Here is a 55,682-nt window from a genome sequence, read left to right as displayed (position 1 = left end):
CCGGTTGAGCCATCGGGCATCTGCGCGGTTTTCACACCGAGTTTCGCATGAACCACACTGTCAAAGACAGACGCCCGGACGGTCGCGCTCCACCGCTTGAGGTTTTTCGGATCATCCCCGTCAAGCGCGGGCGGGGCTGCGACCGGATCAACCCAAGTGCCAACGATGCCGTCCCGCGCACTCAGCAGCGCGCCAGAGGAGTAAGAGGAGATCGCTTCGCCCACATTGCCGACATTGCCAACGTTACCGACATTCCCGACGTTGCCTACATTGCCGACATTGCCGACATTGCCCACATTCCCGACGTTACCGACATTGCCAACGTTACCCACGTTGCCGACATTCCCGACGTTACCCACATTGTCTTGGCTCACGGTTCATCCCCTTCAAACTGACCTAATTTGTCCGGCGTAATGCGCGGACCTCTGCCGATTTGGGCAAGGCTTTACCTTTTGGTCAACGTGGAGTTGTATATCGAGACGGAATTCACGGGTTTTTAACGCAACACTCGGTCACGACTTTCTTCGCGGGTCGCAGGCAATGGTTTGCAATCCAATCGGCTTGCCGTCATAATTATCGTGGAAAAACAACACGTCTGTAAGTGTGAAATGGGTGAGTCCAAGGCCGCGCTGCATGTCCGACTACTGGGGTCTTTTCACGTTAAGACCGAATCGGGCGAAGATCTGACGCCGCGCGGGGCCAAAGCCCGCGGGGTGCTTGCTCTCGTTCTGCTTGCACCGGATATGAAGCGGCCCCGGGCCTATCTGCGCGATATGCTCTGGAGCGACCGTGGCCCGGAGCAGGGATCAAGCAGCCTTCGGCAGGCCATTGCAGAGATTAAGCGATATTTCGGTGACTATGCCGATGTGCTTCAGGCGGATAATCGCAGCTTTGGCCTTGATCCCACGCGGATCGTGACGGACATGTATACCGACCCGCCACAGTCCCGCGACATCCCCTATCTGTTTGAAGACCTGATGATCCGCGACCCGGTCTTCAACAAATGGCTGACGGAGCGGCGGGCGGATCGCGCCCCGGCGGTGTATCCAACCACCTACATCACTGCGCAGATCCCACGCGGGGCAGAGGTGCAATATATCGACATCCCGCGGCTCACTGTTTCCGTCGGTGCCAATGAAACCGGGAAAAGCGGTCAGGCGCAGGAAATGGCGCGCAGCATCGTGCAAAGCATCCGGGATTGGGGCGCGGTCGATGTTATCCATGCGGGCGATACCGACGCGGACGACCTTGACGGGTTCACGCTGAATGTGGGGCGCGGGCAGACCGATCAGATGCTCAGCGCCAGCATGTCCTACACGCAGGGTGGGCGGCGGCGGTTTCTTTGGGGTCAAAGCTATCCGATGCTCACCCCGCACGAATTGCGGCAAAACCAGTTTATCAACCTGTGCGTGGACCGCGCGATTTTCGCGCTGGTCCATGATGGCCCCAAAAGGGTCAGCGGCCAGCGCGCGACGCTCAATTCCTTTGTCGCGGTCGATTATATCTTTCGCCGCAAGGGTAAGTCGGCGGAGGAATCGCGCGACCTGCTGGAGCAGTGTTTTCAGCGGGACCGGCGCGGCATTCACCTTGCGTGGCAAGCATTCCAACTGACCTACACCATCGGGGAGCGGCGGGCCGAGGATCGCGATGCGGTCAAGGACGAGGCGCGGCAACTGATCCACCGCGCGATTGAGTTGGAGCCGAACAACGCGATGGTTCTGTGCATCGGCTCTTATGTTCACAGCTTTCTGTTGGGGCATTTCAATGCCGGGCATGATCTGGCGTCGCGCAGCGTGGCGCTCAATCCCGCCAATCCCATCGGCTGGGCATTCCTGTCGGCGGTGGAGGGGTATCAGGGCGGCTATGAAGAGGCGCATTCCTATTCCACCTTCGCGCGCAACATCTCTGGCGAGGGCAGCTACCGCTATATGATCGACGCGATGTGCTGCGTGACCGCCACGATTTCGGGCCGGTTTGACGAGGCCATCTCCGTCGGTGAAGCCGTCCATAGCCTCAATCCCGATTACGCCCCGCCCATGCGCTATCTCGCGGCGGTCTATGCGATCACCGGACAGCCGGATCGCGCGCGCGATATGGTCCAAAGGCTGCAACGGATCGAGCCGGACTTCACGCTGGGCAAGCTTTTGGACGCGACCTACCCCACCGCTGCCCTGCGCCTGTCCGGTCGGTTGAGTGAAACAGATATTGCGTGACCACAGGGCAGCACAGATGATGCCCCACCGCCAAACAAGGACAGGATCAGCCCGATGAATCGCCGCACCGTACAGGATTACATCCGCACCATTCCCGACTTCCCCCATGAGGGGATCATGTTTCGGGACGTAACCACGCTGTTCAATGATCCGCGCGGCTTTCGCATGGCGATTGACCTGTTGCTGCACCCATATGCGGGTATGGATATCGACCGGGTTGTGGGGCTGGAGGCGCGCGGCTTCATCCTTGGCGGCGCGGTGGCGCACCAATTGGCCGTCGGGTTCGTCCCGATCCGCAAGAAAGGCAAGCTGCCCCATGACCGGATCGAGCAGGATTATACGCTCGAATACGGCACCGCGACGGTGGAGATACATACCGACGCGATCCAACCGGGAGAGACGGTTTTGATCGTGGATGACCTCTTGGCCACTGGCGGCACGGCAGAGGCGGGTATCAAATTGATCGAGCGTCTGGGCGGGAAAGTCGCGGGCTGCGCCTTTGTCGTGGACCTGCCCGATCTGGGCGGGCGCAAGCGGCTTGAGGCATTGGGCGTCGATGTCCATGCGCTCTGCGCGTTCGATGGCGAATAAAAACTTGTCGAAATTTACGCGCATTAAGCGTTGGGTAAGGAATCGGCGCTAATTCCTGTCCTTGTCGAGCCACCCACTCGGCAGCTGCTTGCATGTATCGGACGGGTATGACGGGTTCATCCCCCATTTCGATCACCTTAGCGCCCCTTCCCCCACCCAGGAAGGGGCGCGTTTCGGTTTGGGCTTATGTTCCACAGAACGTGCGTCGCACTTCCTCCTCCGGCTGGGGGGGTGCTTCGAACTCCGTGAAATCGGCGCGGTCGGTATAGGGGGCGGCAAGGACGCGGCCCAACCTCTCAAAAACCGAAAAATCCCCATCCTGAGCGGCGACAATCGCGGCCTCCACCCGGTGATTGCGCGGGATGTAGATCGGGTTGACCTCCGCCATGCGGGCACCCGCATCCTCCGACAACGCGGCCTGCCATGATGGCAACCACTCCTTGAGCGCCGAAGTGTCGGCAAAGAGCGCCTCCAGCCCCTGCGCCGATCCGCCCTGCGCCAGCACCGTCAGATGCCGGAAAAAGAGCGTATAATCCACGCGCCCCTCTGCCATGAGGCTGAACACGCCATCAATAGGCTCAGTCATGCCAGGGCGCAGGCCCAGTTTGGCGCTAAAGCCCTCGACATGGGCGGCCTCAAACAGCGCCGGGAAGGTATCCACGGCGGCTTGCGCGCGCGTCACGCCATCCTCCCCGTCCCCCAAAAGCGGCAAAAGCGCCTGTGCCAGCCGCGACAGGTTCCAATGCGCGATGCGCCCCTGATTGGCCCACGCATAGCGCCCGCCCCGGTCAATGGAGCTGAACACCTTGCCCGGATCGAACCCATCCATGAAGGCGCAGGGGCCATAATCAATCGTTTCCCCCCCGATGGCACAATTGTCGGTGTTCATCACGCCATGGATGAACCCAAGCTGCATCCAGCGCGCGACAAGCCGGGCCTGCGCCGCCCCGACCGCACGCAAAAGCGCGTCATAGGGATGATCGGCTTCTGTCGCGTCGGGATAATGGCGCGCGATGGCATAATCCGCGAGGGTGCGCAGGGCGTCGGTGTCGTTGCGCGCGGCGAAATACTCGAACGTGCCGACACGCAGATGGCTTTGCGCCACGCGGGCGAGGATCGCGCCGGGCAGCGGCCCGTCCTCCCGCAGCACCGCGTCGCCCGTGGTGACAGCGGCCAGCGCGCGGGTTGTGGGCACGCCCAGCGCGTGCATCGCCTCACTCACCAGATATTCGCGGATCACCGGCCCGATTGCCGCGCGCCCGTCCCCGCCACGGGACCAGCGGGTCCGGCCCGACCCTTTCAACTGGATATCGCGGCGGATGCCATCGGTGCCGATCACCTCCCCCAACAGGATCGCCCGCCCATCGCCAAGCTGGGTCACGAAATTGCCGAACTGGTGCCCGGCATAGGCCGCCGCAATCGGCTCTGACCCGTCCGCCACCGCGTTGCCCGCCAGCATCGCCAGCCCGTCAGCACTCCGCAAAAACGCCGGATCAATCCGCAACAGCCGCGCCAGATCGTCATTCACCGCGATCAGTTGGGGCGCGGATGACGGTGACGGCACACGATGTTCAAAGAAACCATCGGGCAGGCGGGCATAGCTGTTATCGAACGGGATCGGTTGGTTCATGGTTGGCACTCCTCATTCCCATCAGATAAGCTCTCCGCCAGAAAAGATCACCCCGACGCTCAAATTCACGCCATGTCAATTTATGGCCACAGTGCTGGGTCATGGGGACGCAAGCAAAAAGAGGATCACCCCAATGGCAGGTAAGCCCAAGGGCAACAAATATTACGGCCCCGTCGCTGAAAACTACGTCCGCCGCCGGAAAAAGCAGCAATGGTGGCATCAGGAACAGGCCGCGATGGAGGCGTTGCTGACAAAACTCCCCGATGGGCTGTCGGTTCTGGATGTGCCCTTTGGCACCGGGCGCTTTACCAAGATGTTCGATGCCAAAGGATACGATATCCACGGGCTCGACATCTCTGGCGATATGCTGGCGGCGGCACGGGCTGAGAATGGCGATGCCCTGATTGATGCCTGCACGCTGGAGATCGGAAGCTCCGACAATCTGCCGTTCAAGGACAGGCAGTTTGACCTTCTCGTGTCGGTCCGGTTTCTGAGCAACATCATCGTCAAGGATGTGGCCCTCGCCAGCCTTCGGGAGTTTCGCCGGGTGACCGATGGCCACGCGATCCTGCAACTGGCCTATACCCATGAGGGCGGGATCGACGTGCCGGGCAATGAGGTCATGGATGATCGAATGTCCAAGAAAGACACAATCGGCATTCTCACCGATGCCGGGTTCAAGGTGATCGACCAGATCGGCGTAAAGGACGTGGAGGAAAACAACTCCACCATCTACATGTTCTTGTGTGAGACGGTCTAAGGCCGGTCAGGCTGATTTGAGGCTCTGCGCCATGGCGTGAATTTGCGGAACCAGCACATCGGCAGGTTCCGCCGCGTCGATCCGCATGACATGGGTGCCACGCGCAGCGCAGCGGTCGGACAGCACATCCATCACCCGGCGGGAATGGGCGAAATAGTCCTCCACCTCCGCCGTGCTGCGATTGCGCAAAAGGCGCGGCAGGCCACGGGGCCGCGCGCTCATCCGCTCCAACAGGGTCTCCACATCCACATCCGCGACGACAAGCGCGTCAATCTTTGGCGCGCTGTCGATATAGGCGATCCACTCCGCCTCGGGCTTTCCCACCGAAGCCGCGACCGCGAATTGCACAAATCCCTCATCCGCAACAATGATGCCAGTGTTGCGCCAATAGTGATCCGCAAAGAAGTAGTTGGACATAAACAGCGTCGGCCACAAGAGCGACGATCCCTCGACCGTCCGGGGATCGGACAGGTAGCGATAGGTATCGGGATACACGGTCGCGAACCGCGCGGCACCCAAAAGCCCGGTGCGCAGACCCGCAAGCGGCCCTTTCTTGACCGAATCGAGGATGCGGGCCCGCGTGCCATTATTGGCCGAATGGTATCCCGCGCCCTTGTGACGGGCGAACAGGAGTTGGGAGAGGTAAGTCTTGCCGGATCCCGGCAGACCCGTCAGCTCGATATACATAGGGGCGACTGCCTGTCAGGTTGGTCCGTCACGCTACGCTAGTGGCGGATGGGGCGGGCGTCCAGTCGGGTCAGGACCGGCCCGATTTCAGATCCTCATAGGCGGCCTGCCAGTCGCTGATCTGCTGGCGGGCATTGCGCAGCCCCTCCATCGTCGTCTCAAGGTCGATTTCCTTTTCGCGCAGCACGTTCGTGAGGCGAGCTTCGGTCTGTGCAAGGGCGGCTTCGGCCTCTGCCTGTTTTGCCTCAGCGAGGGCGGCGCGTTCCGTCATCGTCTCGATCGTGTCGATGCTGTCATCGCGCGCGCGGGCAAAGCTGGACCAGACCCAATGCAGGATCCATCCCAGCAGCATCGCGCCCAGCAGGCCAAGCGTCATCAGAACGGTCAACTCGTCTCTGGTCATTCGTCCGGTCCTATCAAGCGAATTTCGATCCGGCGGTTGGCCGCGCGGCCTTCTTCGGTGTCGTTGTCAGCGATGGGATCGGCCTCACCATAGCCGCGCGCGACCATCCGGTCGAGGAAGATGCCTCGGCGCAAAAGCGCATCCAGAACGCTCTCCGCCCGCGCGGTGGAGATGGCAAGGTTCACCTCCTCCCCGCCGCGATTGTCGGTATAGCCGGAGATTTTGATCTGTTTGGAGCGGCATTCCAGCAGGATCTCGGCAATTCGGTCGAGCCTCCGGCCGCTTTCCTCATCAATCACCGCGCTGGAGGGGGCAAAGGCGATCTGCCCTTCCTGCAACACCTCGTTGACCCGCTGCTCACAGATGCGCGCGGTCAACTCGGACCGCGCCGCCGGGGTGGCATCGGGGCGGTAACTGACCGCGAGGGTCACATCCAGCGAGGGATCGAGGGTTTTGGACAGGGTTGCCTCCAGCCGGTCGGCAATATCGGGCTGCCCGCCCACCCCCGTCAGGCGCACAGATCCCGCGCCGATGCTGGCCTCCCCTTCGGTCAACTGGCCCAGCGCCTCGATCACGGAAAGGGTGTCGGCCAAGCGGGCGGAGGACGCAGCCTCACCCATCACTGTCACCCGGTCACTGCCAAAGGCCGCTTGCGCATAGGCCAGCATCGCGGCATCCGAGCCGGGCGTCGGCAGGCGCCCGTCAATGGTCACGCCATCCACCTCGTTCAGCACGACGCGCAGCGGCGGCGCAGTGGCATCCGGCGCGGCATCTGGCAGCATCTCAAGCGGGGCCAATGTGTAGCCCGCAGGCAGAGCCGTCACCAGCGCCTCCCGCGCGGCATCCCGGCGGCGCTCCGTGACGGTGCTGTCGGCGCGGAATGTCACGTTCTGCGCCACCACTGCCGCATCGCCCGCGCTGATCGTATTGAGCGCCGCCAGCACCGCCTCTGCCGCGACGATCCAATCATCGGGCGCGCCAGAGCCGATCTGGCAGGGCATCTCATCCTCGGCCATCTCAAGGGAAGTCATCAGACGCATCAGCCGGGCCACGCTTTCGGCATCGGGCATCGTGCAATCGGTGATCCGGTACGTCCCCGGTCGCTTTTCCACCACCAACCGATAGGTAAGTATCGGTTGCGCGGGGGCCATGATATCGAGCGACAGGGACAAGGGCGCAGGCAGGCCCGCCGCGTCGGTCAACAGCGCGCGCAGCGCCTCTGCTGCCTCCTGTCCTTCGGACACGGTGGTCACGGCCAGACCGTCCTCATGGATGCGGATTTCTCCGGTGGCAAGCTGGCCTGCGATGCGGGCGGCACTGCGCGCCAGAATGTCCCATTCATCGGGCGCGGTGGCGGGCATCCCGCTCATCAGGCTGACGATCCGGACATCGGGCGCGTATTGGCGCAGCGCGGTCAATAGAGACAACGGATCGCCCGCGAACGCATCATCCGTCAGCCGCACGCCGCTGCCCACCAGCGTGATCAACTCAGGGGAGCGCAGGATGGTGACGTTCAGCGGCACATCCCGCAGCGAGTCGGGAGACAGGACCGTCACCTCGTCCCGCACCTCCTCCCCCGCGAAGGATCGAACCGCCACGTCCAGCGCGCGGCGACGCGCAGGATCATCCGGGGCCTCCCCGGCCAAGGTCACGACCAGCCCGTCGGCAGACACAACCGCCCAGTCATGGCCCGCTGCATCCAGCGCCAGCGACACCCGCTCGACCGAGCCTTGCTCAACCGCCGCCACCACCACACGCGCCAAATGCGCCGCGCCAAAGGCCGCGCCAATCCAGCAGGACAAAACGAAAAGGATTGCTATCGCTCGCATAGCCGTCGCGTACTTGATCCCGCGCCGCGCATCAAGCGTGGCCTAGGCAAACAGCCCCGACAGCAGCAACGTCACGGCAAGGATCAGCCCTGCATCCCGGTTTGAGCGGAAAATCACCAGACATTTTGCCGGATCATCAATGTCGAGCCCGCGCATCTGCCACATCATGTGCAAGCCAAACCCCCACACCCCGACAAGCCCGATCAACATCGGCCATGTCGCACCAAGCGGCACCAGCGCCACGATGATCCCTGCGGCGGCAAGGGTGACCGTCGCGGCCAGAAAGCCGAACAGCCATTTGCCCGTCGCCGCCCCAAACAGCCGCGCGGTGGATTTCACCCCGATCAGCGCGTCATCCTCCTTGTCCTGATGGGCATAGATCGTGTCATAGAACAGCGTCCACGCAATCCCCGCGACATAGAGGAACCCCGCTCCCCAATCGACCCGACCCGTGACCGCCGCATAGGCCAGCAAGGCCCCCCAGTTGAACGCAAGGCCAAGGAACACCTGCGGCCACCAAGTAAACCGCTTGGCAAACGGATAGACCGCCACCGGCAGGAGCGACAGAACACCCAATGCAATCGCAACCGGCGGGAAGGTCAGCAAAATGGCGAACGCGATCAGCGCCTGAAAGACCAGCCACGCAAAGGCTTGCCTCTTGGTCACCTGCCCACTGGGAAGGGGCCGCGATTTGGTGCGCGCCACGGCCGCGTCGAATTTCACATCCGACAGGTCATTCCATGTGCAGCCCGCCCCGCGCATCAGAAAGGCACCCGCCGCACAGCCCAGCGCGATCCACACCGCAAGCGGCGACCAGCCCCCCGCAACCACAACGCCAAGGCCCAAACCCCACCAACAGGGCAACAGCAACAGCCATGTGCCCGCGGGCCGATCCGCACGGCTCAAGCGCAAATAGGGCCGCGCCCATGGTGGCGCGAACCGGTCCACCCAATTGGCATCGGTCGCATCGGCAACCCGGCCCGCGACGGGGCTTTCCTCTGGTGCGGTGGCGGGAGTATCGTATGGCTCAGTCATGGAGGACGTTATGACAGACCGCGCGCCGAAAATCAGGCTTTTCGTTGAGGCAGAACTGTCGCAGGGCACAGGCCTCCCGCTGGAGCGGGATCAGGCCAATTACCTCTTTAACGTGATGCGCCTGAGCGTGGGGTCCGAGATCCTGATCTTCAACGGGCGCGACGGCGAATGGCGCGCCGAAGTGGTGGAGGCGAACAAGCGGCGCGGGGTGCTCGCCTGCCGGGAGCAAACCCGCGCGCAAAGCCTGCCACCCGATGTCTGGCTTCTCTTTGCCCCGATCAAAAAGGCACGCACCGATTTCATCGTGGAGAAGGCCGCCGAACTCGGCGCGCGCGAAATTCATCCCGTGATGACCCGCTACACCAATGCCGATCGCGTGCGGCAGGACAAATTGCAGGCCCACGCCATTGAGGCGGCGGAGCAATGCGGCGGCGTATTCGTCCCTCCCGTATCGGAACCTCAGAAACTGACCGAAGCGCTCTCTGCCCTGCCCCTAGACCGCGCGCTGATGTTCTGCGACGAACGAATGGAGGCCGCAACGGCGCGGGACGTGCTGCGCTCCGCGCCACCCGGCAAATGGGCGATCCTCATCGGGCCAGAGGGCGGGTTTTCGCCGGAGGAGGCGGAGATGATTCGCACCCGCGCGAACACGTATCCGGTCACGCTTGGCCCCCGCATCCTGCGTGCCGACACCGCGGCCGTCGCAGCCCTCACGCTTTGGCAATCCACCTTGGGCGACTGGGCGGAATAGCCCCCGCGCGGCTGGACGACGTTTTCTTATGCCATTAACGTTGGCCTCACTGGCAAACATGGATGCGATGCGCGATGCCCTTCCTGCGACCCGAAGCTGTCTCTTGGCTGCGCCGACATGGCGAAACGCTCGGCGCTTTGGCGGTGTTCGGGCTCGGCCTTGCGATGTTTGCGCGGGGGGCAATCGGGGGGCTGCCGTTCTATATCGGTGTGGGCGGTTGCCTGATCCTCGTCTCGTTCCTGTTCATCCGGGGTGCGGTGGAGCGGTTGCGCCTCTCGCGCGGTCAGGTCGCACCGGGCGTGGTGCTGCTGGATGAGCGGCGCTTGGGCTATTTCGGGCCGGATACGGGCGGATTTCTGGAAACCGACAGCCTCTGCCGGGTGGAGTTGGACATCCGCAGGGGAGAGGCGCTTTGGCATCTCACAGGCGAACAGGGCGAAAGCCTGACGGTCCCTTACGGCGCGGAAGGGGCCGCGCAACTCTACGATCTTTTTGCGCGCCTGCCGGGCCTGCGCCTGTCACCGGCCCTCGACCTGATCGAAAATGAGACCCTTGGCCGCCACCTGATCTGGACGGCAACCCCCGCGACACCGGACCGGATGATCCCCCGGCCCGGCCTGCACTAGCACCGCAGCTTTTCTTTTTTCCATAAATACCTCCCGCCGGAGGCATCACACCGCAGGGGCGATCCGGCCGCAGGCCGTTACCCGTCATCCTTGAACACGGCGATATCCGCTGGCTCCAGAATGCCGGATGCACCCGGAAACAGATCTTTCAGATCGACCCGATGCGCACCGTAATTGAACACGAAACGCCGGTTGCCATGGTCCCGAATGCGCAGCTCGTCCGGCAGGTCGAGCGTCTCCACCCCTGCCCGGCCCGCAAGCTGCCGGATGATCCGGCCAAGCGCCTCCGCATCGGGCCACCCTGCGAGGTAATAGCGCCCACCCTCTCCGATCAGCGCGGCGGTGCCATCGGCGCAATGCTCAACCACGGGCGCGGTTCCTTCGGTCACCTCGCGCCACAGATGCAGCGCCCCGTTGCGCACCAGCGGCACAGGGCAATCGGGACGCAGGGTTTCGACATGCGTGACCCGCAGATCCATCCCCGGCACCTCTGGCGGCAGCGATGGGGGAATGCTGAAATCCGCCGTCTTGGCCCCGGTGCGCGGACCGATCAGGCACACGCCCTCATAGGCCGCAACCACATCGCGCAGCCCATCGGGCCACATCATCAGCCCGGGGATCAGCACCATTTTCCATGGGCTAAGGTCAGCCACATCCGGCCCCACGATATCCACCGACAGGCCCGCCTGCCGCAATCCGCGATAAAGGTCGAACACGAGCCGGAAGTAATCGCATTCCGCGCCCTGCAACTCGGCCTCCCACGCCCATTGCGCGGCATAGTCGAACACGATTGCGACCGAGGCCGCGACTGCCTCGGGCATCTGTTCCAACTCATCGGCGACGGCGCGCGCCTCCGCCAATCCGGGCGCGGCGGTGCTGTCGGGGCGCAAAAGCCCCGCATGCATCTGCTCTTGCGCGAAGGGGGCCTGCCGCCAGCGGAAATAGCACACGGCCTCCGCCCCATGGGCGATGGCCTCCCATGTCCAGAGCCGGACCATACCGGGCAAAGGCGCCGGGTTATGGGGCGCCCAGTTCACCGGACCGGGTTGCTGCTCCATCACCCACCAGCGCCCCCGCCCCACCGCGCGGTAAAGGTCATGGTGGAACGCCTGAAAATCCGGGTCGCCCTGTCGCGCGAACCGGCGTTTCCAGTCCTCCCCCATATCGGAGCGATCCTCCAGAAAGCCAAGCGGATAGCTGTCCCAACTTGCGATATCGAGGTCTTTGCCGACCGCGAAATGATCGAAATCGAGGATACGCCCCATGTAATTATGGATCAGCGGAGCGGTGGAATGCGCGCGCAGCACATCCGCCTGCGCCCGGTTGAACGCCACCACCTGGTCAGAGGTATAGCGGCGGAAATCCATGATATGCGCCGGGTTCGGCTCCGTCACCGTGAGCGTCGGCAAGTCCACCTCGTCATAAGTGCGATATTCCATCGACCAAAACACATTGCCCCACGCGGTGTTGAGCGTGTCGATCTGGCCATATTTCTCCGCCAGCCAGCCTTGAAACCCGATCCGTGCCGCATCGGAATAGCTGATCGTGGTGTCATGGCAGCCATATTCATTATCCGTCTGCCACCCGACAAGGGCCGGGTGATTGCCGTACCGCTCCGCCATCAGGCGGGTGATGCGCACGGCCTCTTCGCGGTATCCCAGATGGGAAAAGCAGTAATGGCGGCGCGATCCGAATTTGCGGGGGCGGCCCTGATCGTCCACGGCGAGCATGTCAGGATGCCGGTCAATCATCCAGCGCGGCGGCGTCGCAGTGGGTGTGCCAAGCACAACGCCCAGCCCCGCATCCCCCAGCACCTGCATCGCGCGGTCCAGCCAATCCCAGCGTAGATCACCCGGCACCGGCTCCAGCCGGGACCACGCGAATTCTCCGATCCGCACGATGCTGAGACCTGCCTCCACCATGCGGCGGGCGTCCTCTGGCCATTGCGCCTCGGGCCAGTGTTCGGGGTAGTAGCAAACGCCGAGTTTTGGGGTCATAGCTTCACATATGGCTCCACGCGGCCCGGAACGCCGGTCGCGATCTCAAAAACGCAGCCCGCCGCAGGCTCGGTGCTGAGTTGCTCATCCGACAGCCCCTCCCGCGCGGTGGTGACATAGAGGGTGCCCATATCCGCGCCGCCAAAGACGGGGCATGTCACCTGACTGGCCGGGACCATGAATTCATCATCCACCCGCCCATCCGGCGCGTGCCGCACGACAAGGCTGCCGCCCCAGCGCGCGGACCAGACATAGCCATCCGCGTCGCACACAGCGCCATCGGGGTTGCCGGGCGCGTCCCCCAGGTCGACAAACACCTCCCGCTCCCCCACGGGCCAACCCTGCTCATCCAACGGCTGAGACCAGATCACCCGCGACGGCGTGTCGGTGAAATAGGCGCGGCTTCCATCGGGCGCGATACAAATGGAATTGGGGATCGTGATCTCAGGAAAGAGCTTGCGCAACTCGCCCCCGAAAAGGCGGTAGATCGCGCCCGCTTTCGGCTGTGCCTGCCGTCCCATCGTGCCGATCCAAAAGCCCCCCATCGGATCGGCCCGCCCGTCATTGGACCGGGTGAGCGGGCTGTCATGCTCCAAATCCATGCGCGTGGTCGCCTCACCACTGTCGAGATCGACCTCAAACAGGCTGGAGGCAGACGCGACGAGCATCCGCTTTGCATCCAAAAGCCCGGCCGCCGACACCGGCTCGCTGAACAGCCACGCGCGGGTCGTTTCCCCCTGCCGTTCCAACATGCGGCCATCGTTGATATCAAACCAGATGAGCGAGCCGCGCTCCGGGTGCCAGATCGGCCCCTCCCCCAGATCGCAGACGCGGTTGTCAAAAATCTCAGCCATTATGCACCTCGTCATAGGCTGCCACGATCCGCGCGGCGCGGGTCGCCACATCATCCACGCTCATGCCCGGCTTGAACAGCGCCGATCCGATGCCATAGCCATCGGTGCCCGCCGCCGCCCAATCCGCGAAATTCTCCGGCCCAGCACCGCCCACGGCATAGACTTGGGTGCCTGCGGGCAGTACAGCCTTGATCGCCTTGATCCCCTCCGGCCCCATCAGCGAGGCGGGAAAGATTTTAAGCGCATCAGCGCCGCACTTCAGCGCCTCGAAACATTCAGACGGGCTGAACACACCGGGATAGCTGCCCATGCCGAGCGTTTTGGTGCAGCGGATCACTTGGCTGTCGCAATTGGGGGATACGATGAACGTGGCACCCGTGGCCTGAACGGCAGCCACATCCTTGGTCGTCAGAACGGTTCCCGCGCCAAGCTCTGCCCGGTCGCTGACCGCGTCCACCATCCGCTTGATCGACACAAGCGGATCGGGGGAGTTGAGCGGCACTTCGATCCGGGTGATGCCCGCGTTCACGATCGCCTCCACCATCGGGACGGCCTCATCGGGTGTGACGCCTCGCAAGATCGCAATCAGGTTACGGCTCATGTCAGTGATCCTTCATATGCAGCGGCAAGACCTGCCAGCGTCATCCGGGTTGCGTCAAGGATGCGTGCCTCCAGCCCCGTCAGGCGCAATGCCTGCGCGTAGAGCGCGCAGAGCTTGTCCGAGCCAATAAGTGCCACGTCCTGCCCCAGCCAATAAGGTTTCATCGCGGCAAGCTCCGCCCCGATCAGGATGCCCGAAAGGCGCGCGGCGGGGCTGGCGCACTCCCGCCCCACCAGCCCCGCCGCGCGGATGCTGAACAGGGATGAGGCGATCCGTTCCGGGCGCGACATCACTTCATCCACCGCATCAAGGAAGGTCTGATCGTCCCAATCGGCGGTGATGGAGTGGCGCAGCACCGATTGTTTGCTCAGAAGGCTGTGCATTTCGCCCGTCATGGCGGTGCGGAAATGGCAGACCTCTTCGGCGCTGATGCGCACCCATTTGGTGTGCGTACCGGGCAGGCAGACCACACCGTCAAAGCGCGGCTCCTCCGCGATCAGGCCCGCGATCTGCGTTTCTTCCCCGCGCATCACGTCCGCCGGATCCGCCTGTTTGATCCCCGGCAGGACAGAGACGGTGATCCGCGCATCCCGGACCGGCATCCGCGCCGGGCTTCCCGTGGGCACGGTCGGCACGTCGAGATAGGGGGCCTCCCCCCAGCCCTGCCGCGATCCGACCATGCCGCAGGCGATCACCGGCGTCGCGCCATCACCCAGCCAACTGTCGATCAGCGCGAGAAGCGCCGGTTCAAACCCGCCCGGCTCAAGCGTGTTCATCCCCGCATCCGAACTGCGCGCGGCCAGCACATCACGCCCCTGCATCGCCCAGACGCGCAGGTTCGACGTGCCCCAATCCACCGCAATCCAGTCAGGTCGAATACTCATCCCGTCACCACCACGCCCCCGTCGATCACCATCGTCTGGGAGGTCATCATGCGCGACGCGTTGGAGGCAAGGAACAGTACCCCGCCCACGATATCCTCCGGCTTGAGGTGATCCTTGAGGCAGGCGCGTGCCAGATGCGCGTCGAGGTCTTCGGGGGTGGCCCACATATCAAGCTGCTTTTGCGTCAGCACCCAACCAGGGGCGAGCGCGTTGACGCGGATCCGCTCCGGCCCCCATTCGCGGGCAAGGCCGCGCGTCATACCCGTGATCCCGGCGTTCGCGCTGACATAAGACACATAGCCCGCATTCCCCATCATGTAGCTGATGGAGGAGAAGTTGATGATCGACCCGCCCCCGGCGGCAACCATGCCCGGCTGCACCGCTTGGGCCGCGAACAGATAGGCGCGCAGGTTGATCGACTGGTTCCAGTCCCAGTCTTCTGCCGTGATGTCCATCGCTGCATGGCGTTTGTCATTGGCGGCATTGTTGACGAGCACCGTGACCGGGCCATGGGCCGCCGCCGCATCCTCCACCGCTTGTTTCAAGGCAGGTACATCGGTGATGTCACACTTGATAAAAAGCGGGCGATTGCGGTGTTTTGCCTCCATCTCATCCGCGAAGGCCGTCCCGTCAGAACGCTGCACGAACGTGACTTTCGCGCCCTGCATCAAAAACCCTTCGGTCAGGCTCGCGCCAATGCCGGAGCCGCCCCCGGTGATAAACACGGATGCGCCGTTCAGGTCTGCATATGTCGCGTCGAGTTGCATGGAATGCTCCTGTCTTTAGTGGCTTTCGCGCCAAGGGGTGCGTGTATCTTTCCCGACGAGGAAATCAAGGTCCGCGCCCCGGTCGGCCTGCAACACATGGTCGATATAGAGCCGGGCATAGCCGCGTGTGTATTGCTCCGGCTCGGCCTGCCATTCGGCGCGGCGCACGGCCAACTCCTCATCCGACACAAGGATATCGAGTGTGCCCTTGAGCGTATCGAGGCGTACCATATCCCCGGTTTTCACCAGCCCAAGCGGCCCACCGGCCTGTGCTTCGGGGGCGACATGCAGCACCACGGTGCCGAATGCGGTGCCGGACATGCGCGCGTCAGACACGCGGACCATATCGCGCACGCCCTGTTTCACCAGCTTGCCCGGAATCGGCATATTGCCGACCTCCGGCATCCCCGGATAGCCCTTCGGCCCGCAGCCTTTCAACACCAGTACCGTATCGGGCGTCACGGGCAGATCGGGATCGTCGATGGTGGCTTTCAGATCTTCGATGCTCTCGAACACATGCGCCGGGCCTTCATGCACCAGCAGGTGGTCGGACGCGGCGGAAGGTTTGATGATCGCCCCATCGGGTGCGATATTGCCCTTGAGCACCCGCAGGCCAGAGGCAGGGCGCAGCGGGTTCTGCATCGTGCGGATCACGTCCTCATTGAAGTTCTCAGCCCCCTTGGCATAGTCCGAAATGTCCTTGCCCAGCACGGTTTTCGCCGCACGCAGATGGTCGCCAAGCTCCTTGAGGATCACGGGCATTCCGCCCGCATAGCAGAAATCCTCCATCAGGTATTTGCCCGATGGCATACAGTTGACGAGGAGCGGAATGTCTTTCGCGATCTCGAAATCCTTGAGCGTCAGATCGACCCCCACCCGCCCCGCGATGGCCAACAGGTGCACCACGGCATTGGTGGAGCCGCCCACCGCCGCATTCGCGAGGATCGCGTTCTCGAACGCCTCTTTCGTGAGAATGTCGGAGGGTTTCAGATCCTCCTCCACCATCTCCACGATCCGCTTACCCGTCAGATGCGCCAGCGCCGTGCGGCGCGCATCCACAGCCGGCAGTGCCGCGTTGGTGGGCAGCGCAAGGCCCATCGCCTCAACAAGTGACGCCATGGTGGACGCCGTGCCCATCGTCATGCACACCCCGGCAGAGCGGCTCATGCCACTTTCCGCCGCCATGAAATCCTGCAAGGTCATGTCGCCCGCGCGCACGGCTTCTGAGAATTTCCAGACATCCGTGCCGGAACCGATATCCTTGCCCTGCCATTTGCCGTTCAGCATCGGGCCGGAGGACACGACAATCGCGGGCAGATCGACCGATGCCGCGCCCATCAGCTGCCCCGGCGTGGTCTTGTCACAGCCGCCAAGCAGGACCACGCCGTCAATCCCATAGGCGCGGATGCATTCCTCCACATCCATCGCAAGAAGGTTGCGAAACAGCATCGCCGTGGGCTTCATCTGCGTCTCGCCCAAGGACGTAACGGGGAATTCCACTGGAAAGCCCCCGGCCTCCCAGACACCGCGCTTCACGCCCTCCGCCAGCACGCGCAATCCGCTGTTGCAGGGCGTCAGTTCGGACCATGTGTTGCAAATGCCGATGATCGGGCGCCCGTCGAATGCGTGATCCGGAAAGCCCTGATTTTTCATCCACGACCGGTGGATGAAGCCGTCCTTGTCGTTCTTGCCGTACCATGCGCGGCTGCGCAGTTCTTTCTTATCGGTCATGCGAGGCGTTCCCCTTGAAACACATAGATGCTGGCAGGCTGGGTGACGGGTGGGATCAGGCCCCGGCCCATCAGGGCTGCACCGGAGAGGGTGATGGCCCCCTCACGAAATTCGGTCTGATTGCGGGACCACATCGCCGGGATGTCATCCGCATTCAACAGGCGCACGCGGTAGGTCGCGTCCCGCTCCAACCCGGTCAGCGGCACCGGGCGGGGCATCACGCTGCGGGGCGTGCCACGCTGGCCCAGCCACAGCGCGAATTGGCTGCCATCGCGGGCCACGGCCATCTCCCCGAACCGTTCGGGATCGTCAAGGTCAAGGAGGTGCCGCCGCGCAGGCATCAGCCAATCGCGATTGCCCTTCCACCAAGCCGTGATGTGGGTGAGCGTCGTGGCCTCCGCATCAGTCAATTCGCGCGGGTCCATCTCAAACCCGAAATGGCGCTGCGCCGCGATCCAGCCGCGCAAGGCGATCGGCAGCACGCGTCCAGAGGTGTGGCACGCGCGCGGCCCGACATGGGAGCCGGTGACCTCCGGGATCAGGAAAGGCAGCGCCTCCGCCTGCATCCGCATCCGCTCCAGCGCGTCATTGCTGTCAGAGAGCCACACCCGGTGGGTCCGCTGGAGGATACCCCAGTCTATCCGCCCGCCGCCCGACGCACAGCTTTCAATCTCCACCGCCGGATGGGCAGCGCGCAACCGGTCCAACAACGCGTACACCGCCTCCGCCTGATGATGATCAGGGAAGGGGAGCACACGGTTATGATCCCATTTGAGGTAGTCGATGTCATACTCGGTCAACAGCGCATCGAGACGCGCGAACAGATAGTCGCTCACCTCAGACCGCGCGATATCGAGCACCATCTGGTTGCGCCCCAGCGGCTGGTCAGGGGCGCCAAGCACCCAGTCAGGATGCGCCCGGTAAAGGTCACTGTCGGGGTTCACCATCTCCGGCTCGACCCAGAGGCCAAACACCATACCGAGTGATTGCACATGCGCGATCAGCGGGGTGAGGCCATCGGGGAATTTGTGCCGATCCACGACCCAATCGCCAAGGCTCGTCGTGTCGTCATTGCGGCCCTTGAACCAACCGTCATCCAGCACGAACCGCTCCGCGCCCAAATCGGCGGCGCGGGTGGCGATGGATTTCAACTCATCAAGGTTATGGCGGAAATAGACCGCCTCCCAGCAATTGTAATGCACCGGGCGCGGGCGGGCCGGATCGGGGAAATCCACAAGGCCGCGCAGATGCGCATGGCTTTGCTCCGTCAGGCCATTCACGCCCGCATCCGACCGCATCAGGTACAGCGGCCCGGCGGTCACGTCGTCGGCACCCCCATGGGCGAGCATCGGACCGAACATCACCTGACGGCGACCATCGGGCAATTCTTCCGCGACCATGCGGTGCCCGGTGGATTGACCCAGATGCAAGCCAAACACTTCGCCTGTGGTGTTGCGGATCGGACCAGCGCCGAGGATCACGCCCGGAAACGCCTCATGACTTGTGCGCCCGTCGCGGACCTCCCGCAGATGCGCGCCGACGGTCCACGGGATGTCTTGGCGCGAGAATTCACCGGTCCAGCGCCCGGCATAGCTGCGAAAATGCGTTCCCGTGGCAGGCGCAGGCAGGGCCGGGGCGGCAAGCCAGCGAATACCCGGCCCTTCGAGCCGCGCGGACAGGGCAATAACGCCGCTTTGCGCGCACGCATCCGCCGTCAATGTGTAGCGGTAGCCATCACCCTCAAACCGGGTCACAGCACCCGACTGGCCCTGAAGCCGGAGCATCGGCGCGCCGGACACATCCGCGCCCAGATGACCGGGAAACATGTCTCGCGCCAATGGGCAGATGGTCATCTTGGGTCGCGCATCCAGCATCCCGCCCGTCACCTCATCGGGCAACAGGGCGCGGGTCAGCGCCGCCAAATCCTCGCCCATGGGCAAGGGCGCGCCCCAATAGGCCACCTCCGGCAGCCCCCCGTCCTTGCTTGCGAAAACGAGGGTCTGACGGGGGGTATCAACCCGCCAGACATGGCTCATTTCACGGCACCCAATGTCAGACCGGCGATGAAGTGCTTTTGCATCAGAAAGAACATCATCACAGGCGGCAATGCCGCGATGATCGACCCTGCCGAAAGCATGTTATAGGCCACGCCATATTGCGCGTTGAAGCTGGTGATGCCTGCGGTGACGGGCTGGCTTTCCGGCCCTTGGGTGAGCACCACGGCCCAGAAATAGTCATTCCAGATGAAGGTGAACACGAGCACCGCCATGGCGGCGAGCGCAGGCTTCATCAGGGGCAGCACGACGAACCAGAAAATCCGCCATTCGCGCACGCCCTCGACCCGCGCGGCTTCGATCAGTTCCATCGGCAGCGCGCGGATAAAATTGCGCATGAAGAGCGTGCAAAACCCGGTCTGGAACGCGATGTGGAAAAGCACAAGCCCGGTTTTCGTGTCATAAAGCCCCAGATCCAGCGTCAAATCCCGCACCGGGATCATCAGGATCTGGAACGGCACGAAATTCCCAGCCACGAACAGAAAGAACACAAACAGGTTCGAGCGGAACCGGTAGATGCCCAGCGCAAAACCGGTCATCGCGGACAGCGCGACACAGCCCAGAACCGTCGGCACGGTGATGAACACCGAGTTGAACAGATAGCGCGGCATGTCACTGTCGGTGAACACGCGGGTATAGTTCACGATGCCCTCAAAAGAGGACGGCGCGCCCCAGTAATTGCCCATGGTGAAATCGCCACTCGGCTTCACGGAAAAGATGGCGACCGCAATCAGCGGCAGCAGCCATGTGATCAGCGCGAGCGGCAGCAGGCCCTGATAGGTCAACTGCCATGAGCGGGACGTTTTTTCGATCGGTGTGGGAAACATCTCAGTGCCCTCGCTCTTCGCGGTACATCGACCACAGGAAGTAAGAGATAAAGATCAGCATGATCAGGAACAGCACCACGGCGATCGCCGCGCCATACCCCATGCGGAAGCCATATTCCGACAGCGCCTTCTCAAACATGTAAAAGGACAAGACCCGGCTTTGCCCAAACGGCCCGCCATTCGTCATGATGGAGATCAGATCGAAGGAGCGCAGCGCGCCGATGATCGTGACCACAAAAGCGATAAAGGTCGCGGGCTTGAGTTGCGGCAGGATCACATGCCAGAGCATCCGCCAGCCTTTCGCCCCATCCAGCCGCCCGGCTTCGATCTGCTCTGGGTCCACGGCATTGAGGCCCGTGAGATACAGGATCATGCAATAGGCCGTTTGCGGCCAAAGACCGGCAAAGATGATGCCATAGGTCACAAGGTCCGGGTCACCCAGCATATTGACGGGGCCAAGGCCAACCCAGCCCAAAATCTCATTCAACAGGCCAAAGCGCGGATCATAAAACCATGTAAATACAAGGCCGACCACGATTTGCGAGATCACGAAAGGAAAGAAAAACAGCGATTTATAGAGCCGGATGCCGGTGACGGTCTGATTGAGGAACAACGCAATGAACAGCCCCGCCGGGATCGCCAGCAGGTACAGAACCAGCCACTTGACGTTGTTGATGAGCGACACCTCAAAGGCGCTGTCGGTCATCAACTCTTCATAATTGCGCAGGCCCACGAATTTCGCGGCGTTGTTCTCACCGCCAAGGCCGTTCCACTCGAACAGCGACAGGTGAAAGCTTTGGAAGATCGGGCTGATCACATAGACAAGGAAAAACAGGACCCCCGGCGCCAGAAACAGCCATGGCGTGACGGCGATTTCGTTGCGGCGGTACCAGCTTTTTCGGGCAATAGTGCGATCCATGACGACCTCCCCGGATCGGTAAGACGAAAAAGGGGTGCCCGGTTCAGCGGGCACCCCTCACGGTCACAAGGACTTAGTTGCCGTTCAGGCGAATGCGGGTTGCTTCCAGACGCTGAAGGATGTCGTCGAGGTTATCCGGGAACACCATGAATTCCTGGAAACCCTGCATCGCGACAGAGGCCATCTCGGCAGATGCATCGCGGTCAAAGAACTGCGCCACACCACCCGGAGAGTTGGAGGACAGCATTTCAAAGCCCTGCTGAAGGAACTCGTCATTGTCCACGGAGGACGCCGCGTTCACCGGAAGCTGACCAAGGTTGTCACCATTGTTGATGAGCGTCTGGTTCTCAGCCGACACAACGAAGCGCAGGAATTCACGCGCGGCTTCTTTGTTCTGTGCACCCGAGGGAATGTGGAACGTGTCGGTCGGCGCGTCTTCTGCTTTTGCGATGCCCGGTGTGATGGTCGGGAACTGGTAGAAGTCGAGCTGATCGTCGGTCAGACCACCATCGCGGAACTGCGCAACGGAGAAGTTGCCCATCAGATACGCGGCCGCTTCGCCCCGCAGCATGAACGGCAGCGCTTCCTGCCAGGAATAGGTCTGGTGATCGTCGATGAAGGCACCCATGTCGATCAGCTCACGCCAATTTTCAAAGGTCTCCCGCACCGGGGAGCTGAGCCAGCTTTCCTCGCCCGCGGTCAGAGCGGCATGGAAGTCATAGCCGTTGGTGCGCATGTTGAGATAGTCGAACCAGCCGCCAGCGGTCCACAGGAACTTCGTGCCGATGGTGTAGCACTTGATCCCGTTATCGAGGAGCGTCTGGCAGTTTGCCTTTTCCTCGTCCCATGTGGTCGGCTCTTCAAGACCGAGATCGTTATAGATGTCCTCACGGTAGTACACGCCCCACTGATAGTAGGTATAGGGCACGCCCCACTGGGCACCGTCGATGGTCATGGCGCCCTTGGTGGAGGCGAGGTTCGCGAATTCATCCTCTGCCCACAGGTCGGACACGTCTTCAAAAAGGCCAGCAGACACAAACGGGCGCATCCGGTTGGCTGCATACCAGTTGGCGACATCCGGCGGGTTCGCGCTCAGGAAGTTGCGGATCTGGGTCTTGTAGGCTTCGCGGTCGATCACGGTCAGCTCGATGTTGAGGTCAGGGTGCATTTCCCCGAAACGCTCAACCATGCCTTCCATCACCGCGCGCGGTGCCGGGTTCGACATGTCCGAGAAGATCACGAGATCGCCCGACAGCTTGGCGCCGTGGCCGCCCGCAAAGGCGGTGCCCGCGATCATCGTGGAGGCCGCAAGCGCGGCAAGGGTCGTTTTAAAAGTGGTCATTTAGGTTCCTCCCACAGGTTCCACTATTTGAAACTTAGTTTTGATTATTGAAAACGATGCCCGCATCGGTTAACGATGTCAACAGTGCTGAAGCTGACACCGCAAAAAGTTGGCCGGCCCAAGGGAGGAAAAGACGTGGCTGCACAGACGCAGGACGGAACCGTAGGCAAAGCGCTCGCGCTGTTGGATGAGGTGGCCGCATATGGCCGCCCGGTTCGTTTTGCAGAGCTACTGAGCGATTCGGATTTGCCCAAGGCCACGCTCTACCGTCTGCTGCAAACCCTCGTCAGCCAGCGGATGCTGTCGCTTGACCCCGATACCGGTTTTTACACGATGGGATCGCGCCTGATCCGGCTTGCACATGCGGCATGGCAAACGGCGACACTGGCTCCTGTCGCGCGGCCCCACCTCGATCAGCTTTCCTCGCAATTACAACAGACCGTGCATCTGGCGCAGTTGGATCACGGGCAGGTGCTCTATATCGACAAGCGCAACGCGGCGCGGCCCATCGCGATGTTCTCCGACGCTGGCAAAATCGGCCCGGCCTATTGCACTGGCGTGGGCAAGGCGATCCTTGCGTTCGTGCCAGCCGATGTGCTGGATGCCGCGCTGAAACAGCAAAGCTGGTTTCGCCACACCGAACACACCCATACGAGCGCGGAAAGCCTGCGCGCGGATCTGAAAGACATCCGCGCCACCGGCATCTCCTTTGACCGCGAAGAGCATGAGCCGCAGATCATCTGCGTTGCCGTGCCGATCCTTGATGACCTTGGCCGCCCGTTGGGGGCAATTTCGGTCACGTCCTCGACCCTGCGACATTCGCTGGACGATCTGGCCGGGTTCGCCCCCGCCTTGAAAGAAACCGCAGAAGCCATCGCCCGCGATGCGTCTGCCTATACCATACCGGGCGCTTCGCCCTCTGGCATAACAGGAGCCTGACGGACATGAATGGCGTATCGCTTTCAAAAGTCATCAAGAAATACGGTGAAACTCAGGTGATCCACGGGGTGGACCTGACCATCGAAGAGGGCGAATTCTGCGTGTTCGTCGGCCCATCCGGATGCGGTAAATCCACGCTGTTGCGGATGATCGCGGGGCTGGAGGAAACCACCGGGGGCCAGATCAACATCGCGGGCCGCGACGTGACCCATGCCGACCCGGCAGAGCGGGGCGTGGCGATGGTGTTCCAGACCTACGCGCTCTATCCGCATATGACGGTCGAGGAGAACATGGGCTTCGGGCTGAAGATGAACGGCCACCCGAAGGCGGAGATCGCGCAAAAGGTCAAACGCGCCTCGGACGTGTTGAAGCTGGAACCATATCTGAAGCGCAAACCAAAGGCCCTGTCGGGCGGGCAGCGCCAGCGGGTCGCCATTGGCCGCGCCATCGTCCGCGACCCGGATGTGTTCCTGTTCGATGAGCCGCTCTCGAACCTTGATGCGGAATTGCGGGTGGAGATGCGGGTGGAGATCGCACATCTCCACAAAAAGCTTGGCACCACGATGATCTACGTCACCCATGATCAGGTGGAGGCGATGACGCTGGCGGATAAGATCGTGGTGCTGCGCGCCGGTCATATCGAGCAGGTCGGCTCCCCGTTGGAACTCTACACCAACCCGGACAACAAATTCGTGGCGGGCTTTATCGGCAGTCCGGCGATGAATTTCGTGTCCGGCACACCCGGCGAAGACGGCGTTTCCGTGCCGGTTCTGGGGGGCCGCGCCATTGCGACCGATATCGCGATGCCCAGCGGCTCCGTCACTGTGGGTCTGCGCCCGCAGGACATCCAGCTTGCCCCCGGAGATGACCTTACGGTCGATATCGTCGAAAACCTCGGCGGAGTTTCCTATGTATATCTCGATGGCGCAAATGGAGAGCGGATCGTGGTCGAAGCGAAAGGGGTCGATGCCCCGCAAAGCGGCCAAAGGTTTACATTGAACTTCTCCCCTGATGCGGCGTTCTATTTTGATGGAACCAGCGAAGCGCGCCTGCGCTAAGCGAATCGGAGGAGCAAGGAATGGGACTTGAGCTTGGCCTTTTAGGCATCATCGGTTTGGCATTGATGATCTGGGCGATCATCTCTGTCTTTAATTCAGCGGCCAGCACCGGCGCAAAGGTGCTGTGGATCGTCGGGATTTTGGTGTTTCCCTTCGTCGGATTCATCCTTTGGCTGTTTCTCGGCCCGCGCAGCGCCAAGTAAACCGCACCGCAAGGCAATCTGGAATGGCGCGTCCCGGTTCAAGGGGCGCGCCATGCATTTTGAGGGCCAGTCCGCGCGCGTGGATTACATGACTCCTGCTTGCGGAAAGCTGCTATAAGGCGCGTGCGGGCAGCGTCCATCGGTGCGCACCCCCCTGACCGATCCGACGGCAGGTCTCTTCCGATGAGGATGATGTGTCATGGCCAAAGGCCAACTGCGCGGCAACCGCGAAGCGAAAAAACCCAAGCAAGCCAAAGCAAAGGTCAGCCTCGCCCCCGATACGCTGACCGCCCGCCTCAATGGCGGCAAGGGCAAAGCGGCCCGGTCCAAAAACTGAACGGGCGCATCTGCTCACGCCACGGACCCTCGTGGCAAGCGCCCCGGCCTGCCCCCACAGGCCGGGGACACGCGCATCAATAGCTGTATTCGCCGTAAACCTTGCTCAGATCACCCTGCCATTCATGGTGATATTTGTTGAGCAACTCATCGGCAGGTGTCTCGCCCCGGTCCACGATATCGTGGAGCGCGTTGAGGAAATGCGTCTCGTCCGGCAGCAAGCCACCGGCACCAGACCGCGCGCGCGCCTTAAGGCCTGCATGGGCGATCTCCAGACAGTCTTTGGCCAGATCGCGCATCGTGCGCCCGCCAATCTCTGCCCGCAGGCCATGCCGTGCCGCGTCAAGGCGCAGCGCGTCGCGCGTGTCCGCATCCCATCCCTTGATCAGGTCTGAGGCCGCATCAAGCGCCGATTGGTCATAGATCAGCCCGACCCAAAACGCCGGAAGCGCACAAAGCCGCCGCCACGGGCCACTATCCGCCCCGCGCATTTCCATGAACCTCTTGATCCGCGCCTCGGGAAAGATCGTCGTGAGGTGATCGGCCCAATCGCTGAGCGTCGGCACCTCTCCCGGCAGCGCGGGCAATGCGCCACGCATGAAATCACGGAAGGATTGGCCCAGCGCGTCGATATATTTGCCATCGCGATAGACGAAATACATCGGCACATCGAGCGCGTAATCCACGTAGCGCTGAAAGCCCATCCCGTCCTCGAAAACGAAGGGCAGCATCCCCGTCCGGTCCGCATCGAGATCGCGCCAGATCCGCGCGCGCCAGCTTTGCCAGCCGTTGGGCGCACCCTCAAAGAAGGGCGAATTGGCGAACAGCGCCGTGGCCACCGGTTGCAAGGCCAACGCAACGCGGAATTTCTGCACCATGTCCGCCTCGGACGAAAAGTCGAGGTTCACCTGAACGCAGGAGGTGCGGTACATCATCTGTGTGCCATGGGTGCCGACCTGCCCCATGTAGCGGGTCATCAGGGCATAGCGGCCCTTGGGCATGACATCGACATCTTCGTGCTTCCATTCCGGGGCCGCACCCAACCCGATAAAGCCCGCGCCGATCCGGTCCGCCACGTCGCGAACCTCGCGCAGATGGGTGTTCACCTCATCACAGGTCTGGTGGATCGTCTCCAGCGGCGCGCCCGACAGCTCCAACTGCCCGCCCGGCTCAAGGGAGATATTGGCCCCGTCTTTCTCAAGCCCGATCAGGAAGCCGCCTTCGCGGACCTCTGACCAGTTGAACCGGTCACGCAGCCCTTCCAGCATCACCCGGACGGAGGTGTCGCCCTCATAGGGCAGCGCGGAATGATCGCTCAGCAGATAGCCGAACTTCTCATGCTCGGTCCCGATCCGCCAATCCGACGGGGGCTTACACCCATCGGCCAGATATTGTGCAAGCTGGTCGGGATGTTCGATCGGTCCGCCGCCCGACTGTGGAATGGACATGGCAATTTTCCGTGGCTAGCCGCTCTCTGATGATCAACTACACACCGACCCAGTGAAATGGCAAGGGCGGTGACACATCACAGACTGTTTCCTGTGAGCGGTCTTTCTGGTGCGAAGATTACAAACCGGACATCACTTCGGCGCCCAATTCCTCGAAACTGTCCTCGACGACCCGGCGCAGCGCGTCAAAAGCGGAGTTGCCGCGCGCGCTTTTGCGCCACGCAAGGCCCATGGTGCGGGTCAGAGTCCGCCCCGTGAGTTTGCGCGCGACGACCTCGCTCCCCGCGTGGATTTCCGACCGGACATAGAGGGCCGGCAGGAAGGTCACGCCCATATTCATCCCCGTCATCAGCCGCAGCGCATCAAGCGATGTGCCCTCATATCGGGGCGACACACGCGCGCCGAACGTCTCGAAGACACCCATCAGCGGATCATGCAGGTGATAGGACGGGTCCAGAGACAGGATCTCCAACCCATCAAGGTCATCGGTGCGGATTTCCTTTTTGGAGGACAGGGCGTGATCCTTGGCCAAGGTCAGGAGGAAGGGTTCGCGGTACACTTCGCGCACTTCAAGCTCCGCATCGGGGATCGGCAGATGGGTGATGATCACGTCATGCACACCTTCGGCCAGTTCCTGCACCAGCCGCCGCGGGGCGCTTTCACGGATATAGAGCCGCAAGTCCGGATAGGCGCGGTGCAGTTTGCCCACCGCCGTCGGCAGCAGATAAGCCCCGACCGTCGGCATCACCCCCAGCCGCAGGGAGGTCGTCAGCCCATCATGGGTGGAGGTCGCCAAATCGGCCAGCGCGGTCGTCTCATCAAGGATCCGCCGCGCTCGCACGGCCACGTCCCGCCCCAACGGGGTCAGAAGCGCCCCCGATCTGCTGCGCTCGACCAAGGACACGCCAAGCGTCGTTTCCAACGTCTGTATCTGCGCGCTGAGCGATGGTTGCGTGATCCCAAGATTATCAGCGGCTTTCCTGAAATTCCGGGCCTCCGCGACCGCCAAGAGGCCGCGCAACTGGCGCAAGGTGATCGAGTCTGCCGGCATCTCTGACACTCCCATCCCTGATAGGAAAAAACTATTGGATAGGATGTATTGTAATGGTGGACCTTTTCAAGCGAAAGCGCCATCTACCCCAACAATTCGCCCGCTCGCCACCCTGTGGAGATCACTTCCACATAGTGGCGGAACGAAACTCTTGCGTTTTCACACGGAAATGCACGGGACAAGTTGCAATCACGGCCCTACCTCACATGGAACGAGGTAGCGCTTTTCGCGTTTCACCGCTTTAGGAGGTGTCTGGATGACGAGCACAGCAGCCCCGGCAACGCCAGAGCAGGCTGGCATTTGGCGTGTCGTGCCCGCCCTGGTGCTGGCCATCGCGGCAGGATGGTTTGCCACGTTTTTGCCGCTGATCGCGCAAGGCGAATATGCTGAATTTGTCGTCCCGTGGATACCGTCGCTCAACATTGAACTGGCGTTCCGGCTGGATGCGCTGTCACTGACATTCGCGCTCTTGATCACTGGGATCGGGGCGATCTGTTTCCTTTATGCCTCAACCTATTTCCGCAGCGATCCCCGGCTTAAGCGGTTGCTGAGTCTGTTGACACTGTTTGCCATTTCGATGCTCGGGCTGGTGCTGGCGGATGACGCGATCACGCTGTTCGTGTTCTGGGAAGGGACGACAATCACGTCTTTCCTGTTGGTGGGCTATGACCATCACAAGAAATCGGCGCGCGACAGCGCCTTGCAGGCGCTGCTGGTCACCGGTTTGGGCGGGCTTGCCCTGCTTGCCGGGTTGATCCTGATGGGTCAGGTCGCGGGCACCTACCGGATTTCCGAATGGGTGCAGATGGGCGGCATCTTCCGTGATAGCGGCCTTTATCTGGGCATGTTGACGCTGGTTTTGCTGGGCTGTTTCACCAAATCTGCGCAATTTCCGTTCCATTTCTGGCTTCCCGGCGCGATGGCGGCCCCGACGCCCGTTTCGGCCTATCTGCACTCTGCCACGATGGTGAAGGCGGGGGTTTATCTGATCGCGCGCCTGTCCCCCGCGCTGGGCGGTACGGAGGTCTGGACATGGACCCTGACGCTTGTGGGTGCCACGACGATGATCGTTGCGTCCATCTGGGCGCTCAAGCAGACCGATCTGAAACTGATGCTGGCCTACACCACCGTGATGGCGCTGGGTGCGCTGGTGATGTTCCTTGGTGGGGATTACTATTACGCCACCACGGGTGCCGTGACCTTTATCATCGTGCATGCGCTCTACAAGGCGACGCTCTTTCTTAGCGTCGGCATGTTGGACAAGATGGCGGGCACGCGCGAAGTGGAGGCGCTTGGCGGCCTGCGCCGTGCGATGCCGCTGACATGGGGGATCATCCTGCTGGCTGCGGCCTCCATGGCGGGTTTCCTGCCGTTCTTTGGCTTCATCGGGAAGGAACTGAAATATGAGGGTGCGCTTGGCGTCGCGTCGGAGCCTTTGCTGGTTGCCTCTGCTGCGGTGCTTGCGAATGCGCTGATGGTCGCCGCCGCTGGCATGGTCGCGCTCAAGCCGTTCCTTGGTGCGCAGCGCAGCCCGAAGCCCGCGCCGAGCGATCCGCCAATGACCATGTGGATCGGCCCGGCGCTGCTGGCCGTCATGGGCCTTACCTTCGGCCTGTTCCCAGATCTGATCGGCCCGACGCTGATCCTGCCGATGGCTGAGGTTGTTTATGGCGGGCCCGTCCCGGTGGAGGTCAAGCTTTGGGCCGGGGTCAACACCGCGCTTAAACTGTCCATCGCGACGTTCCTCTTGGGCTTTGTGTTCTACTGGATGCTGTCGCGCATTCGCCAGTCCCTCGACAAGGAGGTGCCACGGGTGGCCGACGCGGCGGAAGGCTATGAAATCCTGCTGCAAGGGATGAAAGACCTCGCCGCATGGACGGCCCGCACCATCCAGCCCGGAAAGATGACGTCCTATCTGCGGTACACATTCCTTTTGATGGGCGTTTTGGTCTGGGGGGCGATCCTGATCGGCACCGGCGGCATTGATCTGGAGCTTGGCGATGTGCCGATCTTCCATTCCGCGATTGTGGCGATCATTGCTGTATCCACCTTTGCGATTGTGGTCACGGGCTCCCGACTGGTGGCGATTACCGCGCTCGGGGGTGTGGGCGCCGGGCTTGCCGTGATCTTTGTGCTATATTCCGCGATTGACGTGGCGCTGACCCAGCTTTTGGTGGAAATCCTCGTGGTGGTGTTCATCGCGGTGGCGCTGTTGAAACTGCCGCGCGCAGGCACGGGGCGGTTGCGGATCGGGGATGCGAGCATCTCCGTCATGCTGGGGCTTGGCGTCACGTTTGGTCTGATGGCGGTGATGTCCACCCCGCTTGACCGGACGATCCCCGACTATTTCGAGGCGGTCAGCTATTCCGAAGCCTTCGGGCGCAACATCGTGAACGTGATCCTCGTGGATTTCCGCGCACTCGACACATTGGGCGAGATCGCCGTCGTCGTGATCGCAGCAGTTGCCGCGGTTGCGGCCCTGCGGGGCGGCGGGCAGGAGGTGGAGAAATGAATTCCCTGATTTACACCACCGCAACGCGGATCATCGTCCCGGTGACGCTGGTTTTGGCCGTGATCGTGTTGTTGCGCGGGCATAACGATCCGGGCGGCGGCTTTATCGGCGGGCTGCTCGCGGCTCTTGCCGTGGCCATTCTGGAGAAAGCCCGCGGCGTGGATGCAGCGCGCGCATGGCTGCGGGTGGAGCCGCTGACCATCGCGGGTGCCGGGCTTGTCGCCGCGATTGCGGCGGGGCTGTGGGGCGCGCTGGAGCATGGCATGTTCCTCACGGGCGTCTGGCCGTTTTATGGCCCGAATGCCGCGGGCGTGAATGAGGGTGTGCCTGCGGGCTCCATCCTTCTGTTCGACCTTGGCGTGTTTCTGGTCGTGGTGGGCGGTGTGAGCGGCATCCTGTTCACACTCGAAGAGGCGGGCGTGCCCGCCGAACAGCCCGACGATGAGGAGGATAGCTGATGGAACCGATCCTTGCGGGCCTAACAGGATTACTGGTCGCTGCGGGCGTCTATCTGATGCTATCGGGCAACCTTGTGCGCTATCTGTTCGGGCTGGTGATGCTGTCCAACGCGGCGAACCTTCTGATTTTTGTCGCGGGCGGGCTGACCCGAAGCGCGCCACCGTTGATCGAGGCCGGGCAGAAAGTCCCGGCGGAGGGAGTGGCCAATGCGCTGCCTCAGGCCCTGATCCTGACCGCGATCGTGATCGGGTTTGGCCTGTTCTGCTTCGCGCTCGCCCTTGCGTATCGCGCGTTCTACGCCATGGGCACGGCAAAGATGGATGACATGCGGCTGGCAGAGCCGTTGGAGGATACCGCGAAATGATACTGGTCTGGCCGATTGTCATTCCGATGCTGACGGCAGCCCTTTTGCTGCTGTTGCCGAACCGTTTTGCCGCGCAGCGCGCGGTAGCACTTGTCAGCTCTGTCGTGCTGCTGGGCGCGGGTCTGTTATTGCTTGCACGGGTGCTTGGCGAAGGGCCGATTGCCGCGCAACTGGGTGGCTGGGCCGCGCCATTCGGGATCACGCTTGTCGCGGATATCCTGTCAGCGGCGATGGTGGTGATCACTGGCATCATCGCGGTCGCCGTGTCGATCTATGCCTATGGCGAATTGGAAGGTGCGGATGAGGCGAATGGCCACCATGCCCTGACCCAAGCATTGTTGACGGGTGTGTGCGGCGCGTTCCTGACCGGTGATATCTTTAACCTCTATGTCTGGTTCGAAGTGATGTTGATCGCGTCCTTCGGTCTGTTGGTCGTGGGCGGCGGGCGTGCGCAAATTGACGGCGCGGTCAAATATGTCGGGCTGAACCTGATTGCGACGCTGGCATTTCTGTCGGGCATTGGCCTTCTCTACGGCACCACGGGCACGCTCAACATGGCGGACCTCGCGGGAAAACTTGATGGACGGCAGGAGGAGATGGCGGTTCTCATCTCCGCCGCACTTCTGCTGTTTGCCTTTGGCGCGAAGGCCGGGATGTTCCCCGCGTTTTTCTGGCTGCCGGCGAGCTATCACACGCCGAGCATCACCTCCGCCGCTCTCTTTTCCGCCTTGCTGACAAAGGTGGGCGTGTATGCGCTGATCCGTACATTCACGCTCGTCTATGACGTGGACGTGCCTGCGGTGCAGACCGTGCTGATCTGGGGTGCTGTGCTGACGATGGTGGTTGGCGTTTTGGGGGCCGCCGCGCAAAGCTCCGTCCGGCGCATCCTGTCATGGCACATTATCAGCCAGATCGGGTACATGATCCTTGGCCTTGCCATCTACACGCCTTTGGCGCTGGTTGGTGCGATTTTCTATCTGTTCCACCATATCGTCGTGAAGGCCAACCTGTTCCTGATCGCGGGCGTGATCAAGCGGCTTACCGGGTCAGAGGACCTCTACAAAATCGGTGGCCTGTGGAAGGCGAAACCGTGGCTGGGCGTGCTGTTTTTGATTCCGGCGCTCAGCCTTGCCGGTATTCCACCTCTTTCGGGCTTCTGGGCCAAGCTGTTGGTGATTCAGGCCTCGCTTGAGGCGGAGGGATGGCTTTTGGCCTTCTTCGCACTGGCGGTTGGATTGCTGACTGTATTCTCCATGTCGAAAATCTGGCTTGAGGCGTTCTGGAAACCGCATCCCGATGGGGATGACGCGGTGAACGGGCATGTGCCATGGTCCATGTATCTGCCGATCATCGCGCTTGCGGCGATCACGATCTTTATCGGTCTGTTTGCCGGGATGTTCGTGGACGCGGCGATCACGTCCGCCGATCAAATTCTGAACCCCGACGCCTATATCAACGCTGTATTGGGAGGGTCATGAGATGCTGCGCATTTTCCTCAAACCCCATAAGCTGATCGCGCTGATCCTGTATTTCTTCTGGGATCTGCTGACATCGAGCATTCAGGTCGCGTGGGATGTCGTCACACCCCGCTTGCGCGCGCAGCCAAAACTGCTCCGCCTGCCGCTGGATGCCAAAACGGATGGGGAGATTATGGCGACGGCGAACCTCATTTCGCTGACACCGGGCACCCTCAGCCTTGATGTGAGCGAGGACCGCAAACACCTGCTGATCCACGCGATGTTCGCCGCAAAAGACCCGGAGGCCGCCAAATCCGATCTCAAGAACGGGATCGAACGGCGGGTGCTGGAGGTGACGCGATGACCTATTTCACCTCTGTCTTTGGGCTGGAGTTGAGCGGATTTCTGGGCCTGTGCCTTGCGCTTGCCGGGCTGATGACGACCTTCGCGCTCGGCGCTGCGACATGGCGGCTCCTGAAAGGGCCGACCGTGGCGGACCGTGTGGTTGCCCTTGATCTGATCTCCATGATCCTTGTGGCGTTTCTCGTGCTGTTCACTATGGCATCAGGCGTTGGGCCGTATATGGATGCGGCGATTGTTCTGTCGCTTGTCGCGTTCCTTGGCACCGTGGCGTTCGCCCGGTTTCTGGAACGCTCCTACGGGGAGGATGAGTGATGGATATTCTGGCCGGGATATTGCTGCTTTCGGGGGGCGGTTTCGTATTGGTCGCGGGGCTGGGCATTTTGCGAATGCCAGACGTCTATATCCGCATGCATGCATCGACCAAGGCGGGCACGCTGGGCCTTGCGCTGATTTGCGGCGCGCTGATGCTGACAGCGGATAGCTGGTGGCAGGTGATCGAAGCCGGGTTCGTGACCGCATTCATGCTGGCCACGGCACCGATTGGCGCGCACCTCATCGGGCGCGCGGCCTATCGCGCGGGCGTGCCGTTTCTGGAAGGGACCAAGGTGGAAGCGGGCTGTGAGGAGTTCGGCCCACCACCCTTGACCGAGGTGAATATGGACAAGGATCACCCCGCACACCCGATGTGACATTCCGTCCATCGGGGATGCGGCGATACGCCCAACGCCTTAACCACCTGTAAATCCAAACGAAATTTACCTGCGACCGGCTGCCACTGCGCGTCTGGTCGCATTTAAACACCGGCCCCTCAGCCTATCTCTGTATCAAGAACTCAGATTTAGGGGCTGTCATATGCTTGACGCACTGCTACTCGCGCGGATCCAGTTTGCCGCGAACATCTCGTTTCATATCCTGTTCCCGACGATCACGATCGCCTTGGGCTGGTTCCTCCTGTTCCTCAAGCTGCGCTACAACCGCACGCAGGACATGGCATGGATGGATGCGTACCGGTTCTGGGTGAAGGTGTTTGCGCTCAGCTTTGGTCTGGGCGTTGTGTCGGGCATCACGATGTCCTTCCAGTTTGGCACCAATTGGCCCGGTTTCATGGAGCGGGTGGGCAATATCGCGGGGCCGCTCTTGGCCTATGAGGTGCTGACCGCGTTCTTCCTTGAGGCGATTTTCCTTGGGATCATGCTGTTCGGCTTTGGCCGGGTGTCGAACCGGGCGCATACGCTTGCGACCTTCTTTGTCGCGTTTGGTACCACGCTGTCCGCGTTCTGGATCCTTGTGCTCAATTCGTGGATGCATACACCCGCCGGGTATGAGATGCGGGATGGTGTGGCCTATGCGACCGATTGGATGGCGATCATCTTCAACCCGTCGATGCCCTACCGCCTTGTCCATATGCTGCTGGCCAGCGGCCTGACAGTGGCGTTCCTCGTCGCGGGGATCAGCGCGCTGCGCTGGCTGTGGAATGACCGTGGGCCAGACGTGATGAAGGCGATGCGCGCTTCCGTGTTTATGGCGGCGGGGCTGATACCGTTGCAAATTCTGGCAGGTGATCTGCATGGTCTGAACACGATGGAGCATCAGCCCGCAAAAATCGCGGCGATGGAAGGCAACTGGGACACCGGCGGCAATGTCCCGCTCGTCCTGTTTGCCCTGCCGAATGAAGAAACCCGGCAGAATGATTTTGAGATCGCGATCCCGAATGGCGCGAGCCTGATCCTGACCCATAGCCTTGATGGGGAAGTGCCGGGGCTGAACGATTTCGTCACCGAGGATGGTGAGATCCTGCACCCGCCTGTCGCCCCTGTTTTCTTCGCCTTCCGTGTGATGGTGGGCATCGGCATGGCGATGCTGGCGCTGAGCTGGCTCACCGCATATCAGCTCAAGCGACATGGTCAGCCGGGGGTGTGGCCTGCGCGCGCGCTCGTGGTGATGACGTTCAGCGGCTGGGTCGCGACCCTTGCGGGCTGGTACGTCACGGAGATTGGCCGCCAGCCATGGCTTGTCACAGGTGTGCTGGATACCGCGAGTGCGGCGGCAGATCACCCCGTGCCGATCCTTGGCCTGTCGCTGGCGCTGTATCTGTCGATCTATGCGGTGCTGCTGGTCGCCTATATCAGCGTGATCCTCTACATGGCCCGGACCAAGGCACAGGGTGGGCGGCTTAAAACGCCCCTCACCGATGTGCCGGTCCCAGCGGAGTAAGACATATGGAAACCTATCCGTTTCACGATTGGCTCCCGGTGGCGTTTGTCGCGCTGATGGGCCTTTCGATCCTGATCTATGTGGTGCTTGACGGGTTCGACCTTGGGGTTGGGATTCTGTCGATGACCGTGAATGAACAGGATCGCGACATCATGGTCGGCTCCATCGGGCCGTTCTGGGACGCCAACGAGACATGGCTGGTGATGGCGGTTGGGCTGCTTCTGGTCGCGTTCCCCGCGGCCCATGGGGAAATCCTGACGGCACTCTACCTGCCCGCGACGTTGATGCTGATCGGGCTGATCCTGCGCGGCGTCGCATTTGAATTCCGCGCGAAAGCACCCGGCCCCCGCAAAATCTGGTGGGACCGTGCGTTTTTCGGCGGATCGCTGCTGTCCGCCGTGATGCAGGGCTACATGCTTGGCGCCTATGTGCTGGGGCTGGAGGGAGGTGTCTCCGCGGTTGTCTTTGGGATGTTGACGGGCGTCTGCCTTGCCGCCGGCTATGCGTTTATTGGCGCGGCGTGGCTGATCGGAAAGACAGAGGGCGCGTTGCAAGTGCATTCCGTGCACCTTGCCCGGCGGCTGATCTGGGTTGCGGCGATCGGGATGGTGTCAATCTCCGTCGCGACGCCATTGGCCAGCCCTGAGGTGTTCGGCAAATGGTTCACCTTCCCCGACATCATCCTCCTTGCACCCATCCCACTGATGACAGGGGCGCTGTTCATCGCGCTGGTGCTGTTTCTCAAGGACGCCCCACGGGAGCAGGACCGTTGGGCCTGGGCACCGTTCAGCATGGCTGTGGGTGTGTTCGTGCTGGGCTTCTTTGGGTTGGCCTATAGCTTCTTTCCGTATGTCGTGCCCGGCCAGATGACGGTGTGGGACGCGGCATCGGCGCGCGAGTCGCTGGCGATCATCCTTGTCGGCGCGTTGATTGCGCTGCCGGTGATCGGTGGCTATTCGATCTGGGCCTATAAAGTGTTCGGAGGAAAGGCGACCGCCCTGCGCTACGAATGATCCATCGGAGCGCAGGAACGTTGCGTCACATTGGCCACCCGAAAACAGAGGGTTTCTTCGTTAGATTCTGCAAATTAAGGATTTTTTAGGAGTGCTATGCGTTGAACGCATATCCGACATGACCTATATGGCCTATCACGACAGAAATATGACTGCATATTCCAGCCATACCGAATCCGACGAATGTCACTTTAATTGAGATGAGGAACCGTAATGTTCGATTCCGCTGACGCACAGGCTTACACGAACGATCAGGGGGCGCGCGCGCGCCGGCTGTTCGCTGCCGTCGTCCTTGCGGCGCTCGACGACGCGATCGCAGACGATAAGAAATACGGCAATGGCCCGGATCAGATTGCCCGTTGGGCACGGTCCCGCGATGGCCGCGATGTGCTGATGTGTGCGGGTATTGACCCGTCCGAGCGCTCCGTTGAGGGGCTGATGGAATTTGTGCGCCGGGGTGTTCGTACCTCCGTCGCGCTGTCCCGTGAGGAAAGCGAGCGTCGCAACGCCGCCTGATCCACGCCATGACTGAACAAAAGCGCCGCCCCGGACACACTGGGGCGGCGCTTTTACTTTGCACAGAACAGCACGCCCGAACACCCTCCTCCCATGCCCGAAAATCTGCTAGACCCGTTCAATGCCCCCGTCAGAGGGAGCGGCAAATCGGGCCATTCGGGGAGGACGACATGCGCTGGTCTATTCATCACGTTAATCTGGAAGCAAAGGACGTGGCCCGCACCGCGCGGTTCTATGCCGATGTGCTGGGCATGGCGCAGGGGACATGGGCGTTTCCGGCCTCCCGCGGGTATCTGCCGGGCGGCAGCGACCGGCTCGCGCTGTTTGGCGATGGGCGCGAAAGCCACACGGGGCTGCACCTGATCGCCCCGGATGAGGACTTCGCGGAAAAGAATGGCCTGCTGCACAACCCGTCCAAGGGCGGGCATTATGCGATCAATGTCGATGATCTGGACGCCCTCAAAGCCCGCCTGCGCGCCGCCGGGGTGCCATATTCCGAGACGGGAGAATTCGCGATCCCCGGCCTGCGGCACCTCTATTTCTGCGACCCGGAGGGGAATTTGATTGAGGCGAATGGTCGGGTTTAGTCCTTGTTTGTCTGTTATATCCGTTCAAACGTGATTGGATCACCGTTAGCTTCAGCGAACGCAGCTTGGAGACTAATCAGGTAAACCCTGCAGTCATGTAAGTGAGGATGAGCTTCAGAGTTCAATATCGGTTCACAACAATAGCTCAAGATTAATGCTGCTTGCGCATGTTCGATCGTAGATCTAACGCGATTTTTACTCAGATAAGAAACGCTGAGTAGCCCGTCTTCAACAGACTGGTAATCGGTTTCTGAAATCCTCTCAAGTCCTTCTGGATTAGGATGCGCGCCATTCGAAATCAATCGCTCATTGAAATGCCGCCACAATGGCCAAAGCAAAGGTTCGCGCGCTGCAGCGATCTTTTTGAATTGGTTCTTCCATCTATTCCGAAAACCATTCTCTGTGTTCCGATTGAGCCATAGCTGGTGAAACTCAGTCTCATTTCTCTCCATTTCGTCGGCGAGAATATACAAATATGCGCCAGCTTCGATGACGAAACGATGAAGTAATGCGCTAGAAAGCGGCGAGCCAATCAGGATAGCTATCGAAGCCTGACGAATCGCAACAAATGCCGAACTAGAAATCATCGCGATCTCGCGACTTACTGCTTCCCTACGGCTATTATCAAGTGCCTCGCATAAACCGTCCGTGCGAACAAAAAGCTCTGGAAGGGCGGCCAAGGGAGCGTCCAAGTTATGAATTGCCCCCAGCCTCATTGTTTCTAGGTCCGGGGCGCTGCCCGTTCCTCGCTGAAAACGATCCACTGGATCGTTTTCCGGGCGCTCGTCACCCATCCATCTTCAGCGCATTGATAAACGCCTCCTGCGGGATTTCGACCCGGCCGAATTGGCGCATCTTTTTCTTACCCGCTTTTTGCTTGTCCAACAGTTTGCGCTTCCGCGTTGCGTCCCCGCCATAGCATTTGGCGGTCACGTCCTTGCGGAGGGCGGAGATGGTTTCGCGGGCGATCACGCGGCCGCCGATGGCCGCCTGGATCGGGATTTTGAACAGGTGCTGCGGGATCAGCTCTTTGAGTTTTTCGCACATCACCCGACCCCGTGCCTCCGCGCGGGAACGGTGGACCATGATGGACAACGCGTCCACAGGCTCCTCATTCACCAGCACCTGCATCTTGACCAGTTGATCCTCGGCATAGCCGATCATCTCATAGTCAAAGCTGGCATAGCCCTTGGACACCGATTTCAGGCGATCATAGAAGTCGAACACCACTTCGCTGAGCGGCAGGTCATAGACCACCATCGCACGGGTGCCGACATAGGTGAGGTCAAGCTGCATGCCGCGCCGATCCTGACACAGCTTCAGCACATCACCGAGGAATTCGTCAGGCACAAGGATGGTTGCCTTGATCCGTGGCTCCTCCACCCGGTCGACCTTGACCACATCGGGCATGTCGGCGGGGTTGTGCATTTCCAGCATCGTGCCATCGCGCAGATAGACATGGTAAATCACGCTCGGGGCGGTGGTGATCAGGTCGATCCCGTATTCCCGCTCCAAACGGTCGCGGATCACTTCGAGGTGCAACAGGCCAAGGAACCCGCAGCGAAAGCCGAAGCCAAGTGCTGCGGATGTTTCCATCTCACTGCTGAAAGACGCGTCATTCAGCGACAGCTTTTCGATCGCGTCGCGCAGATCCTCAAACTCGGCGCTATCCACCGGGAACAGGCCGCAGAACACCACGGGTTGAGAGGGTTTGAAGCCCGGTAGCGGCTTGTCCGTGCCCTTTTTCTCGGTCGTGATCGTGTCACCCACGCGGGTGTCGCGGACCTGTTTGATGGATGCGGTCAGGAAACCCATCTCGCCGGGGCCAAGCTCGTTGATGGGCTGCATACCCGGGCGGAACACGCCAACACGCTCCACCGGGTAAAGGCCGCCCGTGGCCATCATCTTGATCTTGTCGCCCTTTTTGAGAACGCCGTCGATCACACGAACGAGCACGACCACACCCAGATAGGCGTCATACCAGCTGTCCACCAGCATCGCCTTGAGGGGGGCGTCACGCTCCCCTTTGGGCGCGGGCAGGCGGGTGACGATAGCTTCCAGCACGTCGGGCACGCCGATGCCGGTCTTGGCCGAGATTTCGACCGCATCGGACGCGTCGATCCCGATCACATCCTCGATCTGTTCGCGGACGCGGGCGGGTTCAGCCGCAGGCAGGTCAACCTTGTTCAACACGGGCACAATCTCATGATCCGCTTCCATCGCCTGATAGACATTGGCGAGCGTTTGCGCCTCCACCCCTTGCGAGGCGTCCACCACGAGAAGCGAGCCTTCGACCGCGCGCATGGAGCGGCTGACCTCATAGGCGAAATCGACATGGCCGGGCGTGTCGATCAGGTTCAGGATATAGGTCTCCCCATCCTTTGCCGTGTATTCCAGCCGGACGGTGTTCGCCTTGATCGTGATGCCACGCTCCCGCTCGATATCCATCGAATCAAGCAGTTGTTCCTTCATGTCACGGTCGGCAACGGTCGATGTTAGCTGGATCAGACGGTCTGCCAGCGTCGATTTGCCGTGATCAATGTGCGCAACGATGGAAAAGTTGCGGATTTTCGCGAGCTCAGTCATAGTTTTGCCTGACTAATAGGTGTATACCTGTCCAGTCTGCATTTGGGGGAAGTGAGGCAGAGGAACATGCTGCTTCATTTGCAATTTTCGGGGGAAAAGTCCATGCGATATGTTGGTTTTGCAGCTTTCACACTTCTGGTTTCCACAACGGCGGCGTCTGCGGCTGATATTGGGGCGGCCTGTATCGAAAACGGTGGGCGCACGCCCGCGCAATGCGCCTGTTTCGCGGAAATGGCCGCGACCTCTCTGACGTTGGATGATCAGGCCTATGTCGTGATGATGATGCCTGGTCCCGCCGCCACCCGCGCGGCGCTGCGGGACATGGCTGGTGACGCGGAAGCGTTCATGCAGCGCTACGTCGCGTTTTCCGCTGCTGTGGAGCTTCAATGCCCAAGTTGATACCTGCGGTCCTGCTGCTTATCGCGGGACCACTGACTGCCCATGCCGGACCACTGGCTGATGTCTGCCAAGAGGATGGCGGAACATCCACGCAATGCGCCTGTTTTGAACAGCAAATGCAAGGCGAACTCAGCGCGGATGAGCAGGACTTGCTCATCGGGATGATGAACCAGGACATGGACGCCATCATGAAAATGGCAGAGTCCGAAGGCATGATGGAACGGATGGAAGCCGTGATGAATGGCGTTGCCGCGACCTGCTCGTGAGCGGGATTATTCGCCCGCCTCTCTCATGTCACGGCGAAAGGTGGCGATCAGCCCGTCGATCGCCTCTTCCAACTGGGCGATGACAAGCTCAAACCCATCATTCCCGTAATACGGATCGGGCACGTCCCGACCACGCGGGCCGGAGGCGAAATCGCGCATCAGCGCCACGCTCGCCCGACTGCCCGCAGGGGCCATCGCTTCAAGATCGCACAGATTGTCCTTATCCATCGCGATGATCAGATCAAACTGATGGAAATCGGCAGGCAGCACCTTGCGGGCGCGCAGCGGTGTCAGATCATAGCCATGGGCCTGCCCGGCGGCGATGCTGCGCGGATCCGGGCTGTTCCCGATATGCCAGCCGCCCGTGCCAGCGCTGTCACATTCCACATCAAGCTCATTCGCGCGCGCGCGAAAGATCGCTTCAGCGGTCGGTGAGCGGCATATGTTCCCCAGACATACAAAAAGAATTTTGGTCGTCATTTGTTTTCGTTCTTTAGTCTTTTAAAGGAACTTAACGGAGGTATCGGGTATGAGCAATTGGATTGTTATCCTCACGGGTGCGGGCGTTTCAGCCGAATCCGGGCTGGGCACATTTCGGGACAAGGACGGGATGTGGACGAAATACGACCTGAGCGAGGTGGCAACGCCCGAAGGATATGCCCGCAATCCGGGTCTGGTGCATGATTTCTACAATGCACGGCGGCGCAATTGCCTTGATGCCAGCCCGAACCCGGCGCACGCCGCCCTTGCCACATTGGCGGCGCAGCGATCCGTCACGCTCATCACTCAGAATGTCGATGATTTGCATGAGCGGGCGGGCAGTCGGGACGTGATCCACATGCACGGGGAGTTGACCCGCGCGTGGTGTCTTGCCTGCGATCAACGGATGGACTGGCGCGACGACCTGACGACCGAAACGCCCTGCCCCAAATGCGCCACCCCGGCACTGCGCCCGGATATCGTCTGGTTCGGGGAAATCCCCTATCATATGGAGGAGATCGACATGGCGTTGCGACAGGCCAGCCTGTTCGTCGCGATCGGCACCAGCGGGGAGGTTTACCCCGCCGCCGGTTTCGTGGCCGAAGCCCGCGCCATGGGTATTCCAGCGCTGGAGTTGAACATGGAGCCAACCGGCGGGCGGTTCGACGATGGGCGCTATGGCCCGGCCTCACGCATCGTGCCGGACTGGGTCAACGAGATGCTTGGCACATAACACGAAAACCCCGCGTGGCATCAGCCAAGCGGGGCCCAAATTCCAGATCGCAAAGGATCAGTTGGCGGCGAGCGCCTTTTCGATGTCGCGCTTGACCTTCAGCGCCTTGGGGGACAGTTCGTCCACCTTCGCCTTGGCCAGAAACGCGTCAAGCCCACCACGGTGATCCACCGTGCGCAGGGTGGAAGCAGCCACCTTGAAGCTGAAGCTGCGCCCGAGCGTGTCGCTCATCAGGGTCACATCGTTCAGGTTCGGCAGGAACCGGCGGCGGGTTTTGTTGTTTGCGTGGCTGACATTGTTGCCAGTCAGAACGCCCTTGCCAGTCAATTCGCAGCGACGAGACATGATGTCGTCCTCATCTTATCTAAGTGTACGTTGAGGGCCGTGGCGCGAGTCACCCGCGCGGCCCGAAATCTCTATCGGTGGGATCGTTTACGCACAAGGGCACGGGGCGTCAAGCGGGGGTGTGAATTTGTCCGACTTCGCCGGTCCCGAGCCGGCCCGCTGGCCCGCCCGAGGTCACGCCAAACCCGATTTCGCGTGCATGAACGCTTCAAGCGCCTGCTCCGCCGCGTCCTCCGGCGTGATGTCACCCGTTTTCACCTGCGCCTCCAATCGCGCAAGCTGTTGGGCCACACCCGGCGCGGCCCGGAACCGGCTCCGTAGCCCTTCTTCGATTTCCTGCCGGAACCAGTAGGTTGCCTGCTCTGCCCGGCGCTGATCGAAAATACCCTGCGCCTGCCGCCAGTTGAGCAGGGTCGTCAAATCAACCCATGCCTCCTCCAAACCGTGCCCCTCCGTTGCGGAGACGGGTTTGGCGCGTGGATACCCCTCTGGATCATGAGGCCGCTTTCGCAACAGCCGCAGCGCACCTGCGTAATCAGCCGTTGTGCGCACGGCGGTCGATTTCAGATCGCCATCGGCCTTGTTCACCAGAATCATGTCGGCGATTTCCATGATCCCGCGCTTGACCCCCTGCAATTCGTCGCCGCCCGCAGGCGCGAGCAGCAAAAGGAACGCGTCGGTCATGTCCGCCACCATCGTTTCTGACTGGCCAACGCCGACGGTTTCGACCAGCACCACGTCAAACCCGGCGGCCTCACACAACAGGATCGCCTCTCGCGTGCGGCGCGCGACGCCACCCAGCGTGGACCGGCTGGGAGAGGGGCGGATATACGCCTCTGGCGCGCGTGACAGCAGGTCCATCCGGGTCTTGTCCCCAAGGATCGACCCGCCCGACCGGGCCGAGCTTGGATCAACGGCCAGCACCGCAACGCGCAATTCCCGCGCGATCAGCATCAGGCCAAACGCTTCGATAAACGTGGATTTCCCCACACCCGGCGTGCCGGACAGCCCGATCCGCAACGCTGGTTTTCCGGGCATCTCCACCGCCCGCAAGAGCGCCCGCGCCTGTGCGCGATGATCCGCGCGGGTGGATTCGACAAGGGTGATCGCCCGTGACAGCGCCCGCCGGTCGCCCGCTTGAATGGCTTTTGCGATTTCTTCGGGGGCTTGCACGGCGCCATGCCTCCTTCACTTGACTATCGAAGCTGTGACTTCACCATCTGTTCACACAAGTGGTATAGTTCCTCGTATCTGCTGAAAAGGGCGCGTGCTCATCATGGTGATGAAACCGGTGACATTTCTGATGATGGCCGCAATCGGCTGCACTGTGCCTGCCATGGGCGCGGCCCGCCCGATGGAGCGGGCGACCTTCAGTCAGGATTATCTCGTCTATGTCGGCGGGTTCCGCACCGCGACTGCCACCGCCATCGGTGAGGCGGCGGAGGGGCGGTATGTCTTTACCCTCAACGCCGAAAGCGCGGGGCTTGTCCGGTTGTTTGCGGACGCGAAATTCACTGCGACCGTGACGGGCGACGTGACGACGGAGGGGAATTTGATCCCCGATGGCTATACCCATTCGGGCTTTTGGGATGGGGAAACCTACACGCTGTCGATGGATTACGAGGGCGGCAATCCGGTGCGCGTGGCCTATGCGCCGGAGCGGGAGCCGGATGACGACCCGATCCCACCGCTCGACACGCAAGAAGGCACACTTGATCCCGTGTCTGCCCTGATGGCGCTCACATGGCCCGGCACGCCGGAGGATATCTGCGACAGGCGGGTGGAGACATTCAGCGGCTCCCGCCGAACCGTATCGGACATCGAACCGGCCCGGCCAGCGCCGGATGGACGGCTGGCCTGCGATCTGGTCTATACCCGTGTCAAATATGATGACGCGGGGCAGCCCTATAGTGACAAGGAATTTCCATACACGCTCGAATTGCGGCCCATGGCTGACGGGCTTTGGGAAGTGTGGAAAATCTCTGGCCCCACATCCATGGGCACCATGGTGGTCCGCCGCGCGGAATAGCCGCCGATGACGCTCCCCATCGAAGAGGCGCTGCCGGGCCTGCTTGCGGCCTTGGCCCAAGCGGGGCAAGCCGTGTTGCAAGCCCCGCCCGGCGCAGGAAAGACCACCCGCGTGCCCCTTGCCCTGCTGGAAGAGGGCCGCATCACGGGGCGCATCCTGATGTTGGAGCCGCGCCGCATCGCGACCCGCGCCGCCGCCGAGCGGATGGCCGACACGCTCGGGGAGCCAGTGGGTGCCCGTGTCGGCTACCGGATGCGGGGGGAGGCCAAGACCAGTCCTGAGACACGGATCGAAGTGGTGACAGAAGGCATCCTAACCCGGATGATCCAGTCCTCCCCCGATCTGGAGGGCATCGGCTGTGTGGTTTTTGACGAATTCCACGAGCGATCCATCCATGCCGATCTTGGGCTGGCATTGTGTCTTGAGATACGGGAGGCCTTGCGGCCTGACCTGCACCTCCTTGTGATGTCCGCCACGCTGGATGCGGAACCGGTGGCGCAGCTTATGGGCGACGCACCGCTCATCACATCCGCCGGGCGGGCCTTTCCGGTGACGCTGCACCATGCCGAACAGCCGCCGCGGCGGGATTGGCGCGGCTTTGCCCCGGATGTGGCCGAAACGATTCACCGCGCTCTTGCGCACAACGCAGGCAGCGCGCTGGTTTTCCTGCCTGGCGCGGGGGAGATACGGGCCGTCGCGCGCGCGCTTGGCCCCCTGCCGGAGAACACCATGCTTTGCCCGCTTTACGGCGGCCTGCCGTTCAAGGAGCAGCGGCGCGCGATCCGCCCGGCCCCAACAGGCCAGCGGAAGGTCGTGCTGGCGACCTCCATCGCGGAAACCTCCCTCACGATTGAGGATGTGCGCATCGTGATTGACGCGGGCCTTGCGCGGCGCGCGCGTTACGATCCCGGCTCTGGCATGTCGCGGCTCGTGACCGAACGAGTGACCAAGGCGGAGGCCACGCAGCGACAGGGTCGCGCCGGGCGGGTGGCCGCCGGAACCTGCTACCGGATGTGGACCAAGGGGGAGGAGGGCGCGCTCGCCGCTTTCCCGCCGCCAGAGATCGCAGCCGCCGACCTTGCCCCCTTGGCGCTGGACCTTGCCCTCTGGGGGGCAGACACCCTGCCGTTCCTCACGCCGCCGCCCGAGGGCACGCTGGCGGAGGCGCGCGGCTTGCTGCAGCGGCTCGGCGCGCTTGATACGAGCGGGCAGATCACCGCCCATGGCCGCGCGATGGCCAAGCTGCCGACCCATCCGCGCCTTGCTCATATGCTGCTGGCCGCACCATCGCGCCAGACGGCCCAGATTGCGGCACTTCTGTCGGGTCGGGATATTTTGCGCGGTGCGGATCAGGCGGATATGGGGCTGCGCCTTAAGGTGCTCGCGGGGCAGGATCGCGGGGCTGCTGACCCGTCCGCGCTCAGCGATGCGCAGGCGGAGGCCGCGCGCCTTGCCCGCCTGATCCCGAAAGGCGGGGATGGTGCGCAGTCAGCCGGGGCCATTCTGTCGCTTGCCTACCCGGATCGGATCGGGCTGCGGCGGGCGGGCGACGCGCCGCGTTTTCTGCTCTCGGGGGGTAAGGGCGCGGCGCTGCGCAATGAGGATGCCTTGGCGGGGCAGCGCATGTTGGTTGCCGCCGATCTCGATGGGGATCAGACCGAAGCGCGTATCCGCATGGCACTGCCCGTCAGTGAGAGTGAAATCCGCGCGCTCCATGCCGATCGGCTGCGGGAGGTGCGGATCTGCGAATGGTCCCGGCGGCACAGGCGGGTCGAGGCGCGGGAGCGGCTGATGCTCGACGCACTGGTGTTGGAGGATCGCCGCTGGCCCAATGCGCCAGAGGACGCCATCGCCATGGCAGCGGCGGAGGGCGTGGGGCATCTGGGCCTCTCTGCCCTTGGCTGGAGCAAGGCCGCGCTGCGGCTGCGCGGGCGTGTCATGTGGTTGCGCCAGCGCGGGTCGGAGGAGATGCCGGATCTGTCGGACGCGGCGCTTGCCGCCGATCTTGACTGGCTCATGCCTTATCTGGGTCGCTGTCGCGATGCCGATGCCCTGTACCGCCTTGATCCGCTGCCTGCCTTGGAGGCGCTGCTTGATTGGCCCGCGCGCCAAATGCTCGATACGCTGGCACCAACCCATTTCACCGCCCCGACCGGCAGCCGCGTTGCGATTGACTATGACGGGGAGGGCGGCCCGGCGCTGGCCATCCGCTTGCAGGAGATGTTCGGCCTGTCGGCCCATCCAACCATCGGGCCGGACCATGTGCCGCTTCGCATTGACCTGTTGTCCCCCGCAGGGCGCCCCGTGCAGATGACGTCTGACTTGCCGGGTTTCTGGGCGTCGTCCTATGCGGATGTGCGGCGGGACATGCGCGGGCGCTACCCACGCCATCCATGGCCCGAAGACCCGCTCACCGCCGATCCGACGCGGCGCGCCAAACCGCGCGGCACATAAGCCAGTATCGACGCAGGCCGCGCGCAGGCTATATAGATAGGGCAACCGGGAGGAATTGTTGAAGCACGCAGCCTATACCCTGACCCTGCCTGAGGACGATCACAGCCTTGCTGTGTTCAGCTCTCCCCATTCCGGGGCGGATTACCCACGGGCGTTTTTGCGGGACAGCCTGCTCGATGAATTGACCTTGCGGTCGTCTGAGGATGCATATGTGGATGAGTTGTTTGCGGCGGCACCGTCCCTTGGCGCACCATTGATCGCAGCACGGTTCCCGCGTGCTTATGTCGATTTGAACCGATCAGAGACGGAGCTTGACCCTGCGGTCATCGCGATGGACCGGCGCACTGCGCTCAATCCGCGCCTTGCCGCCGGGTTGGGCGTGATCCCGCGTGTCGTGGCGGAGGGTCGCGCGATTCGGCAGGGCAAGATCACCCTTGCCGCTGCGGAAGAGCGGCTTGCCACCTGCCACCGCCCCTATCACGCGGCGCTGAGCGGGCTGCTCGACCAAACGCGGGAGGCGCATGGTCTGGCCGTGCTGTTTGATTGCCACTCGATGCCCCGCGATGCGCTGCGCGGTCTTGCGGCCAATGGCAGCCCGCGCCCGGAAATTGTGCTGGGGGACCGGTTTGGCAGCGCCTGCTCGTCATGGGTGATGGGCGCGGCTGTCGATGGGTTTCGCGCGGCGGGGTTCCGGGTGGCGTGCAACACCCCCTTTGCAGGCGGGCATATCACCCAGACCTATGGCAAACCCGAAAAGGGCCTGCATGCGCTCCAGATCGAAATTGATCGCAGCCTTTACATGGAAGAGCGCACGTTGCGCAAACGGGCGGATTTCGCACAAGTGCAAGCCCGGATCACCGACGTGATTTCCCGGCTTGTGCATGTCCGGCCGGAACGGTTCAGCCTCGCCGCCGAATAAACTTCACTGGATGAAAAAAAGGCCGTGTCACGAAGACACGGCCCAAGTCTAGGGAGGAAACGCCCATGGAAGGGCGACAATGCAAGCATTGTGAGGATGAGTATATGCTGCGCTGCACATATTGCAAGTGCGAGAGTGCAGTTTTGTCAAGATATCCTGACGCCCCTTAAACACTGAAATAAAAAGGAAAACTTCAACCCTGCGGAAATCGGCAGAGTAGCAGCCCTGCACTCACCGCTCACTTTTGTGTGCGCTGCGTCATTTTCCGCGAAGCCCGCGCCCCTTTCCAATCGAATCCTTTCCAAACCGGTTGCGGATCGAATCAAGCGCGCGTTCGGCGGCGTGGCGCTGTTTTGCCGTCGGATCCAGAAGGTCCGGCACCTCTGCCTGACCCTCATCAGGGTGCAGATGCGAAAGGCCCACGCCGATCAGGCGGAATGGCCCTTTGTCGATCACCTGATCCAACAGATCACGCGCCCGGCGATAAATCGTGTCCGTGAGTTGCGTGCCCTGATCCAACGCGACCTGCCGCGTGAGTTGCCGAAAATCGGCGCGCTTGACCTTCAGCGTCACGGTGCGCCCCATATAGCCCTTCGCCTTGGCCCCGTCCGATACGCCCAGAGCCAAACGCCACAAATGCCCGTCGAGCACGTCGATATCGCCCGTATCCGCGTTGAATGTCGTTTCTTTCGAGATCGACTTGACCGCGCGGGATCGCGACACCCGGCGAGCGTCCTGCCCATGGGCCAGCCGCCAGATATGCCGCCCCATGCTGCCATAGCGGGCAATCAGATCGGTTTCTTCCTGCCGCCGCACATCGGCGATGGTGCGCAGCCCGTCCCGCGCCAGCCGGTCCTGCATCGCGCGCCCAACGCCCCATATGATCCCGACCCTCTGAGCCATCAGGAAATCGTCGGTCTCTGCCCGCGAAATCACCGAAAACCCGCGCGGCTTGTCCAGATCGGACGCGACCTTGGCGAGGAACTTATTATGCGACAACCCGATAGAGGCGCTCACGCCCACCTCCCGCTCAATCCGGCGGACAAGCCCCGCCATTAGCGTCGCCGGTGGCGCCCGATGCAGCCGCGCAGTGCCGGTCAGATCAAGGAACGCTTCATCAAGGGAAAGCGGCTCAATCGACGGGGTCAACTCCTCCATCAGCGCCCGGATCGCGCGGGACGCCTCGACATAAGCCTCCATCCGCGGTTTCACGACAACGGCCTCGGGGCACAGTTGCAGCGCCTTGAACATCGGCATGGCCGAGCGCACGCCCTTGATCCGTGCGTTGTAGCACGCAGTTGACACCACGCCGCGCCGCCCACCCCCGATGATCACCGCCTGATCGACCAGCACGGGATTGTCCCGCTTCTCAACAGAAGCATAAAAGGCGTCGCAATCCATATGCGCGATGGACAAATCGAACAATTCCGCGTTGCGCACCACGCGCGGAGAGCGGCATGCCGGGCATCGGCCCGTGCCGTGAAATGCCGTCAAACACTCTCTACACAATGCGTCCATGCGCGCGAACATATCGCAAACATCGCACCCACATCCAGCGGGGAACGCGCCCCGGTGCTGCTCAGGGAAACAGCACCGGGTAGAGCGACGCGATCAACAACACAGCCATGGTGTAGTTGAACAGCCGCAATCTGGCAGGGCTTGTCAGAACCCGCTGCATCTGTTGGCCCAATATGGCCCATGACCCCACGGATGGCAGATTGACGAGCCCGAACACCACGCCGACAGTCAGGATCGTAAGGGCCGTCTGCTCAGGCGTGTAAACCGTGAGCGCAGTCAGCGCCATCGCCCATGCTTTCGGGTTAACCCATTGAAATCCCGCGGCTTGCAGGAATGTCATGGGCGTGCCGCCTTCCGCACCCGGCTTGGGCGGTGCGGCGCGCGCGATTTTCCATGCGAGGAACAAGAGGTAGATCACGCTAACGACCTTCAGCACCAGATGCAGCACCGGCACCGCGTCAAACACCCGTATCAACCCCGCGCCGACCACCAGCACCATCACGACAAAACCAAGCGCCACACCCAGCATATGCGGCACCGTCCGCCGCACGCCGAAATTGGCACCCGACGCCATGAGCATCAGGTTATTCGGCCCCGGCGTGATGGAGCTAACAAAGGCAAACAGGATGAGCGCGGTGATAAGGTCATAAGTCATAGCGCAACAATGCGCGCTCTTTCACGAAATGAGCTTGCGTTTTGCAGCGCATATGCGAAAAATTCACAAGCTATGACCAAGCTAGACCAGATAAACGAACGAATATTGCAAGTGCTGGCTCGCGACGGGCGGATCAGCAATACCGATCTGGCCGACCGTGTCGGCCTATCGCCCTCCGCCTGTCTGCGGCGGGTTCAGGAATTGGAACGGGCCGGCATCATCACCGGCTACCGCGCAACGCTGAACCGCGCCGCCCTTGGCACCGGCTTCATTGCCTATATGGGCGTCGGCCTGAACAACCACACAAAAGCCGCGCAAGAGGCGTTTGAGCGCGCCATCGCCCGCTCCCCGGAAGTGCGGGAATGCCACAATATCACGGGCACCATCGAATACCTCTTGCGGGTCGAGGTGTCGGACCTCGCCGCGTATAAGGTGTTTCACACCGATGTGCTTGGCACGCTGGCACAGGTGAACTCCATCACATCCTATGTCGTGATGGGCTCGCCCAAGGATGAGCGCGCCTAGGTTTCTTTTTTCCCCAAATACCTCCCGCCGGAGGCATCTGGCGCAGCCAGATTCAGGCCCGCGTGAACGGATTGCCCTTGGTGAGCAGATAGAGCGGGCAGAACCGCACGATCCCCGTCACCAGCGGCACAATGCCGATCAAGCCCCATGGGGTTTGCGGCCCCATGAACACCATCAACAGGAGCACAACACCAAGGTTGATGCGCAAAAACTGCTCCATCGGGCCGATATTTCTGCAAAATGTCATGGGATGATCTCCTTCGATCAGGGCGCGGATTTGCGCTGTTCCGGGTGGAGGGACTTGCCAAGGATATGGCTGTCCTGGTGGATCACATGGGCTGCCTCGCCCACGATCAGCGGGTCGGGGCCTTTCGCGATCCGGTGGTTGCGATCGGGATAGGGCAGCGTATCGAGGAAATGCTGCATGCAATTGAGCCGCGCGCGTTTCTTGTCATCGGATTTGATCACGGTCCACGGCGCGTCTTTCGTGTCGGTGTAGAAAAACATCGCTTCCTTGGCTTCGGTATAGTCATCCCATTTGCCAAGGGACGCCCGGTCGATCGGGCTGAGCTTCCATTGTTTGAGCGGATCTGTCTCCCGGCTGGCAAAACGGGCGCGCTGCTCCTCTTGCGTGACGGAAAACCAGTATTTGAACAGATGGATGCCCGACCGGGTGAGCATTTGCTCAAACTGCGGGGTCTGGCGCATGAATTCGAGGTATTCCGCTGGATCGCAGAAACCCATGACCCGCTCCACCCCTGCGCGGTTATACCATGAGCGGTCAAACAGAACGATTTCCCCGGCACTGGGCAAGTGCTGGACATAGCGTTGGAAATACCACTGTGTCCGCTCTTCCTCCGTCGGTTTGTTGAGTGCCACGACGCGCGCGTCACGCGGATTGAGATGCTCCATGAACCGCTTGATCGTGCCGCCCTTGCCAGCCGCATCGCGCCCCTCAAACAGGATCACGACGCGCTGGCCGGTCTCCTTCACCCATTGCTGCAGCTTGAGCAATTCGACCTGAAGCTGCGCCTTTTGCCGCTCGTAACTGCGGCGGCTGATGCGCGTTTCATAGGGATAGCTAAGCTGGTCAAATCGGATCGGCCCGGTGGCGTGCTCCATGTCCTTCATCGTGACGTCCTCTCGTTACACGGGCCACTATGGGCCATGTCGCGCGAGGGCGCTTTGCCATGGATCAAATCCTAGCGGATACCGTGGGCCACCTGAACTTCGCGGATAAAGGCGATGATGCTGGCAATCTCATTGGGGGACACCTGCGGCTGCGCAGGCATATTCCCGAATCGCCAATGATGCGCCCTGACCCCCTGCTGCACCGCCCGGACGAATGCGAAATCGCCATGATGGCTTGGTTCATAGATCACATGGATCAAGGGCGGCCCTTGGGGGGAGCCAAATCCATTCTCGCCATGGCAGGCGGCGCATTGCGCGTTGAAACTGTTTTGCCCGGCCAAAGCGAGCGGGCTGAGCGGCGGAATCATCGGCCCGGTCGCGGCCTCTGGCTGCGGCTCACTGGCACCTGCCCAGAACATCCACCCCATCGCTGCAATACTCCCAATGAGGAGTCCTGCCAAAATTGCCCGCTTCATTCCGTTCCCCTGTCAAAACAATCGTGCACTGTTGATCGGCGTTCCACCCGGTGGAAGGTCAAGCGATTCTAAGAGGATAGTGGAGCACCTGAGATCAAATTTCCGCGTGCAGCCTGCTGATTTTGGATCAGGTCCGGTCTGTGACCGATGAGATGACACATAAATGTCATCAAACCGCCTTAAAAACTGTCACAATTTTTAGACGATAAACACTTTTTACGAATCGGGCGAGAAATCACGGCATATCTGGACTGCGTTTTCATGCGTCCTTAAAATGCCTCAACGCAGTCGGCGGAGCGAACGGGTCAATGGATCGTGAAAACGCACAAGACGGTTTGACTGAAGCCGAGTTGGACCAAATGACCCGCAGCGCGGCCGAAGCCGCGAATTTCCTCAAGGCGCTGGGCCATGAGGGGCGGTTGATGATCCTGTGCCACCTCGCCTCCGGCGAGAAGTCGGTGACGGAGTTGGAAAACCTGCTTTCTGCACGTCAGGCCGCCGTGTCCCAGCAACTGTCCCGCTTGCGGCTGGAGGGCATGGTGACGCCCCGGCGCGACGGCAAGACGATCTACTACTCCCTCTCTGGGGAGCAGCCGCGCCGGATGATGGAACTCATCTACGACATGTTCTGCAAAACCCAACACTAGGTCAGCCGCCGCCTCTTCATGTCTTTGCAGCGCCTAGGCGTTGTCAGGAGATCAATACCGACGCCATGGACAGGACGCCGCTGTTCGCACGCTGAGCATTCAAGCCAAATAGCCTGATTATTCCGGGTCAACGGTGCCGCGCGCCGCCTTGATCCCCGCGCGCGCCTTTTTCGCCTTGATCCGACGCTCAATGCTGCCGCGGGTCGGTTTGGTCGGAATACGCCGTTTTGGCCTTTCCGTCGCGCGCCGGATCAGATCGACGAGCTTTTCGCGCGCATCCTCCCGGTTCATCGCCTGCGAGCGGTGCTTTTCAGAGGTGATGAGGATCGCGCCGTCTTTCGTCCAGCGCCGCCCGGCGAGCCGTTTGAGCCGGGATTTCACATGGCCGGGCAGGTTGGGGGAGCGGTCCGCCTCAAACCGCAACTCGACAGCCGTGGACACCTTGTTCACGTTCTGCCCACCGGGGCCGGAGGAGCGCACGAATTGCTCGGTCAATTCCCAGTCCTCAAGGGTGATATGGTCAGTCACGCGAAGCATTCGGGGCGTTTAGCAGGTCTGTCGGGATTCTGAAATGTGCGGAGGGTGTTGGCGCAGAAGCCAGTCCGAGGAAAAGTGAGACAAAAGAAAAGGGCCGCGCCAGTCCTGCGCGACCCTCGTGATGTGGAGAGGTGATCCGGCATGGGCCGTAGTCCTCAAGGAGTTTAGTCTAGTCAGGGTTGCCTTCTAGACCAATTGCTCCTCTTGAAACCGCACCATCTTCTCCGAACGATCACTTGACATCGGATCACCTCCTTTCTGTGGGTTAAAAACAGTTAGGAGCGTGACATACCCGACTCACTTTTCAAGCAAAATCTTGCGGTGGCTGGCAGAAATTACACCAAATGGGATAAGCGCCACTAAGGCGAGCGCAAGTTTTACCCCCCAATCCGCCACGGCAAGGCTGATCCAGAGCGGCATTTCCGGCCCCACGGTCAGAAGCGGTGCCATATCACGCGCCCATGCGTTCGGCTCGCTCGGGTCCATCCAGACAAAGCTCGCAGAGAACGCGATGGTAAAGAAAAGCGCGGTGTCGATGGTGGAGCCAACAAGGGTCGATGCCAAGGGCGCGCGCCACCATGTGCCTGCGCGAAACCGGTTGAACACAGCGATGTCGATCAGTTGCGCGGTCAGGAATGCAATGCCAGAGCCAACCGCGATGCGCAGCGTTGTGAGCGGGCCATATTCACCAACAATCTGGCTCGCGATCAGGGAGCAGATCACACCGACACCAAAGCCGACGAACACCACCTTGCGCGCGGCATCCCGGCCAAGGAACCGATTGGTCAGATCCGTCACCAAGAAAGCGATCGGATAGGTGAACGCGCCCCATGTCAGAAGGCCATCCAACAGGATGTGCTGCACCAGGATATTGGAAAGGACAACAACGGCGGCCATGGCGGCGACGCCGATCAGGAAAGGTTTGGTCATGTCATAATCCGTTTTTTAGGGAAGGTCGCGGAGACTTCCACCAGCCCCCATGGCTGGATGGACGGGGCAAATACGGGAGGATCGGCGCGTTGGCAAGGGTGAAGATAATGGACTGGATTCAAGCCGAAGGCGCCAGTCCAGCGGCCGCCCGCTCCTCAGGCGGCCGCTTTTCAAGGTTTGTCACATGCCGAACGCCGAAGGTGGCTCCACCATAAATCGCGCAGCGGGTCTATTTCGGCGGCCCCCTCGGACGGCCGCCGGACTGGCTCAGGGAGGGCGCATTGGTCCGCTGGCAAGAAGCACGACCCGCGAATGACGTGGAACGATAAAGCGTATCGCGGCGAAGGCATCGCGCCCACCCGAGGGAGGGCGCGACCCTCTGTTACGCTTCGATGATGTTGTGCTCTGGGCCGTAGGGGAAAGCAGTGATGTTCCTTGCCCCGTCCTCCGTCACCACCAGAATATCATGCTCGCGGTAGCCACCCGCACCCGGTTGCCCCGCTGGGATGGTGATCATCGGCTCGATGGACACGACCATGCCCGGCTCCAGCACCGTGTCGATGTCCTCCCGCAACTCGAGCCCGGCCTCGCGCCCGTAATAATGGCTCAGGATGCCGAAGGAATGTCCGTAGCCAAAGGAGCGGTATTGTAGCAAATCCCGGTCCGCGAAAAACGCGTTCATCTCCGCACAGATGCCCGAGCAGGTCGCCCCCGGTTTGATCAGGGACAGGCCAAGCTCATGGGCGCCGACATTGGCCTCCCACATCCTGAGGCTTGCCGCATCGGGGTAGCCCACGAAAAGCGTCCGCTCCAACGCCGTGTAATAGCCCGAAATCATCGGAAAGGTGTTGAGGCTGAGGATATCGCCCTTTTGCAACACGCGGCCAGTCACGGGATTATGCGCGCCGTCGGTGTTCAGCCCTGACTGGAACCAGACCCAAGTGTCGCGATACTCCGCATCGGGGAAGCGGCCCGCAATCTCCAGCTCCATCGCGTCGCGGCCTGCCATGGCCACGTCGATCTCCCGCGTGCCGGGGCGGATCGCCTCCCGGATCGCGTAGCCGCCGATATCCGCGACATTTGCACCATGGGTGATGAGGGCGATCTCTGCCTCTGACTTGATCATTCGTTGGGCCATCACGGCCCCGGCAATATCCAGTGTCGGAGCACCAAGGAAATCGGCAAGTTTGCCCGCTTGTTGCAGCGTCAGGTGGTCGCCTTCGATGCCGATGCGCGCCGGACTGCCGATCACGGATTTGATCGCGCGCCAGTAATTGTCCCGCTGCCAATCGGTATAAACAAGGTTGTCGAACGCCCCCCGCCGCCACGGCTGGCCCGCGTCAATGCCCGCGCTGATCGTGGTGACACTGTCCATGGTGACCACCGCGCCATAGGGCCGCCCAAAGGAGCAATACAGAAACCCGGTATAATAGGCGATATTGTGCATCGAGGTGAATATCGCGGCATCCACCCCTTCGGCAGCCATCACGCTGCGCAATGTGGCGACGCGCGCGTCATATTCGGCCTGCGCAAAAGGAAGCGGCGCGCGCGCGCCATTCTCGAAACGGTACATTTGAGGACGATCGGTCATGTGTGTTAGCTCCGATTTAAGCGGATCGGAACCACAGCCCCGACCCCATCCGCCCCGGCGTTCAGGGCTGATGAATGCGGGTGGCACACGCGGCCACCCCGGCGACGCCATCGCCGGATGCTGATCCGATCCATGCCATGAAAAATCCGGTTTGTCATCGGGCTTGACGCGAGTGCCTGTCAGGCGATCGTTGCGGGGGTGTTGGCATTGGGGTATTGCGGTTTTAAGCAATGACCGGCCTGCTCTCATATGGTGGCCGCAGACCACGCATTAGGGGACACATGGCACCGCATCCTGACACGGTTGGAAAAGCCCAGTTGTGGCATTCGGTCCGGCGCGCGGCGGTTGTGGCGCTGCTGACGGCGAGCTGTTCCAGTGCCGCACTGGCGGCAGAGCAACCGTTCCTGCCGACGCTTGGCACCTATGGCACGACCGGTCTG

59 protein-coding genes (1 of these 59 only partly in view) are annotated in these 55,682 nt (G+C 61.7%); 28 read left to right on the top strand and 31 right to left on the bottom strand.

What is annotated here, in order from left to right:
* Positions 1-374, bottom strand: the start of a protein-coding gene (locus FHS89_RS16410; protein ID WP_184008379.1) for a phosphatase PAP2 family protein. The gene continues 850 nt to the left of window position 1, outside the view; only the first 374 of its 1,224 coding nucleotides appear in the window; the start codon lies at positions 372-374; its stop codon lies off the left edge, out of view.
* A gap of 234 nt (positions 375-608) precedes the next feature.
* On the opposite strand from FHS89_RS16410, the gene FHS89_RS03140 reads away from it, so the two are divergent.
* Positions 609-2,213: an AfsR/SARP family transcriptional regulator gene (locus FHS89_RS03140; protein ID WP_184008376.1), complete on the top strand. Its 1,605-nt coding sequence runs from the start codon at positions 609-611 to the stop codon at positions 2,211-2,213.
* Between the two features lie 54 nt (positions 2,214-2,267).
* Positions 2,268-2,804: an adenine phosphoribosyltransferase gene (locus FHS89_RS03135; protein ID WP_184008374.1), complete on the top strand. Its 537-nt coding sequence runs from the start codon at positions 2,268-2,270 to the stop codon at positions 2,802-2,804.
* 184 nt (positions 2,805-2,988) lie between these two features.
* Here FHS89_RS03135 and FHS89_RS03130 read toward each other — a convergent pair whose 3' ends face one another.
* A complete protein-coding gene (locus FHS89_RS03130) occupies positions 2,989-4,434 on the bottom strand; it encodes a protein adenylyltransferase SelO (protein ID WP_184008372.1) in 1,446 nt (481 codons plus the stop codon).
* 133 nt (positions 4,435-4,567) lie between these two features.
* On the opposite strand from FHS89_RS03130, the gene FHS89_RS03125 reads away from it, so the two are divergent.
* Positions 4,568-5,194, top strand: coding sequence for a class I SAM-dependent methyltransferase (locus FHS89_RS03125; protein WP_184008370.1), 627 nt, complete (start codon positions 4,568-4,570; stop codon positions 5,192-5,194).
* A 6-nt stretch (positions 5,195-5,200) separates the two neighbouring features.
* On the opposite strand, the gene FHS89_RS03120 is transcribed toward FHS89_RS03125, so the two are convergent.
* The 4 genes from FHS89_RS03120 to ubiA form a co-directional block, all read right to left on the bottom strand.
* Positions 5,201-5,881 (bottom strand): nucleoside/nucleotide kinase family protein, encoded by a 681-nt coding sequence (locus FHS89_RS03120; RefSeq protein WP_184008368.1) that lies wholly within the window; start codon positions 5,879-5,881, stop codon positions 5,201-5,203.
* Between the two features lie 70 nt (positions 5,882-5,951).
* Positions 5,952-6,284 carry a hypothetical protein gene (locus FHS89_RS03115; protein ID WP_184008366.1) on the bottom strand — a complete coding sequence of 111 codons (333 nt, stop codon included), beginning with the start codon at positions 6,282-6,284 and terminating at the stop codon, positions 5,952-5,954.
* Positions 6,281-8,113: an OmpA family protein gene (locus tag FHS89_RS03110; RefSeq protein WP_184008364.1), complete on the bottom strand. Its 1,833-nt coding sequence runs from the start codon at positions 8,111-8,113 to the stop codon at positions 6,281-6,283. The genes FHS89_RS03115 and FHS89_RS03110 overlap by 4 nt, the downstream gene beginning before the upstream one ends.
* 42 nt (positions 8,114-8,155) lie before the next feature.
* Positions 8,156-9,148 (bottom strand): 4-hydroxybenzoate octaprenyltransferase, encoded by a 993-nt coding sequence (gene ubiA, locus FHS89_RS03105; protein ID WP_184008362.1) that lies wholly within the window; start codon positions 9,146-9,148, stop codon positions 8,156-8,158.
* Positions 9,149-9,158: 10 nt separating this feature from the next.
* Between ubiA and FHS89_RS03100 the strand changes: the two genes are divergently transcribed.
* Together FHS89_RS03100 and FHS89_RS03095 are read left to right on the top strand one after the other, a co-directional pair.
* Entirely contained in the window at positions 9,159-9,899 is a 741-nt protein-coding gene (locus FHS89_RS03100; protein ID WP_184008360.1) for a 16S rRNA (uracil(1498)-N(3))-methyltransferase, read from the top strand.
* Positions 9,900-9,973: 74 nt separating this feature from the next.
* Positions 9,974-10,525, top strand: coding sequence for a hypothetical protein (locus tag FHS89_RS03095; RefSeq protein WP_184008358.1), 552 nt, complete (start codon positions 9,974-9,976; stop codon positions 10,523-10,525).
* A gap of 77 nt (positions 10,526-10,602) precedes the next feature.
* Here FHS89_RS03095 and FHS89_RS03090 read toward each other — a convergent pair whose 3' ends face one another.
* From FHS89_RS03090 to FHS89_RS03045, 10 genes are all read right to left on the bottom strand, one after another.
* Positions 10,603-12,522: a beta-galactosidase gene (locus FHS89_RS03090; RefSeq protein WP_184008356.1), complete on the bottom strand. Its 1,920-nt coding sequence runs from the start codon at positions 12,520-12,522 to the stop codon at positions 10,603-10,605.
* A complete protein-coding gene (locus FHS89_RS03085) occupies positions 12,519-13,376 on the bottom strand; it encodes an SMP-30/gluconolactonase/LRE family protein (RefSeq protein WP_184008354.1) in 858 nt (285 codons plus the stop codon). Before FHS89_RS03085 ends, FHS89_RS03090 begins: the two co-directional genes overlap by 4 nt.
* Complete coding sequence (locus FHS89_RS03080) at positions 13,369-13,977, bottom strand: 2-dehydro-3-deoxy-6-phosphogalactonate aldolase (protein WP_184008352.1); 609 nt, start codon at positions 13,975-13,977, stop codon at positions 13,369-13,371. Before FHS89_RS03080 ends, FHS89_RS03085 begins: the two co-directional genes overlap by 8 nt.
* A complete protein-coding gene (locus FHS89_RS03075) occupies positions 13,974-14,855 on the bottom strand; it encodes a 2-dehydro-3-deoxygalactonokinase (RefSeq protein ID WP_425502772.1) in 882 nt (293 codons plus the stop codon). The genes FHS89_RS03080 and FHS89_RS03075 overlap by 4 nt, the downstream gene beginning before the upstream one ends.
* A gap of 2 nt (positions 14,856-14,857) precedes the next feature.
* Positions 14,858-15,628, bottom strand: a complete 771-nt coding sequence (locus FHS89_RS03070; RefSeq protein WP_184008348.1) for an SDR family NAD(P)-dependent oxidoreductase — start codon at positions 15,626-15,628, stop codon at positions 14,858-14,860.
* A 15-nt stretch (positions 15,629-15,643) separates the two neighbouring features.
* Positions 15,644-17,359: an IlvD/Edd family dehydratase gene (locus FHS89_RS03065; protein ID WP_184008346.1), complete on the bottom strand. Its 1,716-nt coding sequence runs from the start codon at positions 17,357-17,359 to the stop codon at positions 15,644-15,646.
* Entirely contained in the window at positions 17,356-19,395 is a 2,040-nt protein-coding gene (locus FHS89_RS03060) for an alpha-galactosidase (RefSeq protein WP_184008344.1), read from the bottom strand. Before FHS89_RS03060 ends, FHS89_RS03065 begins: the two co-directional genes overlap by 4 nt.
* Positions 19,392-20,240: a carbohydrate ABC transporter permease gene (locus FHS89_RS03055; protein ID WP_184008342.1), complete on the bottom strand. Its 849-nt coding sequence runs from the start codon at positions 20,238-20,240 to the stop codon at positions 19,392-19,394. Before FHS89_RS03055 ends, FHS89_RS03060 begins: the two co-directional genes overlap by 4 nt.
* Before the next feature lies 1 nt (position 20,241).
* On the bottom strand, positions 20,242-21,159 hold the full coding sequence (locus FHS89_RS03050) for a carbohydrate ABC transporter permease (RefSeq protein ID WP_184008340.1): 918 nt from the start codon (positions 21,157-21,159) through the stop codon (positions 20,242-20,244).
* A 73-nt stretch (positions 21,160-21,232) separates the two neighbouring features.
* The gene (locus FHS89_RS03045; protein ID WP_184008338.1) at positions 21,233-22,501 is read right to left on the bottom strand and encodes an ABC transporter substrate-binding protein; all 1,269 of its coding nucleotides are present in this window, start codon (positions 22,499-22,501) and stop codon (positions 21,233-21,235) included.
* 135 nt (positions 22,502-22,636) lie between these two features.
* Here FHS89_RS03045 and FHS89_RS03040 point away from each other — a divergent pair, with 135 nt between their 5' ends.
* From FHS89_RS03040 to FHS89_RS03025, 4 genes are all read left to right on the top strand, one after another.
* Positions 22,637-23,440 (top strand): IclR family transcriptional regulator, encoded by an 804-nt coding sequence (locus FHS89_RS03040; RefSeq protein ID WP_343051322.1) that lies wholly within the window; start codon positions 22,637-22,639, stop codon positions 23,438-23,440.
* 5 nt (positions 23,441-23,445) lie between these two features.
* Positions 23,446-24,498 carry an ABC transporter ATP-binding protein gene (locus FHS89_RS03035; protein ID WP_184008333.1) on the top strand — a complete coding sequence of 351 codons (1,053 nt, stop codon included), beginning with the start codon at positions 23,446-23,448 and terminating at the stop codon, positions 24,496-24,498.
* 20 nt (positions 24,499-24,518) lie between these two features.
* Positions 24,519-24,701: a PLDc N-terminal domain-containing protein gene (locus tag FHS89_RS03030; protein ID WP_184008331.1), complete on the top strand. Its 183-nt coding sequence runs from the start codon at positions 24,519-24,521 to the stop codon at positions 24,699-24,701.
* Between the two features lie 199 nt (positions 24,702-24,900).
* Positions 24,901-25,038, top strand: coding sequence for a hypothetical protein (locus FHS89_RS03025; protein ID WP_184008329.1), 138 nt, complete (start codon positions 24,901-24,903; stop codon positions 25,036-25,038).
* A gap of 76 nt (positions 25,039-25,114) precedes the next feature.
* On the opposite strand, the gene FHS89_RS03020 is transcribed toward FHS89_RS03025, so the two are convergent.
* Together FHS89_RS03020 and FHS89_RS03015 are read right to left on the bottom strand one after the other, a co-directional pair.
* Complete coding sequence (locus tag FHS89_RS03020; RefSeq protein ID WP_184008327.1) at positions 25,115-26,485, bottom strand: glutamate--cysteine ligase; 1,371 nt, start codon at positions 26,483-26,485, stop codon at positions 25,115-25,117.
* A gap of 118 nt (positions 26,486-26,603) precedes the next feature.
* Positions 26,604-27,536, bottom strand: a complete 933-nt coding sequence (locus FHS89_RS03015; RefSeq protein ID WP_184008325.1) for a hydrogen peroxide-inducible genes activator — start codon at positions 27,534-27,536, stop codon at positions 26,604-26,606.
* Between the two features lie 256 nt (positions 27,537-27,792).
* Between FHS89_RS03015 and mbhE the strand changes: the two genes are divergently transcribed.
* The 11 genes from mbhE to FHS89_RS02960 all read left to right on the top strand — a co-directional run bounded on the left by mbhE (position 27,793) and on the right by FHS89_RS02960 (position 37,021).
* The gene (gene mbhE, locus FHS89_RS03010; protein WP_184008323.1) at positions 27,793-30,048 is read left to right on the top strand and encodes a hydrogen gas-evolving membrane-bound hydrogenase subunit E; all 2,256 of its coding nucleotides are present in this window, start codon (positions 27,793-27,795) and stop codon (positions 30,046-30,048) included.
* Positions 30,045-30,506 (top strand): MnhB domain-containing protein, encoded by a 462-nt coding sequence (locus FHS89_RS03005; protein ID WP_184008321.1) that lies wholly within the window; start codon positions 30,045-30,047, stop codon positions 30,504-30,506. Before mbhE ends, FHS89_RS03005 begins: the two co-directional genes overlap by 4 nt.
* Positions 30,506-30,871, top strand: a complete 366-nt coding sequence (locus FHS89_RS03000; RefSeq protein WP_184008318.1) for a Na+/H+ antiporter subunit C — start codon at positions 30,506-30,508, stop codon at positions 30,869-30,871. Before FHS89_RS03005 ends, FHS89_RS03000 begins: the two co-directional genes overlap by 1 nt.
* Positions 30,868-32,349, top strand: coding sequence for a Na+/H+ antiporter subunit D (locus FHS89_RS02995; protein WP_184008316.1), 1,482 nt, complete (start codon positions 30,868-30,870; stop codon positions 32,347-32,349). Before FHS89_RS03000 ends, FHS89_RS02995 begins: the two co-directional genes overlap by 4 nt.
* Before the next feature lies 1 nt (position 32,350).
* The gene (locus tag FHS89_RS02990) at positions 32,351-32,692 is read left to right on the top strand and encodes a Na+/H+ antiporter subunit E (protein ID WP_221229205.1); all 342 of its coding nucleotides are present in this window, start codon (positions 32,351-32,353) and stop codon (positions 32,690-32,692) included.
* Positions 32,689-33,003, top strand: a complete 315-nt coding sequence (locus FHS89_RS02985; RefSeq protein WP_184008314.1) for an MrpF/PhaF family protein — start codon at positions 32,689-32,691, stop codon at positions 33,001-33,003. Before FHS89_RS02990 ends, FHS89_RS02985 begins: the two co-directional genes overlap by 4 nt.
* On the top strand, positions 33,003-33,380 hold the full coding sequence (gene mnhG, locus FHS89_RS02980) for a monovalent cation/H(+) antiporter subunit G (protein WP_184008311.1): 378 nt from the start codon (positions 33,003-33,005) through the stop codon (positions 33,378-33,380). The genes FHS89_RS02985 and mnhG overlap by 1 nt, the downstream gene beginning before the upstream one ends.
* Positions 33,381-33,543: 163 nt before the next feature.
* Positions 33,544-34,905, top strand: coding sequence for a cytochrome ubiquinol oxidase subunit I (locus tag FHS89_RS02975; protein ID WP_184008309.1), 1,362 nt, complete (start codon positions 33,544-33,546; stop codon positions 34,903-34,905).
* Between the two features lie 5 nt (positions 34,906-34,910).
* The gene (locus tag FHS89_RS02970; protein WP_184008307.1) at positions 34,911-35,918 is read left to right on the top strand and encodes a cytochrome d ubiquinol oxidase subunit II; all 1,008 of its coding nucleotides are present in this window, start codon (positions 34,911-34,913) and stop codon (positions 35,916-35,918) included.
* 213 nt (positions 35,919-36,131) lie between these two features.
* Positions 36,132-36,434 (top strand): DUF6280 family protein, encoded by a 303-nt coding sequence (locus FHS89_RS02965; RefSeq protein WP_184008305.1) that lies wholly within the window; start codon positions 36,132-36,134, stop codon positions 36,432-36,434.
* 170 nt (positions 36,435-36,604) lie between these two features.
* The gene (locus tag FHS89_RS02960; protein ID WP_184008303.1) at positions 36,605-37,021 is read left to right on the top strand and encodes a VOC family protein; all 417 of its coding nucleotides are present in this window, start codon (positions 36,605-36,607) and stop codon (positions 37,019-37,021) included.
* A gap of 14 nt (positions 37,022-37,035) precedes the next feature.
* On the opposite strand, the gene FHS89_RS02955 is transcribed toward FHS89_RS02960, so the two are convergent.
* Together FHS89_RS02955 and lepA are read right to left on the bottom strand one after the other, a co-directional pair.
* Positions 37,036-37,815, bottom strand: coding sequence for a hypothetical protein (locus FHS89_RS02955; protein WP_184008301.1), 780 nt, complete (start codon positions 37,813-37,815; stop codon positions 37,036-37,038).
* Positions 37,808-39,607 carry a translation elongation factor 4 gene (gene lepA, locus FHS89_RS02950; protein ID WP_184008299.1) on the bottom strand — a complete coding sequence of 600 codons (1,800 nt, stop codon included), beginning with the start codon at positions 39,605-39,607 and terminating at the stop codon, positions 37,808-37,810. The genes FHS89_RS02955 and lepA overlap by 8 nt, the downstream gene beginning before the upstream one ends.
* A gap of 102 nt (positions 39,608-39,709) precedes the next feature.
* Between lepA and FHS89_RS02945 the strand changes: the two genes are divergently transcribed.
* Both FHS89_RS02945 and FHS89_RS02940 read left to right on the top strand, forming a co-directional pair.
* Positions 39,710-40,006: a hypothetical protein gene (locus tag FHS89_RS02945; RefSeq protein WP_184008297.1), complete on the top strand. Its 297-nt coding sequence runs from the start codon at positions 39,710-39,712 to the stop codon at positions 40,004-40,006.
* On the top strand, positions 39,994-40,272 hold the full coding sequence (locus FHS89_RS02940) for a hypothetical protein (RefSeq protein WP_184008295.1): 279 nt from the start codon (positions 39,994-39,996) through the stop codon (positions 40,270-40,272). Before FHS89_RS02945 ends, FHS89_RS02940 begins: the two co-directional genes overlap by 13 nt.
* 6 nt (positions 40,273-40,278) lie before the next feature.
* Here the strand turns inward: FHS89_RS02940 and FHS89_RS02935 are convergent, their stop codons facing one another.
* The gene (locus FHS89_RS02935; RefSeq protein WP_184008293.1) at positions 40,279-40,752 is read right to left on the bottom strand and encodes a low molecular weight protein-tyrosine-phosphatase; all 474 of its coding nucleotides are present in this window, start codon (positions 40,750-40,752) and stop codon (positions 40,279-40,281) included.
* A 49-nt stretch (positions 40,753-40,801) separates the two neighbouring features.
* Between FHS89_RS02935 and FHS89_RS02930 the strand changes: the two genes are divergently transcribed.
* Positions 40,802-41,485, top strand: coding sequence for an NAD-dependent deacylase (locus tag FHS89_RS02930; protein ID WP_184008291.1), 684 nt, complete (start codon positions 40,802-40,804; stop codon positions 41,483-41,485).
* Positions 41,486-41,542: 57 nt separating this feature from the next.
* Here FHS89_RS02930 and rpmB read toward each other — a convergent pair whose 3' ends face one another.
* Positions 41,543-41,830 carry a 50S ribosomal protein L28 gene (gene rpmB, locus FHS89_RS02925; protein ID WP_184008289.1) on the bottom strand — a complete coding sequence of 96 codons (288 nt, stop codon included), beginning with the start codon at positions 41,828-41,830 and terminating at the stop codon, positions 41,543-41,545.
* A 174-nt stretch (positions 41,831-42,004) separates the two neighbouring features.
* Complete coding sequence (meaB, locus tag FHS89_RS02920; protein WP_184008286.1) at positions 42,005-43,003, bottom strand: methylmalonyl Co-A mutase-associated GTPase MeaB; 999 nt, start codon at positions 43,001-43,003, stop codon at positions 42,005-42,007.
* Positions 43,004-43,106: 103 nt separating this feature from the next.
* Here meaB and FHS89_RS02915 point away from each other — a divergent pair, with 103 nt between their 5' ends.
* From FHS89_RS02915 to FHS89_RS02905, 3 genes are read left to right on the top strand one after another with little or no spacing between them, the layout of a single operon-like run.
* Entirely contained in the window at positions 43,107-43,859 is a 753-nt protein-coding gene (locus tag FHS89_RS02915; protein WP_184008284.1) for a DUF3108 domain-containing protein, read from the top strand.
* A 6-nt stretch (positions 43,860-43,865) separates the two neighbouring features.
* A complete protein-coding gene (gene hrpB, locus FHS89_RS02910) occupies positions 43,866-46,313 on the top strand; it encodes an ATP-dependent helicase HrpB (protein WP_184008282.1) in 2,448 nt (815 codons plus the stop codon).
* A gap of 58 nt (positions 46,314-46,371) precedes the next feature.
* On the top strand, positions 46,372-47,232 hold the full coding sequence (locus tag FHS89_RS02905; RefSeq protein WP_184008280.1) for an N-formylglutamate amidohydrolase: 861 nt from the start codon (positions 46,372-46,374) through the stop codon (positions 47,230-47,232).
* A gap of 258 nt (positions 47,233-47,490) precedes the next feature.
* On the opposite strand, the gene FHS89_RS02900 is transcribed toward FHS89_RS02905, so the two are convergent.
* Together FHS89_RS02900 and FHS89_RS02895 are read right to left on the bottom strand one after the other, a co-directional pair.
* Positions 47,491-48,750, bottom strand: coding sequence for a DNA polymerase IV (locus tag FHS89_RS02900; RefSeq protein WP_184008468.1), 1,260 nt, complete (start codon positions 48,748-48,750; stop codon positions 47,491-47,493).
* 61 nt (positions 48,751-48,811) lie between these two features.
* On the bottom strand, positions 48,812-49,405 hold the full coding sequence (locus FHS89_RS02895) for a LysE family translocator (RefSeq protein WP_184008278.1): 594 nt from the start codon (positions 49,403-49,405) through the stop codon (positions 48,812-48,814).
* 72 nt (positions 49,406-49,477) lie between these two features.
* Between FHS89_RS02895 and FHS89_RS02890 the strand changes: the two genes are divergently transcribed.
* Positions 49,478-49,930: an Lrp/AsnC family transcriptional regulator gene (locus FHS89_RS02890; protein WP_184008276.1), complete on the top strand. Its 453-nt coding sequence runs from the start codon at positions 49,478-49,480 to the stop codon at positions 49,928-49,930.
* Between the two features lie 52 nt (positions 49,931-49,982).
* Here the strand turns inward: FHS89_RS02890 and FHS89_RS02885 are convergent, their stop codons facing one another.
* The 3 genes from FHS89_RS02885 to FHS89_RS02875 all read right to left on the bottom strand — a co-directional run bounded on the left by FHS89_RS02885 (position 49,983) and on the right by FHS89_RS02875 (position 51,480).
* Positions 49,983-50,177 (bottom strand): YgaP family membrane protein, encoded by a 195-nt coding sequence (locus FHS89_RS02885; protein ID WP_184008274.1) that lies wholly within the window; start codon positions 50,175-50,177, stop codon positions 49,983-49,985.
* A gap of 17 nt (positions 50,178-50,194) precedes the next feature.
* Positions 50,195-51,061, bottom strand: a complete 867-nt coding sequence (gene ppk2 / locus FHS89_RS02880; protein ID WP_184008272.1) for a polyphosphate kinase 2 — start codon at positions 51,059-51,061, stop codon at positions 50,195-50,197.
* Positions 51,062-51,132: 71 nt separating this feature from the next.
* Positions 51,133-51,480, bottom strand: a complete 348-nt coding sequence (locus FHS89_RS02875; RefSeq protein ID WP_246413525.1) for a c-type cytochrome — start codon at positions 51,478-51,480, stop codon at positions 51,133-51,135.
* Positions 51,481-51,896: 416 nt separating this feature from the next.
* On the opposite strand from FHS89_RS02875, the gene FHS89_RS02870 reads away from it, so the two are divergent.
* Complete coding sequence (locus FHS89_RS02870) at positions 51,897-52,184, top strand: ArsR/SmtB family transcription factor (RefSeq protein WP_343051321.1); 288 nt, start codon at positions 51,897-51,899, stop codon at positions 52,182-52,184.
* A gap of 117 nt (positions 52,185-52,301) precedes the next feature.
* Here the strand turns inward: FHS89_RS02870 and arfB are convergent, their stop codons facing one another.
* The 3 genes from arfB to FHS89_RS02855 form a co-directional block, all read right to left on the bottom strand.
* Positions 52,302-52,721, bottom strand: coding sequence for an alternative ribosome rescue aminoacyl-tRNA hydrolase ArfB (arfB, locus tag FHS89_RS02865; RefSeq protein WP_184008266.1), 420 nt, complete (start codon positions 52,719-52,721; stop codon positions 52,302-52,304).
* Positions 52,722-53,018: 297 nt separating this feature from the next.
* On the bottom strand, positions 53,019-53,651 hold the full coding sequence (locus FHS89_RS02860) for a queuosine precursor transporter (RefSeq protein WP_184008264.1): 633 nt from the start codon (positions 53,649-53,651) through the stop codon (positions 53,019-53,021).
* Positions 53,652-54,033: 382 nt separating this feature from the next.
* Entirely contained in the window at positions 54,034-55,242 is a 1,209-nt protein-coding gene (locus FHS89_RS02855; protein WP_184008262.1) for an aminopeptidase P family protein, read from the bottom strand.
* Between the last annotated feature and the right edge of the window lie 440 nt (positions 55,243-55,682).

Source organism: Rubricella aquisinus (genome assembly GCF_014199445.1).
In the GTDB taxonomy this organism is placed as follows: domain Bacteria; phylum Pseudomonadota; class Alphaproteobacteria; order Rhodobacterales; family Rhodobacteraceae; genus Rubricella; species Rubricella aquisinus.
The sequence above is the reverse complement of the archived record's forward strand: the minus strand, read 5'-3'. Positions and strand labels throughout refer to the sequence as shown.

Coding starts and splice junctions, on each gene's coding strand:
- FHS89_RS03140 (WP_184008376.1), top strand. CDS start 609: ATGGGTGAGTCCAAGGCCGCGCTGCATGTCCGACTACTGGGGTCTTTT.
- FHS89_RS03135 (WP_184008374.1), top strand. CDS start 2,268: ATGAATCGCCGCACCGTACAGGATTACATCCGCACCATTCCCGACTTC.
- FHS89_RS03130 (WP_184008372.1), bottom strand. CDS start 4,434: ATGAACCAACCGATCCCGTTCGATAACAGCTATGCCCGCCTGCCCGAT.
- FHS89_RS03125 (WP_184008370.1), top strand. CDS start 4,568: ATGGCAGGTAAGCCCAAGGGCAACAAATATTACGGCCCCGTCGCTGAA.
- FHS89_RS03120 (WP_184008368.1), bottom strand. CDS start 5,881: ATGTATATCGAGCTGACGGGTCTGCCGGGATCCGGCAAGACTTACCTC.
- FHS89_RS03115 (WP_184008366.1), bottom strand. CDS start 6,284: ATGACCAGAGACGAGTTGACCGTTCTGATGACGCTTGGCCTGCTGGGC.
- FHS89_RS03110 (WP_184008364.1), bottom strand. CDS start 8,113: ATGCGAGCGATAGCAATCCTTTTCGTTTTGTCCTGCTGGATTGGCGCG.
- ubiA (WP_184008362.1), bottom strand. CDS start 9,148: ATGACTGAGCCATACGATACTCCCGCCACCGCACCAGAGGAAAGCCCC.
- FHS89_RS03100 (WP_184008360.1), top strand. CDS start 9,159: ATGACAGACCGCGCGCCGAAAATCAGGCTTTTCGTTGAGGCAGAACTG.
- FHS89_RS03095 (WP_184008358.1), top strand. CDS start 9,974: ATGCCCTTCCTGCGACCCGAAGCTGTCTCTTGGCTGCGCCGACATGGC.
- FHS89_RS03090 (WP_184008356.1), bottom strand. CDS start 12,522: ATGACCCCAAAACTCGGCGTTTGCTACTACCCCGAACACTGGCCCGAG.
- FHS89_RS03085 (WP_184008354.1), bottom strand. CDS start 13,376: ATGGCTGAGATTTTTGACAACCGCGTCTGCGATCTGGGGGAGGGGCCG.
- FHS89_RS03080 (WP_184008352.1), bottom strand. CDS start 13,977: ATGAGCCGTAACCTGATTGCGATCTTGCGAGGCGTCACACCCGATGAG.
- FHS89_RS03070 (WP_184008348.1), bottom strand. CDS start 15,628: ATGCAACTCGACGCGACATATGCAGACCTGAACGGCGCATCCGTGTTT.
- FHS89_RS03065 (WP_184008346.1), bottom strand. CDS start 17,359: ATGACCGATAAGAAAGAACTGCGCAGCCGCGCATGGTACGGCAAGAAC.
- FHS89_RS03060 (WP_184008344.1), bottom strand. CDS start 19,395: ATGAGCCATGTCTGGCGGGTTGATACCCCCCGTCAGACCCTCGTTTTC.
- FHS89_RS03055 (WP_184008342.1), bottom strand. CDS start 20,240: ATGTTTCCCACACCGATCGAAAAAACGTCCCGCTCATGGCAGTTGACC.
- FHS89_RS03050 (WP_184008340.1), bottom strand. CDS start 21,159: ATGGATCGCACTATTGCCCGAAAAAGCTGGTACCGCCGCAACGAAATC.
- FHS89_RS03045 (WP_184008338.1), bottom strand. CDS start 22,501: ATGACCACTTTTAAAACGACCCTTGCCGCGCTTGCGGCCTCCACGATG.
- FHS89_RS03035 (WP_184008333.1), top strand. CDS start 23,446: ATGAATGGCGTATCGCTTTCAAAAGTCATCAAGAAATACGGTGAAACT.
- FHS89_RS03030 (WP_184008331.1), top strand. CDS start 24,519: ATGGGACTTGAGCTTGGCCTTTTAGGCATCATCGGTTTGGCATTGATG.
- FHS89_RS03025 (WP_184008329.1), top strand. CDS start 24,901: ATGGCCAAAGGCCAACTGCGCGGCAACCGCGAAGCGAAAAAACCCAAG.
- FHS89_RS03020 (WP_184008327.1), bottom strand. CDS start 26,485: ATGTCCATTCCACAGTCGGGCGGCGGACCGATCGAACATCCCGACCAG.
- FHS89_RS03015 (WP_184008325.1), bottom strand. CDS start 27,536: ATGCCGGCAGACTCGATCACCTTGCGCCAGTTGCGCGGCCTCTTGGCG.
- mbhE (WP_184008323.1), top strand. CDS start 27,793: ATGACGAGCACAGCAGCCCCGGCAACGCCAGAGCAGGCTGGCATTTGG.
- FHS89_RS03005 (WP_184008321.1), top strand. CDS start 30,045: ATGAATTCCCTGATTTACACCACCGCAACGCGGATCATCGTCCCGGTG.
- FHS89_RS03000 (WP_184008318.1), top strand. CDS start 30,506: ATGGAACCGATCCTTGCGGGCCTAACAGGATTACTGGTCGCTGCGGGC.
- FHS89_RS02995 (WP_184008316.1), top strand. CDS start 30,868: ATGATACTGGTCTGGCCGATTGTCATTCCGATGCTGACGGCAGCCCTT.
- FHS89_RS02990 (WP_221229205.1), top strand. CDS start 32,351: ATGCTGCGCATTTTCCTCAAACCCCATAAGCTGATCGCGCTGATCCTG.
- FHS89_RS02985 (WP_184008314.1), top strand. CDS start 32,689: ATGACCTATTTCACCTCTGTCTTTGGGCTGGAGTTGAGCGGATTTCTG.
- mnhG (WP_184008311.1), top strand. CDS start 33,003: ATGGATATTCTGGCCGGGATATTGCTGCTTTCGGGGGGCGGTTTCGTA.
- FHS89_RS02975 (WP_184008309.1), top strand. CDS start 33,544: ATGCTTGACGCACTGCTACTCGCGCGGATCCAGTTTGCCGCGAACATC.
- FHS89_RS02970 (WP_184008307.1), top strand. CDS start 34,911: ATGGAAACCTATCCGTTTCACGATTGGCTCCCGGTGGCGTTTGTCGCG.
- FHS89_RS02965 (WP_184008305.1), top strand. CDS start 36,132: ATGTTCGATTCCGCTGACGCACAGGCTTACACGAACGATCAGGGGGCG.
- FHS89_RS02960 (WP_184008303.1), top strand. CDS start 36,605: ATGCGCTGGTCTATTCATCACGTTAATCTGGAAGCAAAGGACGTGGCC.
- FHS89_RS02955 (WP_184008301.1), bottom strand. CDS start 37,815: ATGGGTGACGAGCGCCCGGAAAACGATCCAGTGGATCGTTTTCAGCGA.
- lepA (WP_184008299.1), bottom strand. CDS start 39,607: ATGACTGAGCTCGCGAAAATCCGCAACTTTTCCATCGTTGCGCACATT.
- FHS89_RS02945 (WP_184008297.1), top strand. CDS start 39,710: ATGCGATATGTTGGTTTTGCAGCTTTCACACTTCTGGTTTCCACAACG.
- FHS89_RS02940 (WP_184008295.1), top strand. CDS start 39,994: ATGCCCAAGTTGATACCTGCGGTCCTGCTGCTTATCGCGGGACCACTG.
- FHS89_RS02935 (WP_184008293.1), bottom strand. CDS start 40,752: ATGACGACCAAAATTCTTTTTGTATGTCTGGGGAACATATGCCGCTCA.
- FHS89_RS02930 (WP_184008291.1), top strand. CDS start 40,802: ATGAGCAATTGGATTGTTATCCTCACGGGTGCGGGCGTTTCAGCCGAA.
- rpmB (WP_184008289.1), bottom strand. CDS start 41,830: ATGTCTCGTCGCTGCGAATTGACTGGCAAGGGCGTTCTGACTGGCAAC.
- FHS89_RS02915 (WP_184008284.1), top strand. CDS start 43,107: ATGGTGATGAAACCGGTGACATTTCTGATGATGGCCGCAATCGGCTGC.
- hrpB (WP_184008282.1), top strand. CDS start 43,866: ATGACGCTCCCCATCGAAGAGGCGCTGCCGGGCCTGCTTGCGGCCTTG.
- FHS89_RS02900 (WP_184008468.1), bottom strand. CDS start 48,750: ATGGACGCATTGTGTAGAGAGTGTTTGACGGCATTTCACGGCACGGGC.
- FHS89_RS02895 (WP_184008278.1), bottom strand. CDS start 49,405: ATGACTTATGACCTTATCACCGCGCTCATCCTGTTTGCCTTTGTTAGC.
- FHS89_RS02890 (WP_184008276.1), top strand. CDS start 49,478: ATGACCAAGCTAGACCAGATAAACGAACGAATATTGCAAGTGCTGGCT.
- FHS89_RS02885 (WP_184008274.1), bottom strand. CDS start 50,177: ATGACATTTTGCAGAAATATCGGCCCGATGGAGCAGTTTTTGCGCATC.
- ppk2 (WP_184008272.1), bottom strand. CDS start 51,061: ATGAAGGACATGGAGCACGCCACCGGGCCGATCCGATTTGACCAGCTT.
- FHS89_RS02875 (WP_246413525.1), bottom strand. CDS start 51,480: ATGTTCTGGGCAGGTGCCAGTGAGCCGCAGCCAGAGGCCGCGACCGGG.
- FHS89_RS02870 (WP_343051321.1), top strand. CDS start 51,897: ATGACCCGCAGCGCGGCCGAAGCCGCGAATTTCCTCAAGGCGCTGGGC.
- arfB (WP_184008266.1), bottom strand. CDS start 52,721: ATGCTTCGCGTGACTGACCATATCACCCTTGAGGACTGGGAATTGACC.
- FHS89_RS02860 (WP_184008264.1), bottom strand. CDS start 53,651: ATGACCAAACCTTTCCTGATCGGCGTCGCCGCCATGGCCGCCGTTGTT.
- FHS89_RS02855 (WP_184008262.1), bottom strand. CDS start 55,242: ATGACCGATCGTCCTCAAATGTACCGTTTCGAGAATGGCGCGCGCGCG.